The sequence below is a fragment of the Nodosilinea nodulosa PCC 7104 genome (genome assembly GCF_000309385.1).
GTDB classification, from domain to species: Bacteria; Cyanobacteriota; Cyanobacteriia; order Phormidesmidales; family Phormidesmidaceae; genus Nodosilinea; species Nodosilinea nodulosa.
Genome location: NZ_JH976537.1, coordinates 5,715,178 through 5,772,848 on the forward strand (window position 1 = coordinate 5,715,178; position 57,671 = coordinate 5,772,848).

A 57,671-nucleotide genomic window follows, 5' to 3' on the forward strand; every position below is an offset into this window, starting at 1 on the left:
CCGATTCGCGATGCGCCACCATCCAGCCGACGACATAGCGACTGAAGACATCGAGAATCACATAGAGCTGAAAGTACGTCCATTTTTGGTGGCTACGGAGCTTTGTGATGTCCCAAGACCAGAGTTGATTGGGCGCGGTGGCCAACAGTTCTGGCTTGGTATACGTGGGATGCTGGCGTTGCTGACGCCGGTCTTGGGTCTCGCCATCAGCGGCCAACAGTCGATACATGGTCCGTATCGAACAGAGGTAGATGCCTTCATCCAAGAGCGTGGCGTAGACCTCAGCCACCGAACAATCCATAAATCGTTCTGAATTGAGCCAGGCTAACACCTGCTGCTGTTCTGCCACAGACAGGGAGCGCTGCGGTTTAGGTCGAACCGGCGTGGACGGGCTACGCTGACGATACAGGGTGGCTCGACTGACGCCTAACGCCAGGCAAGCCGGGGCAACGCCCACGTCGAGCGCCAGGGTCTCAGCAGCACGGTTCAGTCGGGCTCGTCGCAATGGATAGGACTCAGAGAGATCCCCATTAACTGCGAAGTCTTTTTTTTGGATATCGATGATCAGTTCGGCCTGCTGCTATTTTGTGGCGCAGCTGTTGATTCTCTCGGCGCAATTGCGCCAGCTCTTGTTGAACCGGATGCGGAATTGTGGCTTTGCAGCCCCGCTTATTATCGGCCAGCGCTTGCAGTTGCCCCTGTTGTCGCTGGTTGCGCCAGGTACTCAACTGCGATGAGTACAGCCCTTCTCGTCGCAGTAAGGCCCCGATTTGACCCAGCTCAGTGCACCGATCTGCAGCTTGTACCATCTCGAGCTTATAAGCGGCGGTGAATTGACGGCGGACAGGTTTTTCTAGAACTTCGGGATCTAGACGGGCGGCTTTCCCATTGTTTTCAGGATTCAAGAGCTGCGATTGCATAGAGTCTGACATGCGGGATAACCGTTCCTTCTACTCTAATTGGGACTGGCTAAGCTGTCTCATCTATTGTTGTCACAGTGGGAACAGAAGGCTCAAATCCGGCAGTATGCGGTCGGGGCCGGAACCAGCATGAGCACCTATCTGCTGGACTGCGGCCTGAAGCGGCGGCGGCAGGTAGAAGGGCCGCTGATTAACCTGAGCCTCTTTCAACAGCTCGCGGAACTCACAGAAGCCCTCAAGAGCAAGGGTCAGGGCCATCAGCTTGAAGATGTCCTGGAACTCATTTGGGAGGTGCGGCGAGAGATCGCGCTGAGAAGACTGGGTGACGCTATCGAAAAGGTATTACCAAAATCATGAACATCAACTATTCCAAGGGAGCCAACCCTTACGGGCTAACGAGCTATGTCCTATCCCCTGAAAAACAGGAGCAAGGGCAAGCTGAGCCCATCCTGGCAACTAACATGGTGGGGCTAAATGCCGAGGAACTGGCGGAGGAGTTTCGCTTCGTCCATGACTACAACCCTCGGGTAAAAAAGACGATGGTGCATTACTCGGTGAGTTTATCGCCCCAGGAGCACAAAAGCCCGGAGGAGATCAGCGCCATTTCCAACGCCGTGCTGGAAAGGACTGGCCATCAGGACTGCCAGTATTTTGTGGTGGAGCACCATGATCGCCAGGCGCGGCATCAGGTGCAGCATTGGCACATCGTCACCAGTGCCGTCGATATGCACGCCAAGTGGGTCGATGATGCCTTCATCAAAATTCGGCTGAAGCATCTAGAACGGGAACTGGAAGAAACCTTTGGCCTAGAGCAGACGAAGGTTCGAGCTAAGCCAGAGCGCTACAACCTGACCACAGGAGAATATCGGCTGAAGGAACGCACGGGTGGGGAGCTGACGAAGGAAAAGCTGTGGCGATCGCTCCAAACACACACCGCAGACCAGCCCTCGATGCTGATGCTGGTGACACGGTTGAAGGCGGCGGATATCTCCGTGCGGCTCTATGCCCGCGATGGCCAGATCGATGGCATTAGCTATGGCATGGAGGGCATTGCTTTTCCGGGGTACAAACTCGGAGCGGCCTACTCCTTCAAGGGATTGCAACGGCATCTGGGGATAGACCACGCCCCCGAACAGGATGAATTGCTGCGCCGAGTGAATCTGCTGACGGCTCAGCAGTGTCGGCAGTTGGTGAAACAGTCCAAGGATCGAGATTCAGCCGTGATACCCCAGGTGGAAGAAAACTCCACAGTTCAACTGGAGTTAGCTCAGGATATGTTGGCGATCGCGCTCCAGGTCTTCACCATCAACCATCAGGCGGGAAGAACGCAGGAAACCGAGGCTGGCGTTTGGCGGCTTTCGGGTAAGCGCTATGCCTCAAGCTATGACTCCGCTGCCCGCGAGTTCTCACTGACATCCTTGGACGATAGAGGACTAAGGATTCAAGGGCAGGTTGAAGGGGAAGCCCTGAGAGTGACCGCAGCTCAGCACATTCAAGAACATGACTTGGCGGCATTCGAAGAGATGCGGCGGATTGTGGATATGGTCTCCGTTCAATCTCCATTGCAGGAGCTGTAGAGCGTCTTTGGCTGGTGGTTACAGTAGAATCAAATCGAACGCACACCATCCTAAATGGCGACTCAGATTCCATCCCTTTCTGCACCACCGGGATATCGACCTCAGGCTGACGATACAGGCTCTGAGACCGATTTGTTGTGTTTTCATCTGCTCAGTCAGCGCACTCCGACAGAGCGGGTAACCATGGCGGCTACCATGATGCAAAGTGCCCGGAAACTTTCCCTGCATTGCTTGAGCCGCCAGTTTGCCCACCTTTCCCCCCAGGCCTTTGCCCGTAAACTGGCGGAAGCCTGGTTACAGGAAGACTGCCCCCCCGATTACATTCCTACCGGCTCTGAAATGACCTGGATTCAGGATTCGACCGAACTGGCCGCTCAGCTTCACCGCATTTTTGCCGTCGTCGGTGTTCCCTACTATGTGACTGGGGGCACGGCGGCGATTACCTATGGCGAACCGCGCACCACTCGTGATTTAGACGTGGTCATTTCTGTTCCTCGTGATGCCTTGACGCCTCTGGTGACAGCCTTAGAAGCCGCTGGGTTTTATGTTCCTGGCGTAGACGATGCGATGACGGGTCGCATGCGCACCCTGCAAGTCACCCAGGTGGCTACCATCTCCCGAGCTGATTTGGTGTTGGCCGATGATAACGAGTATGAACGACTCAAATTTCAGCGTCGCCGCCTGATTCCCTGGCCTGACGGCAGCGAAGTGTATCTGGTCTCGCCAGAAGATGTTGTAGTCAATAAATTGCGGTGGGGTCAGCAGAGTCAATCGGATAAGCAATGGCGGGATGTTCTAGGCGTGCTCAAGACTCAGCAGGAGCAGTTGGACTATGAGTACATGCACCGTTGGGCGGCGGAGTTTGACCTCTCAGGAGGTCTAGAGCAGGCCACTCTAGAAGCTGGGGTGAGGGCGATCGCAGACCAGCAGTGGGCTACGGCTATCTATCCCGCCATCAATCGCGCCTTCGAGCTGGCCCAGGCGCGTAACCGTACCACCCAGCCCCGTCCTGGACTCGATATCGCAGACGGCAACCGGTACAGGCTAACCCGAGACAGCGCCGCTCAAACCCTGACCGTTGTCGCCAAGACGGATGATCGGGAAATTGCTCGATACGATTGGCAGGGCACTGTTTTGACTACTAGTCCATCCTTACAGGATCGGCAGCAGTGGCGTGCCATTGCTCAGCGGGTGTGAGGCCGCCCCATCAAACCAGCTCCAGAGGACGATCCCAGCAGGATTGCGGGGAGAGCCGCTGAACGAAGCGAGCGAACTGGTCAAAGTCAGGTTTTCCCAATCGACAAGTTTGGATAGAGTCCGCTTCGACCAGCAGCAAAGTGCCCCGGTGCTGGGCAGAGATCTGCAAGCTCCCATCGAAGGGGCTTTCAATTCGGTAGGTGCGCCCTTCAAAGGCGGTTCCTGTAGCGCTGCTATGTTGCCCTACGTTTTCTAAGATACCTCCAGCCTGCTGAATCACGGTATCCACCTGCTGCCAGTAGCTTTGAACCTGCTGCTGCATTAATTCTCGATATTTCCTCGGCATTGGTTTGCCCTCAGCTACCCGCTGACCGATGGTTTTGATTGATTCCAAAGTGCTCTCAGGGGCATCCATGGCTCTGGCGATTCGGTACCAGTCCCGGAGTTGGATGAGCGTCGAGTTCTGCAAGTCGGAAGGATTTGAACTTGGGGCGGACAATCGCCGATAAGCCTCGATCTGTTTGGCAATCTCTACCTGAGTGCTCGTCGGGCAGCGAGCCTCAAAAACACCTCGGTCTAAGCGCCGTACCCGCTTCCACAGAGCCGCTTCATTCCCTCGATACACGCTGGCTGGCTGGCAGGTGTCAGGATTAACCAACGCCAGGCAGCGGCGGAGCTTGTCGTCGTCATAGCCAAAGGCATCGCCGACGCGGTGAATCAGGGCTTCAGCGCGATCGCCCACCAGCGGAACCCCATTGGCGAAGGCCCAATTCTCGCTGCCATAGAGTTCTCGGGCGGCGGCGACCAGCGACATGGACTCATCCTGGTAAAGATCTTGGCCATCGAGAAGATCTCGAACTCTGGCGGTCACCAGGTCTGCTAGATGAATGGCTCCTTGGCCTGTAACGGTTCGCAAGGGCGGCAAGGGCAGCCTAGGTTGGTAGTCGATGGGGCGCTGTTCTACCTGCCGGGAGGATGAGCTAAAGAGACCGATTTCAGACAGATTCTCAATTTCGACTGGCTCAACTCGCTGAAAGGATAGGTAAGGATTCCCGCTGGGGCCAATCGTAGGAGCTAGAACGGTAAAACGACCGGCTCCCAACACTTCGCCAACGTGTTCCCCGCCCGGTGTTAACGCAAAATTGGTAAAGCCTGGCGAGGTTTGCAGCTTGACGGCGAATCGCCAGCCGCCGCTGTGGGTGCGCTCGGTAAAGGTGTCTTTGAGGCGAGGATGCTGATCCAGCCACTGGACGATCGCTTGATCACAGGCATCGGGTGACTCAAAGCCCTTGGTATCGAAATCAATCCAGGCCAAGCCCTGATGCCCCCCGAGAGACCCCACCCCGGTTTGAGGATGGACAAACCACTGGCGTAGTTCCTGCTGAGTCGGCAATCGGTTCTGGAAGTGGTGGTGAAAAACTAGATGGGGAATCCCATGCCCATCGAGGTAGGACGGGTTTTTGCCGGTGAATAGGGGGTTGGGTCGAAGCTGCCCGTCCTGCCAGTGGCACTCAACATGATCGTAGATACCCCGCTGCGGCTTCGCGGCCACGATGCGGGGATAGCGATAAGGATCTTGAGCTGGGGCAACAGGGAGGGCAGGCAGGTGACGGGCTGCTAACCACTGCACCGTCGCCCAGACGCCCGCATTGTGGGGAAGGGCCATGGCCATCACCGGATAGGGAAAGGTTAGGGTTCTAAACCAGCGGGTTGCCGTTGAGCGGTTTGAACAATCAACGCACGACTTTGAATTAGCTCGGCAAAGGTCTGAAACCGCTGGGCATCGACGTGGGTAATTTGGGAGAGGGTGATCTGGCCCTGCTCTAGGTTGAGGAGATCCCCTCGACCAGTAGCCGCGATGCTGAGGTGATGGTCGTTGCCGTGGATTTGGTACGTTTTGCCGCTGAAGTGTTGGCCTTCGCTGTCCTGGGTACCGACGAGGTTGAGGATGGAGCGGGCCTGCTCAGTGACGGTGGTGATCTGAGCCTGCCAGGCGGATTCATCGCGGGTCATCGCCTGGAGGTCGCGATCGCCCAGCGCCTGTCCTACCATTGCACCCCGGCTGATTACCTCAATCTGCTTCAGGTGCTTCTCTGACCGGCCAACATCGCGAGCATGGCGGTACCACTGCCGCAGGACGTCGATGGTGGGTTGAGCCGTGGTTGGCGGGGGCGATTGGGTTTCCTCGACAGCTAGAGGAGCCTCAACCGGCTTTTCATCAGGCGATTGGGGCGATTCTGTCTGGTTCCAGGCCGGATCGCCCTGAACGAGTGCGGTTAGAGGTTGGGCTGTCCCTTCAAAGGTTTCCAGAGAAAACAGACTCGGCTGTTCTTCTGCGGTCAGTGGTATTTCAGGGGCCAGGGCGATCGCTGGACTGATTGGCTCGTCAGGAATCGCGGGTGCTTCGCTGGCCTGACTGACCGGATCCGCCACCGGGTTTTCTGAAGGTTCGATCTGAGGATGCACCTCAATGGCCTCTGAGCCATCGACCATCACCACCGGGGTGCTCTGCCGCAGCCATTCGAGATAGCGGTCCTTGGCATGAACCGGAAAGCCCGTCACAGGCACCCGACCCAGCTCGGGGCTGCCGGAATCGGTGCTGGTGAGAATGACCTCGGTTTTCTCCGCCAGCGCTCTGGCATCGGCCATGAACGCTTCGTAAAACCGGCCATCTGCGGTTTTGGTCAAGAGCAATGCATCTGGATGCTGCGCCTTCAGATCGAGGTAGGCTTTGATCTCTGGCTTCAGGGAGCTAGGCTCACTGGCAGCAGGTGTGGGTTGAACCGTAGAAGTCACATCTGCCTGAGATTGAACTGACTGAGCCTGAAGTTGCTGCTTTGCTGCCTCAGCAAAGCCCTGATGCTGGATATTGCGGGAGAAGGTTTGGGCAAAGAGCCGATCCGGGGCTCTCAGCTCTCCCCCTCGAATCGGGTCTTGGGTAGCGATTTCCTTGAACCGAAGTTGCCCGTTCCCTTGAATCTTAAACACCATTTCGGTGTCGATAAAAGTGTCGCCGTTTTGCTCCAGGTAGTGGGTCAGGTACAGCTCATCGAGCTGCCGCTCCACCACCAAAGGAATATAGGGCTCATTCTCGATTTTGAGGTGGTAGTCTTCGCCTACGGTGACCACTTCTCGAATCCCAGCTTTCTCCAGGAAGTTGGCGATCCGCTTTTCGATTTGGCCCTGCTGCTGTTTGGGTGGGAGAATTCCGCCAGCAGAAGGGGTGGGCTGGGTTGAGACTGGAGAAAGCGGCGGCAGCAGGGGCTGAGGTTCCCGAACAGGAGTAGGGGCAGGTGTCGCCGCGTCAATCACTTCCAGTTTGGGGAGCTGAATGCCCAGATAATCACGGGCGATATCCTTGTGGTCGAAGGCGGCTAGGGTATACTGGCGCTGGTTCATCAGCACCGTGAGGGTTTGCTCCAGCCGTTCGGGAGGCACCACCACCTCCATGCGATCCGCCACGGAATGAAAATCGTTGCCCACCGAAGCAATTAGGGCTTCATCGAGGAAGTATTTCGCCCCCGATTCTTTGGCCTTGGGAGCCTGCAAGACAAAGCTGTCGCCATTGGCCTGGGCCTTGAGAATTAGCAGTTCGTCGAGGGTCTTCACTGCGCCCCGGCGACTGGTCAGATCGGTGAGAAACGCCTTGACCTGGTAGCCCTGCTTAAAGGCAACCGGCTCTTTATCCAGCTCCTCACGGATATCAAATTCTTTGGGCATCACCAGCCCCTGGCGCACCTGGCCCTGATGGTCGGTGAAGTTCACTAACTTGCCTTTGGGGTACTTCTCGAAGGCTTTGATAATGTTGCCGGTAAAAATCTGCCGCTCCACCCGACCGCTCTGCTGAAACTTATCGAAGAGGCTGTAAACGTCGTTGCCAAACCAGTCCTGGGCTTGAGGTGTGATATTCACCGCCCCTTCTCGCCAGCTATTGAGCTTTGAGAGGGGCACGGTGATCTGCCGGGCGGAGTCCGCGACCAGCAGGCGCATCTTCCAGTTGTTGGGCGCAGCAGGGCTGCCGGGGCGAATCTTCTGATCGATGTTGGACACCACGCCGTAGAAGACACTCTGGGTGGTGCCGGAGACAATGCGAACCGGGGTGCCACTGGGGAATTGCTCAAGGGTGGAGGAGACCTGGTCGAATTGTTTGTCGAGGCGATCGCTGAACTTGTTGGCCGCCGACTCTTCCTTCTTGGTGGCGAGAACGGCGGTACGGTATTGTTCAGTCGCTTCGGTAAGGGCAGCGATCGCCTCATCCGCCCGCTGCTTTGACGGAGCCTCCAGCACTTCCGGGTCATGCTCCTCCAGCGTTTTCACCGCCTCCAACCCCAGCCCCTCCCGCAGCACATTCACCGCCTGAAGCTGAGTCAGCGGTTTGCTGGCACTCTTGGCATCGACAATCTCCAGATACACCGGCCCGGTGAATTCCGTCTTCACGGGGCTGTCGTCAGGAATCACCTCCATCCGCGCCGTGGTGCGGGCATCGAGGTCGAGTTGGTCTGCCTCCAGGATGCTCTCGCCCATGGCACGGGCCTGATCCACCAGTTCTTTGTACTCGGATTCAATCAGGTCATAGACCGCTTCCTGCTGCTCAATCGGTAGTAGGGGAATCGCCCCGGTCACCCGCTTAATCAGGGCCACCTCTGAACCGTCGTTTTGGGCTTTGAGGGTGGGGAAGTCTAGCTGGGCATTGAGTTCCAGATCATCGCTCAGCAGTTCATTGACCACCTGCTCCCCGTAGGCATTCATAAAATCCACCACATTGCTGATGGAGATGTCGGTCTCCCGTGACGCCGTGGTGTTGGCGTTGAGGCTGGCCATCTTGCGGCAGAGGATTGCCCCCGGTCGCTTCTCGGCAGGGAGATCGCCCATCAGCAGGGTGTAGCTGGGCAACTCCACCTGCCCGGTGCGGTGAATGCGGCCCAGCATTTGCATAAAGACGTTGATATCTCGCTCGGCCTGGGCGACGATCATGTGACGGGGGCGCTGGTCGGCGAACTTTTCTGAAGCGTGGAGCGAAATTCCGGTGGAGCCGGAGCAGTTCAGCAGGATGGCATCGGCATCGCCCGCATTGAAGAGAGCTACGGCTTCAATCTTGGCTTTGGAAGAGGTTTCGGTCTCGGTGCGAACTTTGTAGGTGGTCGTACCATCGGGGGCATAGTCCAGTCCGGCTTTGCGTCCGGTGACTTCGCTGATCCGGTAACCGGCCTGCTCCAGTCGCTGCTCAATATAGTCGATGGGGCTGATGGGAATGCGGCTGAAGTCCCCTTCCCGAATAGATTCCAGGGCATCTTCATAGGCGAAGAGTCCTTCATCGCCGAGTTCTGTGTCGGTGAGGCGGTGCCGATCGCTCTGCCCCTTGTAATTCCGCAACACTACATCCCGCGAGCGTTCCAGATAGCGTTCCAGCAAGTTGGAGAAGGAGAGGTCGAGGCGATCGCCATGCTTGAGGTCATGGGCATCGGCGTACCCCTGGATGAAGCTGCCCATGGTGTTGGCCACGGCGATCACTGGCTTCTGGCCGTTTTGCAAGGAGTGAATCGCCTCCTGCACCGTGGCTTCAGACTTCTGCGCCAGCAGCCCTTGCTCGATACAGTTGTGCATCAAGGAGGTGAAATTGGTGCTTTTGGCCCCAACTTCGCCGATCGCGTTGTCGTCTCCCAGGGCTTTGGCTTCTTTTTTGAGTTCTTTGTCCAGTTCCTTCACGGCTTTCTGTTTGGCCCGGTCAAAGTCTTTGATCGCTCGCATGGCAGCAGAGAATTCATCAGCCACCTCGCGCTCTACCGGCACCACTTTGGCCTCGAAGCTGACGCCGTCATAGGAGCGCTCGCGCCTGAGCATCTGGCCCGAGGCAACAAACTTACTGGCCACCATTTGCTGGAGAGGCACCCCGCCACGGGTGAGGATATTCTCCAGAGCATCCATGCTGCTGACGGCCAGGCGCAGGTCGGTGCGACGGGCATAAAGATCCATCACATCGGGACGCTTGGCGTAGGTGGCAGAGGAGTAGAAGACACCGGAGGAGAGGTCGATGAGCTGGCGAACAAACTCGGCTCGATCTGGGGCTTGATTCTTTAGCTGCCATTCGTTCTTGGTGCCGCCCGCTTCATGGGCTTCATCCAAAATCAGGATGGCATTGGGGGCGAGGGCTCTCAGGAACTCCCGACGCAGGGGCTCTTTTTTGCCCACTGTTTGCAACTGACTATAGGTCGTAAAAATAGCGCTGTGATTGTTGAGAGTGCCGGAGCGCATCATCTCCAGCATGGCTTTTTCTTGCTGGGCACCTCGACCCGTGAGCAGTTCACCGCCGTTGGGCAGCGGAATTTGAATGTTGATGTCGGTAGCAAAGGGGTGAAACTGATGGGTGCCAATGTCGGAGACATCGCGCATCATGTCGGCATAGAGGGTCTTATCTTTAGTGACGAAGATGGCGTGCTTGCCCTGCTGCTGGGCATAGCGCATGATGCTGGCACAAATTCGGCCTTTGCCAATGCCGGTTTGATCGCCTGTGATGAAACCCTGCCCGCGCTCCAGATTATCGATCGCCAGCGCTGATGTATCCACCTGCTCTGCGCTGAAGTACTGGTGGAGTTCTTGAATTGAGGCGTAGCCCAGCCGGGTGGCCAGATACTCGTCAATATCGCCATGGCGCTGCTCGAAATTATCCAGCGCCGCTTGGGCGGCACTCACCATGTTGAAGGGAATCAGCGTCTGGGAAGAAACGCCTTGGCTTTTGGGGAGATACGCCACCTGCTTGGGTTGGGCGTAGGCATCTTCTGGTGTTGACGTTGTGTTGGATTCGGGGGAGATTTCCATGGGAATGTCCTTGCCTAGTGCTGAAGGGTGGCGCTCAGGGCCATGAGCCAGGCTTCCAGGTGGGTGTCTTGATGGACTTCCAGAAGCGGCTCGAATTGGGTCTGGGTCGGTGAAAATGGCGTCGTCGGGAAGGTGGTTTGCCCCATTCCCGTTAGCCAGAGAGCTTCGCTGAAGGTTGAGTTGTGGAGAATGAAGGCTTCCGCCCACTCCAGCCGCCAGGCCCATAGGTTGAAGGTCTCCGGGTCGTTCTGGGTTAGCAGTGGAAAGTCCTGGGAGGGATGCAGATCGCTCAGGCCACGGGCCAGCAGGGTTTGAGTGGCTTCGAGGGTCGCGATGTCTAGCCAGCTCTGAATCATTCCGTCGAGGCGTTCCACCATCAGGGCTTTGTAGGTCTGCTCGTCGAGAGCTTGCAGGCTCTGAGGCACTTTCACCACGAACAACGAACTGTTGTGGGGCGGTGCCCAGATCTGGGGATAGGTGTCGTATTGGCCCATGGGGTAAGGTCTCCTTGAGTTCAGCGAAGGTGGTTTTGAGGTCAGGGACTTGGGCAGCGGGGAGATGCCGGGTAGACGGTCCCCGTCCGGCAATGACGATGACATCGATGGGGAATCCTGCGCCCTGCTTGCGGTAGAGGTCACCGGAAATTGAGAAATGATCGGTGACGGCGTACTGGTTGTAGAGGACGTAGAAGAAGGCCCGACTTTCGCGGGTGTTGTAGCGCTCAGACCTGAGCTCTGGGTCAATTCCCTTTTTGCCTCCCAGAATCAGCACCGCTCTCCCGTTGTCTTTCATTGCCTCCAGGGCTTTGAGGGCGATCGCCTGATCCACCTGGGTCGTCCAGGTATCGGCAATGGGGAAGCGCTGGGTGCGGTGGTTGGCTCCCTTAACCGAGCCAAAGGGCGGGTTGCAGATGATTCGGTCTACTGGTTTCTGGGGCTGATAGCTGGTGGCATCGTGCTGGGTGAGCTGCCGGTAGCCTCGGGTCTGGAGTTCGGCCAGGCGATCGCCGTTAATCTCATTGGCCATCACCTTCTCTGGATTTGCCCCAATCAGCAGCGCCCCGTTTCCGGCGGTGGGTTCGTAAACCCATGTTTCAGGAGTAATATCAGCCAGAACGGAGGCCAGATAGGCGATGGGAACCGGGGTGCTGTACGCCTGCTGGAGGACAGAGGTAGACGAACGAACGGTGAGATTGGGCTGTTGCTCCAGCAGATCCACTAGGCGATCGTAGGCGTCGTAGGTGGTGGGGCACTGAGCGATGCTTGGGCCGGAGGCGCGCACCACCGCTGCTTCCATGGCTTCATCGACCACTTTAGTGAGCGGATCACCGGGGATGATGAGCTGTCCTAGAACGTCCGTTGCTTCCCGTCTGGCCTCAGTGATCCGGGCATAGCTGACACCGGCCAGGAGGCGATCGCGGAAGTGCTGAATGAGCTGCTCTTTGGCATCGGGTTGCATGAGGACTCATGGCTCCACCGTCGCTGAGGGTGCTTCCGGGTCGCCCCAGTAGTAGCCCCACCAGGCAACGCTGTTGTCCGAGGGACAATAGCGGTAAACTTCGGCTCCACCAAAGAAGACCGAGACATCTTCCGGGACGAAGGGGAGGTACTGCTGGAGAACGGCTTGCAGGGCTTGGGTCAGTTCGCTGATGCTCTCGGGTAAGGCAGCTTCAGCGACTTCAGCCTCAATTGGGGCGGGTGTCATAACAGAGTTCATGGGTTTGTCCTTTCGTTTTGAATGACCGAGTTGGCAAAAGCAATCAGGGTGGCCTGGGAGCCGTAGCGGATGCCGACGCCATAGCGCACCCCGCTTTGCTCCCAAAAAATCTTGGACGTGTCGCAGTTAGCACCGCAGACAAAGGGAATGAAGAAGCCAGTGATGCCGTTCGTCAGGGCGACAGTGCCCATGGCTTCCGGCGATCGCGCCACCGGCTGAAAGTCAGGCTCAAGTTCGTAGGCATAGAGGGATGCCACCTTGGGAGTGTCTTGAAAGACCTGCTCGCCGGAGAGAAAACCGAAGGAGCAGCTGTCGTCGCCCTGGCAGTCGGCAGTCGCATCGAGGGAGATTTCGTAGTGGGAAGCGGTAGCGATTGTGAGGTGGGGAACGACCTGCTGGAAGTGGCCATCGGGGGTGATCGGCACGTTCAGGTAGGGCTTCGAATGTCCGTCTGACGGCACCAGAGCATCGGCGGGAATGAGGGTAGGGAGCACGATCGCGAGTTGAGTCTGTTGCTGGAGCTTGGGCAGCAGGCTTTGGAATTCCGGTAATACCGTTTGGGCACCGGGACTAGGGGAGGTTTCCTGTCCTTGGGCGACCATGCAGCCGGAGAGGAAGACAATTCCACAGAGGAGGTAAATGAGGAAGAAGTGGCGAAGGCGAATCATGGTTCTGGAGGAGGAAAGGTGTCATCGGTTAGCAGGCGATAGGTGTCGGGGAAGCTTACGTGGAGTTGCTTCAGGGCGTTCACTTGCTCAGCAGAGAGGAGATACAGCCCGTGTTCGGCGTTGATGTGGGCCGTCAGACTTTGCTGAAAGGCATCGAGGCTGCCCAGTTGGGCGATCGCGTGTTGATAGCGCTGAAGTTCCAGGCTTTCAGCGGCTTTGGCGGAAACGTAGCTACTGAGGGGACGGCGGATAGAGGTGGAATCGACGATGCGATCGCACCCCCGCTGCGGGTCAACGACAATCACCTCATCGCTGGCATCGAGAGGATTGGTGGTAACAAAGTCGGGATAGATGCCCAGGAGATAAACGGTTTGGCCCTGGTCTTGTACAGTGCCGAAAACATCGAAGCGTTAGCCGAAGGTCTCCAGGCAGATCCGTGCCGTGTCGGGAAGTTCAACACCAGGCAGCGGACTGGGCAGATAGGACTGAGCTGCCACGGTAGGAGAAGGCTGGATCGGAACGGGAGCCAGCAGCGCCGAGGGTTGTGGATTTTGGCCCCAGCCCAGCAAAGGCAGTGTCACCAGCAAGAGTCCGACCGTGAAGCTCAGACAGAGGGTGACTACTGTGCGGTTAGAAAAGTGACGACAGGCCATGTCACTGCTTCTGCCCCCACTGAGCCTGGAGCTGCTGCACCAACTGCACTGCGGTAACCTCAGGGACACCGAGTTCGATCAAGGTGCGGCTATCCATCGCGCCGCCGCCGCCACCAACGACCTGCCAGGCATTGTCCTGACGGGTCAAAAGCATTTCGCCACCGCCATCGCCCAAAAGCCAATCCACCAGGGCATAGTTACCGACTACGGCGACGTGGGACACGCGGGGATTCGCATCCTTAGGTTGGCCTGGAAAGGTTAGGGCTTGAACCACTGCTGTGGTGATCGTGGAAGTATCGGTCTGGACATCGGCGATCGCAGGCGGAATGACCGGCAATAGGCCCGATAGGGTGATGACGATGGGGAGCCCCATCAAGCCAGCGATAACCACGAGTGCAAACAATCGACGAATCATGGGAATGACCTCATTAGGAAAAAGGGAATAAACCGTCAGCCGTTGACGCGATAGATATGGTTGGCGCTCTGGCTGCCGTAGTAAGCGTCGTAGGAGTCGCGGCTGCCGACCCAGCGAAACTGGGCTTTACTGGATGAGTTAGAAATGACCTGGGTACAGCCGTCATTCATGCAGAAACCGATGTGCTCGCCCTGACTGCCCCGAAAAACGATCACGTCTCCGGCATGGGCTGAAGCTGTCGTCACCCGAGTTCCGGCACCCTGCTGCAAGTCAGCTTCGACGGAAGGAACATAGTTGGGATTGCTACCGATTTTGTGGCCGACCGCATCTGCGAGAACCCGGTTTACCTCATAGGCACAGGCCAATTCACCACTCCCCGGCCCACCTTCTGAAGACTCGTTGTAGTGGGCGTTGATGGCATTCACAATCTTTTGCTCGGTGGCGTTGCCATTGGAGCGAGCAATCAGCTGTCCGGGATGGTTGGCGCTGGTGAGATTGGTGTCGGTGGTCGTGGCCACGGTGGCGCACTGATTGAGGGCTCCTAGAAACTGATCCGCCTGCTGCGCCACCTGATCGCTCTTGTCGCTGTCGTTGACGATGTGGCGAGCGCCGACAAAGTCATGGTTCTGGCCGCTGATGTACTGACCCAAACGGTTGCCGGTGAAGGTGCCATCGCGCATGCCTTCCACGGCAATTGTGGCGGCTAGGTCTGGCTGGTTGGCCAGTTCGGGATGGTTGATCAGGTCTACGCCGAGGCGGTTTGACCAATACTGGTAGTTGCTCTGGCCCGTGAGCTGCACATCGCCGCGACCGTAGTAGCAGCCGGGGCCATATTCACCGCAATAGCCGCCGTCTTCATTGCGAGGCCGAAAGTTGGTTTCGGTTTCGGCGGTGGCCAGAATGTAGGCGAGCTGGGCGCGATCGGTGATGCCTGCCCGTTGCGCCGCTTCCAAGAGCTTGGGCACCGTCGTTGCAGCGGCAGACGATTCCGTGGGCGGCACCTGGCTCATCACCTTGGCCAGACAAGGGCTATCCACAGTCACCGCACTGAGGAAATCCGGTTCGTTGGCCTGAATCAGGGCATCAATCTGCTGCTGCACTTCAGCAGGCAATGGTGGGATGTCGGGAATATCGCCTGGCGGGGTGCCGGGAGTCTCACCGACAAAGACAATGCCTTTTTCCTGGGCGCTGAACCAGGGGATGGGGCCAATGAAGTAGGGCGTACAGCCCAGGTCAATCAAGCCGTGGTGGCAGACCCGGAAGTAGATACCAAAGCTGCCGCTGCCGGTCGATTCATCGGTGTTAGTGAGCACTACTTTGAAGACCGGGCCAAAGGGCAGGCGACCCGTCGGTTCTTGCCCGCCGTTGATCGCGCCTAGAATGCCGTGTCCACCCGGCACCATTTGCGCACCTGGCCCGGTGCCGCCTTTAATCCACTGCGCCCCATGCAGTCCTCTGGGGTCACCCGCAACCCCAAGGGAGACGGGAGAGTTGAGTTCCAAGTAGGCGCAACCTCGGGATTGAGCACACTGATAGGTGAAGCCGACTTTGTCACTGCCGGTGATGGAGCGCTGGGTGGGGGTGCTGCGGTGCTCCATTGGGCCGTAGGTGACATCGTCAATGGCGATGAAGCCGAAGTAGCCTGCGGTAGGGGCATTGGGAAAGGCGGCAAAGGGCACCTGGGAGAGCCCCGGCACCTGGCCGACAAAGGTTTGCTGCCAGCCCTGGAGGTTTGCCAAGGGGGTTTGGGTAAGACCGGGGATGGCGTTGAAGCTGTACTGGCTCAGATTTAGGTCGCCGAGGGAGAACTGACCCAGCAGGTCGTTGCTGGCCAGTTCGGAGAGGGGGCTGCTGCCGAAGTCACTCAGGTTGAGGGATTGCAGGGCCAGGTTGCTGAGGGCAGCAGGGTCGAGGTTGTTGACGTTGAGGCTGACCAGGTCTTTGAGGATGGGTACCTGGTCGAGGGTGCGCTGGGCCAGTTGGGGAATAGCATCGACCAGGCTGGCGAGGGTTTGTTGGGCGATGAGGGGAAAGTTGGCCAGGCTGATGCCGTTGAGGTTGAGCCCGGTGAGTTGAGCAATGGCAGCAAGGTTGAAGGTTTGCAGGCCAAAGGCGTCTTGTAGGTCACCGAGCATCAGCACCTGGTCGATGGGGGTGTTTTCTGACCAGATGCGGGAGGGGTTGTAGCCCAGCTGCGCGGCGAGGGAATCCGGGATTTGTAGGGAGCCAGATTCGCTGATGACAGGCAGGGTGGAGAAGTTGATGTGGCCCCAGTCGGGGACAATTGCCCCGTTGTAGAGGGTGGAGGGAATATGCTCGTCCCAGGCGTCGGCATGGGCTGGGGAAAGCCCAAGGATGGGAGCCAGCAGCAGGAGAAGGGCGAGAAGGCTGGCGAGGAAAACGGCTGTTAGAGTTTTGGGAAGGTGGCTGGGCATAGCTCCCAGGGCGAGGGGTGGCGGATGGAGTTCCCTCGGAGGCCCTGTATGCCAAAGGTTAGGGGGCGGCTATGGCAGGTTTATGGAAAAGATGGGCAAATATTGGGTAGCTAGATCCAAAAAGCTGGCGTCTACCCTGAGTGCGGCATGGTACATTTGCATCCATCCGCTAATTGAACCACCATGATCCAGATCATCCGCAGCCGTGCGGAACCCGAGCAAATGCTTCAGATGCTAGAGGCTCTGGGAATCTACATTAAACTAGCTGTAGATGTTGAGCGTAGGATTCTAGCCGGAGGTGGGGAACTTCACACCGATTGTGAGCTTATTTTGCTGGATGATGGCAGTGAGCAGGCCAACATTTGGGGGGCTGATTGGTATCCACTCAGGCAAGCGGTTGGGTATGAATCACTCATCAACATTCGCCCTAGTGCGAATAATAGGTCGATGGAAATTCAAGAGCCTGTTCTGCGGGAAGACATTAGCCAAATCGTGCAATCTCTTTTGGGCAACGTTGAATGGCAATAAACTGGGACATTCTCAAGGCACAGTATCTTCAGGCTAACCGGGCGACTCAGCTAGATAGTTTGGCCCTGAATTTGACGCGGATTCAGCTCTTGGCGAAGAGCGGCACAGATGAGTCGGTTGCTCAACACCTAGTCAGGGAGAGTCAGTTTTTTATTGAATGGGCTGTCCCAAATGTTGATTTGGAAACGGATGTAGCTTTCGCAACTGAGCTGGTAGATTTGCAACGATTGCTGAGTCGATGGAAGCTAAGTTGGTCAGAGCTTTGGGCTAGTGAGAATAAGCGACAGGAGATTGCGATACTGGCTCAGCAGTGGTGCGATCGAATTCACAGGCGACTTGAACTGTCAGCAAGTTAGTGAAGAGGTAAATGTCTTTTCCAAGATCCAATCTACGTGACGGTTGGTATTCAATTTTCCTGGCGGGCGATCCTTTACAACAGTACCAGCACTCTGTTTAGAGACTGTTAGCAACACAATCACTGATTAGATTTCTCTGGCTGTTAAACAGAATCCATATTCATCAGACATTTCAGAAAAGATATAGAAGCTCTAAATACTTCACCGCTTGAGATGCGTTATAGTTCAAGAGAACTAGCATATTCGCAGACATAGTATCGATACCCTCTACAAATTTTCAATTCTAGACTTCTATATATAACTATGAGGATTTAGTTATAGATGCCAACCTCAGCTTCAGAATCTCATGACTTCTCGTTACTTGCTCAAGTTGTTGAGTTGAGGAACGCATGGGAGCGAAATCACTCTGAGCGAGCACAGGGTGGATTGCTATCAATTAGTGGTTTTGAATACCAATTTCTGTTAACGCTTCTAAAAATCATATCTCTATGGAAGGCATCAACTGATATTGAACGCCAAGATTTAGAAGTAGCCAAAGGTGTTCTTTCAGAAGCTATTTCCGATATTATTGAGACTGGGAAATATATTACTTTAACTCAGGCAAAGAGAACCCTCTCTGCTAGCGGTCTCAGGAAAGCTCTTGAGGAGTTATGGCAAATTTTTATACTCGCTTCTACCAAAACTCCTGAGCTAGCAAAACGTCTCGAATTTGTAATCTCAGGCCAGTTAGAAGGAGATGAAAATCCCCAGCAAGTTATACAGGGATGGAGAACCCGATCTCAAGGATATCCTCAAGAAGAATTGAGATTATTTAAGGAAATTATCCGCTATGAAATAGTTCCTGATCCAAGAGTTGATCTTTTAACTGAACTACAAGTTCTTGTGAGGAATGAAGATGCAGAGACGACAATTGCACGCTGGTTAGGGTATTTTCTTCAGCTTGGTTCTGGGTTTTCTCCAGAGAGTATAAGTACATTAATCTGGAAAGAGCTTTCTAGCGACGGAAGCCTAAAGGCATTTCGTACAACCCTTGCTAGACTATTCAGTCGTTCTCAGAGCCGACTTTCAGCTGTTCGAGAGACGCTTGGTCGAGATATTATTCTGCCTAGAGTTGAGCTTTCGGCGTTACGACGAGCTTTACATGAGAACAACATTACTCTCCTTGTCGGCCCCTCTGGTTCAGGAAAGTCGGCGCTCTGCAAATTAAGTGTCCTGCAAGAATTTAATCAAAAATTTGACTGCTTATTTTTACAAGCATCTGACATCACTATTTTTACTGAGTCTTCAGAAGTAAATGCTAATCAGAAACTAAGAAGGCTTGACGAGCTTTTAAATGCGCAGATTACTCAAAAACCTAATCTCATCATAATTGATGACCTGGGTGACGTAGATAATCACCACTTGGATGCTGTTTTAGACTTGCTGCAAAACACTTTGGCTGCTGGTACATTTGCAAATGTCCGTTTCATTCTTGTTGCTCATATAGATGCTAAAAATCGTATCCATGAAAAGATATCTGCCAGATTGGGAAGCAGTTCTATATACACTGATGTCGAACTACCGCAACTTCCTGTAGAAGAACTTGAGTCTTCTGAGAACCTACCTGATAGTATTGTCAAGCTGATTCAGCGATATCAAGAATTTGGACCTGCGCTCAATTTGAAGTTAATTGATTGGCTAGTTCGCAGTATTGAACAAAATAAAATTGATATACCTGTTTTTAGAAACGATCTAGACTTGCTTACTTGGTTTTGGCAAGACTACATTCAAAATGGGCAAAAAATTAGCGATTTAAGTCGAGCATTAATAAAAATTTCTGAGGGGCTGGCCGATAAATTTGTGCCTGATCTTCCGTGTCATTTCGATCCATCTATTGATAGTAGCACTTTACACGCTTTGGTAAGGCGTGATTGTCTTCATATTGTGGACGAGCGGCTCGCTACCACTCATCGCTTTGTTGGAGACTGTGCAAGGTTTCAATATCTTCGAAGCTACCGTAGGGAGATCGAAGGAAAACACTTAGTAGAAAGGTTGCAAAATCCGTTTTGGGTTCAACCAGTTCGCTGGTTTTCACTACAGTTAGCATTAGAAGAGGAGCAAAGGGAAACTTGGCAGGAAATTTTTTGTGAAGCTTTAGAATGCAAGCATTTACAACTTTTGGATTTGCTTTTAGATGGTGCAATTTTAAGCAAGCAACCAAGCTGTGTTTTGCAAGGATGCCCAGACGGAAGCCTGTCTTTTATAATTGAACGTATCATTGTTCGCCTTCTAGGGATTGCAACAACACAATACTCCTTTTATGCAAATGACTATAAATCTAAGCCTCTCCAAACACGCATTAAAATTCGAGAGAAATTAACCGGAATTCCTCAACCAGAGTTTTGGGAACCTATATGGCGTTGGCTCTTTTGCCAAGATCCCGAAAACATACTTGAAGAATCATGCATAGTTTTTAAGGCAGCGGAGGCTTGGTTGAACTGGAGTGAGAAGGCACAAGAGTTTTCGCTTCGAAATGAAGTTGCTAAATTTACGCTTGATTTAGCACAAAAAGTATTGTTGCCTGATCCTAAGCCACGAGGGCGCAGTATTGACTCTGCAGAACTTGAGGAGTTATTTAAACGAAAACAGAAAGAGATCATCCCGCTACCGGAGCCACCTAGGATAAGAAGCTACTATTTGGGTGATTTTGAGGAAAATGCTTTTTCTTGTATAGTTTTTGCTCTCCGCATCACTCAAGAACGTGCAACATGGTTTCTCAGAGTATTGGCAGGCCGAGAAATTATCCCGTCAAACAAACTAGAACCAACTGAAGTTTCATCTTTTCTTAGCAGACCTGGTGTGGGAATACTTGAAACGCCGCATCCACAAGGCCCCTCAGGAGGAGTTGATTACCGTTTCCGAAAGTTCATGCTTAACCGAAATGGTCTGTATCTAAATGCAGTTATCCTTACCAATCCCCAACTTGGAGTCGAGTTATTCTTAGCTTTGATAATTAAACCGCCAAGCTACCGCTATGAAAATGATGCGGATTTTGATTGGGATGATCGACATCTCGGTATAGCTGGCTCTGATGACATTGATGTTTGTACCTTCAAATTCCTCCCATTGCTCTCATTGCTAGAAATTGATGAAGTGGTTGCCATCAAAATCATTAATATTCTTTGCAAAATTGCGACAAAAAACAACCAAAAGAATTACGAAAGAATCGACCAAAGGACAACTTCCTTAGAAGATCTTTCAATTGATCCTCTTCGGGCTGATACACATGAGCTTAGTTTAATTATTGAAAACGTCAACAAGCAATTTGAAGGAGAATGCAAAACTCTTTACTGGCACCGAAACAGTCCGCTTTCCCCCAAAATTATTAACTGCCTTCTTATGACATTGGAAGGATGGCTTTACAGTCGCCCTTCTAGGCATAAACTTGAATGCTCTGTAGATACCATATTTAATCAAAGTGATACAGTTGCGCTTCTAGGCGTTTTAGTGACATTGGCGAAATGTGACTCTCGTCTCTTAAGTGGCTGCCTAATGCCGCTCACTTCATCAGTACAGTTACTCGTATGGTTAGAGTTCGAACAGATTGATAGTAGTGGCCAAAACTATGTTTTCGACAGCATTGGTTCTAGAAAACTTGTAAAGGAAGAGCAATGGGAACTGCTGGAGTTTAATCGACTTTCATACCGTAAGCATGATTTGTTGAGAATAATTTTGAGCTTATGGGTGAATGAAGTTATCCCGGATAAAGCAAAAACAAAAGTTTTGAATAACTGGGACAATATTCAGCTTGCATTAGTTCCAGAGGTAAGCCGCAGAAGAGCCTTAAAAATTCGTGCGTGGTTTGAACCAAACAATTGGAAAAGAGAAATTAATCATCAAGATGAACATGAGTTCCAGTTTGTTGGAAACTTACCTGAAGACGACGAAACTGATGCCAGAGCTGAGAATGCACTTCTAAATCTCCAGCACCTTCAGCTGACAATGACATGTCGGAAAATTATTGATGGAGAACAGGAAAAAACCTTAGAGCTCCATGACCATCTAGAAGATATTTTGACCAGTGATGAAAAAATTGAAATGCTTAGGAATACTCTCGAATCAAAGTCATTTCTTGATGTTGTCTGGGCATCTGTTGCGATCATCCTACAGCCACCACTCAAACCTTTAAATCAAGAATTAGAAGCTGACTTAAGTTATTTGGCGGAAACTCTTGTGAATGCTCCTTTCTCCTTGGATCGTTTCAGTCGTTGTCAGGTTTTCAACGTAGATGCTAGTGCCTTTATTTCTCATATAGCTCCTAACTTAATAATGAGGCTTAAGTCTGACAGCGAAATTCTTGCTACAACTTTTCGATGCTTAATTGGAGCGCGGAATCGAGATACATCAGCTTTCTTGAGGTCTTGGCTTGAGGATTATGGGTTTGAACATTCGCTTACTCAAAAAATTATCAGTTTAGCTCCTTATATTGCCCGATTAATAACGCTAACTCATGCTTTAGCTTATGCTAGATGTATTCAGAAAGTTGCCAGATCTGATGGCTCTTATATAGTTCCACGCCCTGAAGAAATTGACTATGAAGTTGGCAAGAGAGAGGATCTTCAAGTTCAGGAGGCTTGGGTAAGCTTACAGCGTGACTTCACCGAGAATAAGTTGCAACCGATTACGATTTTTAATGCCTCTGAGTGGGTCCCAGAAGCCTTGAATGAGTCTTTACAAAAAATCCCTGCATGGCTTAAGGGAAGATATGTTCATCATTCTTTTGACTGGGAATTCTTATTGGCGATATTAGTACCCATATTTCGAACCGTAGAACAAAGTGACAAAAACTCAGATTACGTTGTAGACCTAAAGAATCAAGTAATAGCTGAGTTGATTTATGAACGAGAAAATACATATTTTGAATTTAAAGCTAATGAAGAAAAGAAGCATATTTATAGTGGCTCACGTGTACACATACATCTTTATCAATCTCAGTCTCAGATTTTAGATGAAATACTTAATCCAAGAGAATCAGGTTTTTTGAGACAGTTAGATGAAATCATTTGTGAATTCAAGGAAATCAGTCTGATTGACTGTATTTTCCTAGAGCATGTGATTGATAGACTGATATACAGTTCTGCTGATAGTTCTGCCGCTGAAAAAAGAAATATTTCCTTGCATCATCAAGCAGTCTTTGCAATTGGAGATTATCTCAATGAATTTACACAACAGTCGACATCTGAGCTTAAGACCCTTGGAAGAACAGGGAATGCTTGGGAACGAATGATTGAACTTATTTCTCAAGAGCCTAAGTACACTGTAGATGTGGCTTTTATAGATCGGTTTGCTGTGGATTTCGTCAAACGTTACCAAAAACTTTTATTTCCTAATTCTCGTTTGAGGTGGAGGCTTTATCGCACCGCTACATTTAAAAATTTCAAGCAATTACGGCGAATAATTTTTCGGTTTCTGATTGAAAAGCCGAAAATTGTTTCTAATGACAAGAGCGAAGAGAGTAAGGTTTTGGTTCAAGTTTTAGCCGAACTCTGGGATTCTGACTACACCTGGATAGTTGATAGACAATCTCGATGCAAAAACTTAAAGCTTTTGCTTAGTCAATTACAGAAAATTGATGCAGTAGGAGCAAGCCTTTTAGCAGATCAAGTGGCTGATTCTTTGTCGAATTCTACCAGTTAAGCGATTATTTGGCTTCCAAGCTGTCGGGATGGAAGAGGGAAGTATAGGTGAATGTCACTGACGTAAGCCCTATCAAGCTACCAGCTTAGCTTTCAGGACTGAGCGGGGTTCCTGCATTCTCGGGAACGGTTTGGGACGACGTTTGACGACTCGGGGTTCTGAACGGTTGGGGCGAAAGGGAACAATCAGCTCTTGCACAGCGCTTAACAAGGCCTGGTAGCCTCGCTGTTGCTGGGATGGAGCGAGATGGAGAAACTCGGGTCGGAAGTGATTAAATTGTTGCCGAGTGCCCTGAAGGGAGAGCCGTAACGCGTCGACCTCAGAGTCGGCAGTCGCCTCCCACATGAGGGTTCGCAGCAGATTGTAGGTCAACAGATGAACCCAAATGCTTTTGGTCACCATAGCGGGCGTTTTGGCGGCAATCATCTCCATAGCTAAGGTGGTCTTGAGATGCCTGAGATTGACTTCGGTGGCCTGCCAGCGGAGGTGATAGAGTTCGGCCAATTTAGCTTTGCGATACCGCTTGGCGTCCATCAGGGTGGTCACCACTACGATGTTGGTCGGTCGAAACCCAGGCGTCTGAATGGAGAGAAAGACTTCGCGTACCTCAATCGACTCGGGTAAGGCTTCAAACTCCTCAGGCGAGAGGGCGTCGGGGCATTGCTTGGGGCGTTGCCACCGGACAATGTGGTCGCCAATCCCAAGCTTTTTGCCACGCCTGAAATCGCAGCGGCGCTGATGGTGCTTGCGAAAAACGGCATCGGCTCCCGTCAGCGCGACCCAGGCCAGATCCACATAGGTGCCATAGGCCGAATCGGCCACCACCACATCCTCTGGGCGCAGGGTCTGGTAAAGTTGGCGGGCTAAGCGCCACTCACTCACCCGAAAAGGAGCCATCGCTACCTCCAAGACCGCTCCCGTAGTCACGCAAAACCACACCTGAAGCTTCAACAGCGGAAAGCCACAGCCCGTCTTCTGATTGCTGTGTTGGGGATACGCCGCTTGATTGGCCTTGGTATCACTCATCAAGACCGTCGTGGCATCAAAGGCCTTGACTCGGCGACCACACCACCGTTGTTCCGGGGATACTTTCCGTTGTAACGCCCTCGTCACTCGCTTTAGTAGGGGTGGGAAAATGGACTCGCTCAGGCGCTTACGCGCTTTACTGTACCCCCCGGTATCGGCTGACGGCGGCTCTAAGCCCGCCAGGCTCATCCAGGCCACCACCCGCTTGACCGCATGGCTGAGACTGCCATCGACATCAAGAACTTGGGAGATCCAACTCCACAGCACTACCATTGGGGTGTAGAGCACTTGGCGATAGGCGATGCCTTGTTCGTCCACTACAGCCTGGACTTCGGCTTCCGGTAGAACCTTGGCAAAGGGTAGACCGATACTGTTTTGGTATTTCTCCTTGAGGACATCCGCACGATTCGGCATCATAGAGACATGGTTTTGGGTTTCGACGCTTCGATCTTTACAGATCAAGCGCTTGAAGCCTTTTCTGCTCTCTTATGTCAGTGCCATTCAAGTATAGGTGGCTTTCGGCGGCGATAAGTGCCTATTCAATAGATTCCTAGCCACATCAAACTGCTGAAAATCCTGGGTTTCCAGCCGCGAAACCACCTTCTCTCCATCCACCGCCAGCACCTGCCCTCGTCCGTCCTTGGCGGTCACCGAAAGTTGATTGCCCGCCATTTTCAGCCGATAGTGCTGGCCCTCAAACTCCTGTAGCCCCGTCAGGGCAAAAAACTGTTGCACCATTTCCACCGCCGATCGCTCCTCCGGCGATAACTCCGCTACCGCCTCACCTGCTGACTCAGCCCGATCTTCGCTGCTCTCAGCCGCCAGCGCCAATCCTTCAATCTGCTCCCCTAATCGCGGGTCATACTCCACCTGCCCATCGGGCAGCACCTCTACTACCAGCACCGGAGGTTCCACCAACAGCTCAGGGTGGGTAATTGACGATTCGCTCAACTCCTGCCCTATCAGCCGTTCTGCTGCGCCATAGGGAATGCGCTCCAAATGGGGAGCTAGCTGCTTGACCGGCTCATGGTGAAAGCAAGATACCCCGTCGATTTCAATATCGACAATCTCTCCGTCGATCACCTCCACCTCACCCGGCAACGTGGACAGCTCCACCACCTGCCGTAGATAGGCGACCTGCTTCGGCGGCAGTTGCAACAATTGCTCCCGCAGATCACCCTCTAGCGCCCCGGCCACGATCGCATCGCCGATCTGAATCCGCACCGGGACGCTCTCTAGCTGGGGTGGCGGCCCAGGGTTGAGGAGTCGGGGGTCATGACCAGTTAGCCGCTTCTGCTCATCGTCAAGGTCTGTGATACTTACCCAAACCGGAGCTACCCCTGGGCGCTCTTCCAGTAGGGGGGGTGCCTGCTCTAGCTTTTCCTCCTCGGCCCGCTCCTGGAGCCGTACCTTGGCCAGCATCTGGGCGATCGCATCCAAAATCGAATTAATGTCGTGCTGCACTTTTTCAGCACTGTGGGGAGAGCCGCCAAGGATCATGGGTCACCTCGCAAAGGTCAAAACACATCCTGAAACTGCTTGAGAATCGCCGGGTCTTTGAGATTGGGCGCACTGGCTGTCGCCTGCTTGGGTAGCGGGAAGAACTTCTCGGCAATCGCCATCCGAGCCGCCAACTGCTCGCGGGTGTACTCCTCCGAGTTGAAGTGCTGGCGGGAGGCTGCAATCAGTCGTTCTCGCACCTTGGGCCAGCGAGCCTTGCTCCAGGCTTCCTGGTCGATGTCGGCTTTAGGCACCTTCACTTTCAAAATCAGAGGAATGGAGCCTTCGTCCTTGCGGCTGTAAGCCGGGTTAATCAGCACGCATTTGCCCGTGGTGAGCTTGTTGAACTGGGCGGGTTCCACAATGGCTCGCTTCTGGGTATGGCCAGCGGTGCTGGTGCTGCCGCCGCCTTTGCCCGTGCTCTTGGTCTTGGATTTGATCTCCACCTCCTCTTCTCCCAGGTAATCGCTGAAGAGGCGAGCGCTGTCGGGGTCTTGGGGGTTGAATAGGGCTTTCGTGGCACAGCCGCCGAGAATCGAGCGGCTCACCTCGCGGGAGTAGGCCTTCTCTAGCTGGGTCAGGTTTTGAAAGCCCACGATCGCCACCAGGCCATCAGAGCGGTTTTCGTTGAGCCACTGGGTCAGGTAAGGCAGATACAGCGTCGGCAACTCATCCAGGGCCAGCACCAGCGGGTCACTGCGCTTGCGGGTGACGTTGCGGGTAACAATCAGGTGTAGCAGGGTGGCGACCAGGGGCGCGACCGCTTCCCGCCGCTGACGATCCAGCCCCAGAATCAGCAGCTGTTTGCCTTCCAGATCCAGCGGCAGGGTGGTCTGACCGCAGAAGGCGGTGACCAGCTCCTGGCTCAGAAAGCGGCTGAAGACCTTGCTTGCCATGCCGATGACCCCAGCTACCGTTTTCTCAGACCCGGCTAACTGCAAAAGCTGCGAAAAGGCCAAATACACCCAGTTGCTCATAGCCCAGTCGCCCCCGGCGTCACCCCGTTCTTTGGCGGTACGAATGCGGCTCGGTAAATCCGACAGGCTCAAGATCGCCGAGGCCATCATCAAATCCGGCTCGGGCATCCCCTTGGCCAGCATCAGAATTGCCTGGGTCAGCTGGTCACCGGCATCGGCGAAAAACTTGTCTTCAGACGCATTGGCCGAGAGGGCAAAGTTGCGGTTCATCACCGTGGCAATCTGCCGCGCCATCAGGGCATCGTCCGCATCCCGCAGAAAGTCCAGGGGATTGCAGACCTCGCTTTCAGGATAGCCGGGGGCAAAGATGCTGACGGAGTAGCCCCGTTTGGCGGCATAGGCGGCCAGCACTTCGGTCTGGTCAGGATACTTAAAGTCGTAGACGATCGCGGGCGTCCCCTGATCCAAAGCTGAACGGATGGTGGGGTTGATCATCGAGAAGGTCTTTCCCGAACCGGGGGCTCCACAGACGGCAATCCCCCGCTGAGCATCGGGCAACCAGAGACTGCGACCGCTGTTGATCTGGTCTTTGGCGTTTCGACTAACGCTGCCAACATACAAGGTGACGGCATTGTGGCGATGGTCCTGGAGTTGCTGCATGGCCTTTTTTCGGGCGGCGCGTTTCTCTCCGCTTCCAGCCAGATAGCCTCGGGCCAGTTGGCCTTTTTTCTGGTTCTGGCCAACAAATGACATGACCAGCATGGCCGCGATCGCACCCACAAGCACTAGCCCGTTCTGCCCCTGCAAGGAATGAAAGATGTTATTGCCGGTGCTGGTAATGCCGTCGGGAACGGGAGTAACGCCGATGTAGGTTTTTGGGGCGGTCATGGATGCGTGGCCCCCATAGGAACAGGCAGAGTGGAGCTTGGTTGGGAAATTGGAGACAGTCCCATCTCGGCCAGTCGGGACACAACCGCCATCGAGACGCCAGCGGCATCAGCAGCCGATTGAGGCATGGAGCCGTTACGGACTCGGGCCAAGAAGTCTTGGATTTTGGAGACAACGGGGCTGTCAGCGGGGATGAGGTGGGATGCGATCGCGCTATTCAATCCTCGTTCCACATTGGCGAGGCTGACTGCTCGGCCACGGGTGGTGACGATCGCGGACGATTGAGGAGTGGTGGTGGGTGCAATGGCCACCGTCGCATACTGCGGATCGCCCGAGCCATAGTTCACCTGAAACTGATAGACCTTGCGCCCTTCGGTTGAATCCGTCACCACCGTCAGCAAGGTAGAAGCCGTCTCCGGCAGGTTCTCGAAACGAATCCCCGTCACCCGCCTGAGGTGAATAACGCTGGCTCCGGCTCCATCACAGTTGCCGGAGTCCCCTTGACCGCAGAGATTGCCGTCAAAATCCAGGGTGAGCCGACTGGGATCATCCAGCCACACCCGCTGAATCACTTCCCCGGTGCGGGTAAAGTCTAGGTTAGTGCCAGAACCGGGCCACACGGAAATCTGAGCACCGCCCCCCGTGAGGCCCTGGGCCTGGGCTTCCGAGAGTTGGCGCACGATGGGGGCGCAGAACGCGGGTTTTGCGATCGCCAGCAGTGAGGCTAAAGCCAACGGCAGCACTAGAGAAAACCGTTTCATAGCGCCACCTCAAAGGAGGTTCCGGTGAACACCTGCACCGGCTGACCAGCGGGGATATACCAGACATTGGGGCGACTGAGAATGTCCTTGATTTCCTGCTGCTGGCGATCGCTCACCTGATCATGGAGCGCATCAAAGCCCCCTTCCAGCACAGCTCCCAGAATATTCGGAGCGGGGTTGGTGGTGGTTGAGGAGGAATAGAAGACAGATCCCGTGGAGGTTTGACTGTTAGGACGATTGAGAATTTCGCCCACCTTGCCCAGGGCTCCCATCAGGGCCACACCCGCATCCAGGCTTTGGATTTGTCCGGCATCATGGTTGTATTCGGAGGCCATCAGGGGATTGCCCTGGTCGCCTTGAATCAGCACGGCACCAGCTGGTATTGGTACTACTTGATTGCCGCTCGCAGTAGGAATCACCACTGCAATCACCGACAGCTCCACTAGGCCGCTCTCGGAAATCGTATCGACCTGGGTCACCATCTGAGTGCCTGCGGGCAGGGCCACGGTGCCATCTGCCGCCAGAATTGGTTCGGTGAGCTGAAGGCCAAACCGCTGGGGCTGCTGGGTACTGTCCAAATCCTGCGCCCAAACAACCGGGGTGCTCAAAGTCGCAGCAGCTTTGGCTCCGGCTAGAATGCTGACGACATGGCTGGGCACTCCAGAGAGAATCGCGGCGGCATCGGCCTCATAGCGAGTCTGGTCGGGATTGTCGGCTTTGGGAGCCTCGTCTGTCGTGGGAGACGCATCGGCTACCGTTACGGATGCGGCGGTCGAGGGTTTCTCCGTGTCGTAACTGATCTGTCCGTAGCTGCCCAAGGTCGCTGCTGTTTGCCACTGTTTCACCGGATCGACATGAACCACAGGAGCGGATGAAGCAACTGGAGCCGATCGCACCGGAGCCGAGTAGGACGGCGGCGGGGCATAGGTCACCGGAGCGGGATGACTGACGGGCGGGGTTGAGACCGCCGTCGCTGGGATTGTGGATGTGGTGACTGGTGGGGATGAGGCCATAGGCTGTGCCTTGTCATCCTTCAGCGCCTGGGTTTGGGTGCCCAGGGCTTCAACGGTCTTGAGCCTGCCGATTTCATTGGGGTCAGTCTCTGGTTGGGCCGGGCTGGCAGTTGTTGCTACGGCAGGGGCGGTATCGGCTGCGGTGGCTGGAACTTTAGCGGGCGCATGAACGCTGTGGAGGAAAAGGGCGACTAGGCCGATTGCGATCGCCAACCCCGATCCCACAAACACCGCCTTAGCCCAGGGATTGCTCCACAGCTGCGGTTGAGTCGTCGGATCGGATTCCGGTTCAAAGTCTTCGGAGTCGAGAAGGGGTGACGGGGACGGAATTGCCGAAGCAACAGGCTCATCGCTGTAGCCGGTGAGCGCCGCCAGGTGGCTGAGTTCGTCGGTCTCCTTTGGATGCTGTTCTGTATCAGGTGAGGGGTTTAATACCATGGTCAACGTCATTCCTTAATTAGGATTCGGGGCGAGTTGTTGAATGTCTAGGTCGCGGATTTCGGTGATTTCCAAACCGTTCTCCCGCAGTCGATACACCGCCTTTTGCAGCGGCGTGGAGGTCTCAGGGAGCGGATCAGCAGCCGATTCAACCGCCCGGACGAAGAGGCTCTTGTTAGAGGACGTTTTAAAAGATCTGAGGGGTCAAAAATTATGCCAACCGCCTGACCATAATACGGATCATGGCCAGGTAGATGAGGGTCTCTGAGGTTTCGGGTAGCAGTTCATAATCTCGCACCAAACGTCGGCACCCCATCAGCCAACCGAGGGTACGCTCCACCACCCAGCGTTTCTTGAGCAGCACGAACCCTTTAGTTTGTTGAGGTCGCAGCACGACTTGGAGAATCCAACGACAGGTATCCATCACCCACATCATGAAAGCAGGGCCATCAAAGCCCCCATCCGCCCAAATAATGGTCAGTCTCGAGATGGCAGGCCCCATCGCTTTGACGCGCTTGAGGAGTTGCTTACCCCCCTCACGCTCCGGCACACTGGCGGCGGTGACCAGCACCCGCAGCACCAAGCCGAAGGTATCGACGCCCAGAAACCGTTTACGTCCTTTAATCTTTTTGCCCGCATCATAGCCAACGGCCTCATGCACCATGGCCGCGCTTTTCACGCTCTGACTATCGATGACGGCTTCTGACGGTTGAGGGTGTCGGTCTTGCTCAATCCGAGTCCACTCGCGCAAGTGGTCATGAATGATGATCCAGGTGCCGTCCTTGCGCCAGTTCCGGAAGTAGGTGTACACCGTCTGCCATGGCGGAAAGTCTCCCGGCAAGGCCCGCCAACGGCACCCTTCTACCAGGAGATACATCATGGCATTGAGCAGCTCCCACAGATCCACGCTGCGGGGTCGTCCGCCTGGTTTGGCCTCAGGCAGCAAGTCACTCAGCAGCTCGTATTGGGCACGGGTTAAATTGCTGGGGTAGTCTTTACTCATCGTCTCACTCCGGCATTGCTGACTTCTATCTGCAACTTACACGGAGTGAGCTTTTTTACCCACGGACCGACTTTTCAAACACCCTCTTAAAGGGAATCGCCAACCCCTGTGGATGGGTGGGGTCAAAAATCAGCAGGTTGGCAACCATGTCTACTTGCCAGTAGCCTGCCTCTAGCGCTTTGGGCGTAGAAATCGTCTCAATGTTGAGCACGCTCTGGGCGCTGCCGCTGAAGATTCCAGGAGGCGTAATCGCCGCCACCTGGTCGAGAAAAGCGGTGCGAAAGTCTTCTTTGAGGGCAAAGGAGGCTTGCCAACTGGCGGTGGTGATGCGCCCATGGTTCACGGGGACTCCCTGGTCAGCCGGGGCGCTGGCAGCGGCAGGTGCTGTCGTCTGCCCCTGGCTATTCCAGGTAAACATCAGACCCATAGCGGTTTTGACGAACTGTTGGATCACCTCCGGGGTGCGTTGACTGGGGTCAACGGCTTCGGTGCTGATGGAATGGCCATCCACCAGCTGCACCAGGGAGGGCACGGGGCGATGGGCCAGGTGGTTGATGCGAGCGGTATTCAGCAGGGTCATCACCAGCAGCAGGCCCTGAATGCCGAGGGTGACCAGCACGAACAGCGGCAGAATGTCGGACGAGTGAAAGCGACGGGAGCGGTTGAGGAGTTGCATCGAAGGTCTCCTTTAGCGAAAGGAATGGAAGTAGTTTGGTGACACGGCGTAGGAACCGAGCATGGTGACCATGCGGGCTGAGCCGCTGGTGATGATGTTGAAGACGGCCAGACCACCTCCTGCTGCAATGGCCAGCGCCAGAGCGGGAGCCAACAGGCCGATAATCACTAGAAAGCCGAGGGTGTCGGTGACATCGGCGTTGACCACGACCACCCCCGCCAGGCCGACGATGATGTTGTAGGACACCTGGGCCATGCCCAGGCTGAAGAAGCCGGTCAACCAGGCAAATAGGGGTTTGGCTTCAAAGGGCAGCAGACTCCCGGCAACGGCAAATGGCCCCATCAGGCCGGTGAGCAGCAGGGAGATTTCCAGGATGTTGGTGAAGGCCCACTGAAAGGCCAGCAGCACGTATTGGACGATTTCTTGGTTGACGGAGCCGAGGAATCCGGCGAAGAAACCGGCGGTGCCAAAGACGGCTCCTGAAATTGGGTTGTCTTCGGCCTGGGCGGTCTGCACGGCTCCATCAATGCCTCGGGCAATATTGCGGAGGGAATCAGGCAGAGGCAGAAAGCCCTGGTAGTCGTTGATGGTGGCCTGCACCTGGGCATTGGCGGCTTTGAGACAGTCGATTTGCTTTTGCCCTACCATGCCTTCGCACTGACTGAGCTGGGCGCTGATCTCGCCCGCAACGGCGCTGCGGGAGGTGGCGGCCTGGACGGCATCGCGCAGTTTGACATCCAGCAGGGTGACTTCGAGCACCTGGTTGGAGAGGGTATGGATGACGCCGCGCAGGCTGACGGTGGAGACAGCCAGCAGGTGGGCGTTGTTGGCCAGCAGGCAGACGACGATGATGGGCCAGATCAGATTTTGCAGCGGGCGGGTGAGGTCGCCTTCGACGATGAGCTGTCGGCCAAACTGGACGATGAAGAAGATCAGGGCACCGGCTGCGAAGATGGCGGCGGTCTGGTTGATGGCGACGTACAGGGTGCTGTCGAAGATGGTCAGCCACTGCTGGTCCCAGGCTTGGGCGATGCTTTGGGAGGTGTCGAGCCCTTGCTGGAGGATCTGGCTGGCTCCGGTGACGGCGAGCCAGGGGAGAGGGGAAGATGTCATGGGGGTGCTCCCTGAGCGAGGGTGAGGGATATCACCTCAGGCTAGGGAGCGGATATGACTGGGAGATGGAAGGGATGAGAGAAATTCATGATGGCCAAGATGCAGATTTAGTGGGGCTTGATGACAAGCGCAATCAGATCATCCTGATCTTCCGGCCCCTGACAGAGAACTATTCCTGAGTGCGCGATCGCACGAAGCAACCGCCTGCCGTGTCGTCCGCAAGCGGGGCAACCTGCGGGTAGTGATCGAGGTGTGAGGAATAAAACCGCTAAGATAAGACCTATATAAAAGACTGCTTATTTCGGTTTAAATCCCAATTTAGGATGCTTTTTTTACCGTATGGCCAAGCGATCGCTGAGGGCCTCCCCCGCTGGTATTCAGCGGGCTAAGCGGGCGTTTGCACTCAAGGGGTGGACCCAGGACAACCTAGCCGGGGAGGTGAATCTCAAGACCCGGCAGCCGGTCTGGCGATTTTTTACCGGGCAACCGGTCGATCGGCAGGTATTTGTGGAAATTTGCCAGGTGCTCGATCTCGACTGGCGCGAGATTGCCGCCGACCCGCCCGCCGACTTTGTCGAGCCTGGGGAACGGTTGACCCCGCCGCCGTTGACGGTGGATAAGCTGGTGGCCGAGGTGCGATCGCAGCACTACGACACCCTTCAGCACCAGTGCGGCATTTTGCAGCTGCTCGACATCAACCGCCCGGTCAACATTGATGACATCTACGTGGATGTCAACATTCTCGCAGCCGTCGCCAACCAGCAGTGGTTGGACATTGCAGAGCTCAATACCCTGGCTCCGACCGAGTTTGGCCGAGTAGGGCTGGGAGGGGTTGAGATTCCCCAACTGTCCGGTATGGAGGCGGTAGAAACCTACTCAAAACTGAGGGTTCTGGGCAAGCCGGGGGTGGGCAAAACCACCTTGTTGCAGCATCTGGCTGTGCAGTGCAACCAGGGCGAGTTTGCCGCCGACCAGGTACCCATTTTTATGGCCCTGAGGGAGTTTGCTGAAGCCGCCAACCGCCGGGACGACAGCAGCCTGTTTAGCTACATTCACCAAACCCTTGGCCTCACCACCGCCCAGCTCGAAACCCTGCTCAGCGAGGGGCGCATGCTGGTGTTAATGGACGGCATGGATGAGGTGCTCAACCAGGACATCAGCGCCGTTATTCGAGAGATTCGCAGTTTCTCAGACCAGTACCACCGCAACCGCTACGTGGTGTCGTGCCGTACAGCGGCCCAAAAGCTGGCCCTGCACGGCTTTACCGATGTCGAAATCGCCCCCTTTAGCCCGGCGCAAATTGCCACCTTTGCCCAAAAGTGGTTTGTCGCCCTGGGCCGAGCCGCCACCCCCGAGGGGCAGGCCAAGGCAGCCAAATTTGTCGAAAAACTGGATCTGCCCGAAAACTGGCAGTTTCGCCAGCTCGTCGTCACGCCACTATTTTTGCACCTGGCCTGCTGGCTATTTCAGGGGGAGGGGCAGTTTCCCAGCAAGCGCACGGCCTTTTATAAACAGGGCCTCGACCTGCTGCTGGGCAAGTGGGATGAGACCAAGGGCGTGGAGCGCGACGATATTTACCGGGGTTTTTTGCTGCCCCAAAAAATGAAGCTGCTGAGCCAGCTCGCCGCCGTCACCTTTGAGCAGGGGCAGTACTTTTTTGAGCAGCGCACCATCGAGCAATACATCGAAGACTACCTGCAAAACCTGCCCGGCACCCTGCTCGAACCCGAAGAACTCCAGCTCGAAAGCGAGGCGATGCTAAAGGCGATCGAGGCCCAGCACGGGCTGCTGATCGAGCGAGCGCGGGGTATTTTTTCCTTCTCTTACCTGGCGTTTCAAGAATACCTGACGGCGCGCAAGATTGTCGCCACCCACAACCTCAGCGCCCTAGAGCAGGCCCTGGGCGGGCTGGTGGACCACATCACCGACCCCCACTGGCGCGAGGTGTTTTTGCTCACCGCCGCCATGCTGCGCAGCGCCGACTCTCTCGTGCAGCTGATGAAGCAGGAGATCGATGCTCTGGTAGCCCAAGACCCCCACCTGCAAGACTTTTTAATGTGGGCCAGCGAAAAATCTCAGGCCATACCCGCCGAGCCCAAGCTGGCCACCACCCGCGCCTTTTACCTGGCCCTGGCCCAAAGCCCCCACGCCGCCGACCAGTTTGCCCTGGCCAGCACCCTCGATCAGGGCGTCTTTTTAGATGCGGCCTTAGAAAGCCTGCTGGTAGAATTTGCCCGCGACCACAGCCGAGATTTTGCCTACGTGCACGCCTGTAGCGAGGCGCTCAACAACATTTTGGTGATGGTGATCGACGCCGGGTTTTACAAATCGATCCAGCAGCTGAGAGATCGGCTGCCCGCCTCGCACCACAGCCAAGAACGGCTGCAGGCCTGGTGGCAAGAAAACTATGCGGCCTGGGTCGATCAGCTTCAACGGTCGATCGCCGAATACCGCAATATTCACCATCCCTGGCAGTTTAGCCCTGAGCAGCAGCAGGTGCTCAAGCGCTACTACGACGCCAACCAGCTGCTGGTGGACTGTTTAAACAGCAACTGCGAAGTGACCGCAACCATTCGCCAGGAGATTGAGGCGACGCTGCTGCTGCCCCAGCAGGAGCTAGAGGACCGGGAGTGGCAGGGGGAGTAGGGGGAGTTTTGAGTTTTAGATTGAGGCGGGGGAGCCGTACCCTACGGATAGCGGGATAGAAAGATGGTAAGGAAATGAAGAAATTTCCTACGGTTTCCACCAAATCAACCGATTCAAACGTGGCTTAAACAGGAGTTGAAACACCGCTGCGACATACTTTATGTAAGCGCTACATAACGTCTGCACAACTGCTGAACGGCTAATTTATCAACCGCAAATCTGCGAGGAGATCGATCATGCCACGCCTGATTGGAAAACAGTCAAATAATAGCTGGTACGTGACGCTGGTTTTGATTGCAGCGATCGCCGCCGCTGGGTCGTTAGAATATCTCGGCGTAATCAACGTCATCCCCGGCTTTGGCAGGGAGAGATTGTTGAACGAACAGTCTTCCATGCAAAGTAATCGCACCTAAAAATACCTCCCTTTCCAAGGGGGACAGAGGGGATTTTTATCCCCTCCGCAGGTAAGTTTTTCCAAGGGTGAGATCTGATCCCCCCGATTTTTACCAGAAAACAATTATCCGTTATCCCCCTTGAAAAGGGGGCAGACCTTTTTCCAAGCCAGACCCCTTTCATCAACACCCCACTTTAAAAAAGGACTTTTACACCATGTTTAAAGGTAGAGACTTGATCGGTAAAGCCATCGTCTCCTACGACGCTGGGGAAAAGTTTGACCTGGTGAAAGACCTAATTTTTGACCAGCAGAGTAACCAGCTGCTGGTCTTTTTGGTGCGGGAGGGGGGCTGGCTCAAGCACGCCCAGGTGCTCTTGCTCAGCGATGTGCAGGCGATCGGAGTCGATGCGGTGATCACCTCCTCTCAGGGGGCGATCGCCAATGCCCACAGGCTACCCACCATCGGCCCCATCATTCACCACAACACTATTCTCAAGGGCACCCGCATTCTCACCCTCGATGGTCGTGATCTGGGGGTAATTGTAGATCTCTACTTTGATGAGACCAACGGTAAGGTGGATGGCCATGAGGTGTTAGGCGGGCTGTTTGCCGATCCTTACTCGGGGCGATTCTTTGTGCCCGCCATCGACACCCTCAAGATTGGGCGCGATGTAGCCTTTGTGCCCACCCAGACGGCCCAGCTCATGGAAGAGCAGGTGGGCGGGTTGAGGGGCGCGATGCAAACCGCCAGCGGTCAGCTTCAGGAGACCGCCCAAATCACGGGCGATACCCTGCATGAAATGGGGCAAACCGCCAGCGAACGGTTCCAGGCAACGGCCCAGGTGACGGGCCAAAGCCTCCAGGAACTGGGCCAATCGGCCAACGGTGGGCTCAGCGAAACCGTTCAACTCACCAACGAGCGCCTCCTCCTAGGCCACTCTGCCAACGAAGTGGCCCAAAACCTAGCCCAACCTCTGCACGGCCTGGGCCGCACCACATCTACGGCCATGACCAAGGCCATCCTTGATCCAGAGGCGCAGAAGGCCTTTGTTACCGGCAAAGTTTCAAATCGCGAGGTGATCACTCCGACTGGTAGTTTGCTGGTGCTCCAGGGGCAGCACATCACCCACGAAACTGCCGATGCCGCCGAGGCGCTGGGCGTTTTAGATGACCTCTACCGCGCCGTGGGGGGCAGTTGGGCGGTGCCCCCGGAAACCAGGGCAGCGGCAGCAGTGGCCAGGGTTACAGTTGAGCAGGCCGAGGGGCGGCGATCGCAGCACCTGGTGCGTAATGAAGCAGGCTCGATTTTGGTAGCACCGGGGCAAATTGTTACCCCAGCGGTGATTGAGCGAGCCAAGTTTTACCACCGCGAGGGGCTGCTGCTGCAAGCGGTGGGCCTGACGGCGGAGGCAGCCCTGCAAAGAAGGGCCAGCAGCGCGGCGGTGGTGGCGGGCGATCGCCTGCAAAACACCAGCACTAGCTTTGGCAATCAGCTTTAGACCGAGGTAAGAGGGCTTTGGCATTAGGTGCGGCAGACCGCTAACGATCTGCGACACCGCAGCGCTCGGGCGCTAGAGGCTAAGCACATTCAAGCCGCGCTGGGGTGACCTGTGACTTGCGTGATTTTGGGTCAGCAGGATCAGGCGATTCTCAATGGGGTGAGTTAATTACCCACCATTTTCAACTAGTCCGTTAACCTCAACCAATTCACCCATGAAATAAAACTTCTGTATATAACAATAGCCCCATAAATCGATTGACTTTACCAATTAAGTAGGTCTAAATACTTCGCAAAAGGATACCAACATGAGTATTAAAGATTGACAGTTCTTCTGGCTCCTGGCTTCTGTCTACCTAATGACAGAATATCCCGCGTTGAGTTAATACCCGAAAATAGAAAAGTTCTGATTATGAAGAAAGTGATTACCCTGGTGCTGGGTAGCTTGCTGTTGCTAGGTGCTACAGCCTACAGCACTTCGGCTGACTCAGCTAATGCAGACGGCGATCGCGGCAGCAACTCATCCCAGGACGGTGGCGCGGGTAACTCTTTGGCCAACGATGGCCAGCAAACACCGGGCAATTTGGCCAGCGAGGTGAGTGAGACCCTAGCTACCAATCTACCGGGTAGTCGGCTCACCGTTCAGGTTATAGAAGGGGTCGCAACGATTAGCGGAAACGTACGCAGTCAAGAGCAGTTTGACAAAATCGAATCTCTAGCGATGGATGTAAAAGGGATTAACTCAGTCTCAATCACTGCCGAAATCGGCCCAGGCTAAGACTCAGTAGCCCATAATTAAGCAGGTCAAAAAGGCACAAAATGAGCATTGTTAAAACCCTAATTGTCAACGCTGATGCCGAATGCCGTTACCTTACCCCTGGGGAAGTGGACCAGATCAAAATCTTTGCTGCCAGTGGTGCCCGGCGGATTAGGTTAGTGCAGGCCCTGGCCAATGGCCGCGATCGCATCGTCAAACAGGCGGCTATGCAACTCTTTCAAAAAAATCCTAGTTTGGTTGCCCCCGGCGGCAACGCCTACGGCAAAGACATGACCGCCACCTGTCTGCGCGACATGGACTATTATCTACGCCTGGTCAGCTACGGAGTCGCCGCCGGAGACACCGACCCCATAGAAGAAATTGGCGTGATTGGCGTGCGCCAAATGTACAACTCCCTCGGCACCCCAATGGCGGGAATAGCCGAAAGCATTCGCGCCATGAAAACGGCAACCACTTCACTCCTGTCAGCCGAAGACAGCAGTGAGGTTGGCACTTATTTCGATTATCTGATTCAGGTATTTCGGTAGGCTACCCCAACCTGACATTTAAACGGATACTTCCATGACTATCAACCTTGCTACATCTGTCTCTGCGCTCGAAACAGCTTATGGTTGCCGCAGCGCGATCGCTCAAAAGCAATCTGTAGGGGTTAGGCATCTCTGTCCCTGCTGCTCATACACCTTGCTGCGTCACGTGCGATCGAACCAGGTGTACTGGCGCTGCAGCCGCTGTTATCAAGCCATGCCCTTACTGGGAGATGGCGTCGTTTTTATCGCTTAGCCGGCTGTACTGCCTAGTGGTTCTTCCACCTGAATCATCTATTTCAGCGGAGTCATCAAGATGTCTTATAAAAGTCAGATTCTTCCCAAAACTGACCTATTCAAGGATGTTCAGATTCTGGTTGTTGACAATGATACCGACAGTCGAGACCTATACGCATTTTTGTTTGAAACCTACGGCGCTCAGGTAGCGAGCATGGAGTCAATTGCCGACGCCTTGACTCATTTAGAATGCTTCATCCCCGATATTTTGATCTGCGAAACGAGATTCTGCAATGAAGACATCCTGACACTGATTCAGAGAATAAAGACTGTTGATCTAGATCGAAGACGGGTAATCCCAACCCCGATTCTAACTGTTTCAGCTTATTACTCAGCCAATTTCATCTATAATCTGTTAGCAATGGTTGAAAACCATCTACTTAAGCCAATTGATATCGATTGCTTGGTTGACGAAGTTTGGAATTTAGTTAATCCGTTGAAAAAGCCCCAAAAAGCCAACATCAAAGACTGGGTCATGAAACACATAACCCAAACTAAGCAGCAGGCTGTTGCCAAAACGCATTCTATAGAGGTGCCTAGCCATAGCGACGGCCAGTTCGCTTAAGTTATCGGGAACCGTCATCAGAAAAGGCTCAGGCGGCAAGTTGGCAGGAACAACCCTTTGAATATAGGTAACCTGAGTGAAGTTCACCGCAGGAATGTAAAAAATAACTACATTATAAAACAAATCATACCTTCACTTAGACAGGTGAGTGAGACATTTTTGAGTAATCATCTGTGCCAGCGTCGCCCTTCTGAAATATGGCCTACCTCCTTTCTCTGTTAAGTTCTAAGTCGTCAGATCAAACTCTACGACAGAGCCTGTTGCCCATCCTTTGCTACTACATAAATAGCACAACGGACATTCAGATTGTGCGAGTTATGGATGAGGCAAAACTTCATTTTGAGCGCGTTGTATTTCCAGCGGAACGAGTTTTGTTTGAGACATTCCCAGAATCCTATCTAGAAATTCACTCGCCTTTTCCAGACGGGGATCGGACAACTCGCTCTGAGTGCAGATTTTTTCAGATCAATGAACGATAAACCACCAATAGCCATCTTTCAGAAGACCCTATGGCCAAAGGTCTATCCGACGACCTACCCTTCCCCACGGCAGCAGCAAAAATATATTTTGCTAGGAATTGGAGCCATTCTTTTTGTGGCAGTTTGGTATGGGTTTCTTTTTCGGTTAGTTAAAAACTCTGGCTGGGTTCGCCCTCGCCTAGGCATTACGGTTGATTTGTCCGCTATGAGGACGTAATCGTGGGCGTTACGACCAATATCAAGGGTATGGGTTCGATGCTGCACTCCCAGGGAGTAGCGTTTCGGGTGTGGGCTCCTTATGCGCAGCAAGTATCGGTGATTGGCTGCTTTAACGACTGGGACAGCACCCGTCATCCCATGCAGGCTGAGGAAAATGGCTACTGGTATGCCAACGTAGCTGAGGCTCGGGCAGGCGACCAGTATCGGTTTCTACTGTCTACGCCCCAGGGAGAGTTCAAGCGCATTGATCCCTATGCTCGCGAGGTGACCAACTCGGTGGGCAATGCGATTGTCCACAATCTGAATTTTGATTGGCAGGGGGATGATTTTCAGATTGCGCCATGGAATCAACTAGTCATTTACGAACTCCATATCGGCACCTTTAACGACCAGACTGACCTCAACAATCCTGGCCAGTTTTCTTCGGTGACCGCACGGCTAGAACATTTGCAAAAACTGGGGGTCAATGCCATTCAGATTATGCCGGTGGGCGAGTTTGCGGGCGATCGCTCCTGGGGCTATAACCCCGCCCATATTTTCTCCGTAGAGATGGCCTACGGCGGCCCACTGGCGTTCAAGCAGTTCGTCAAACGTGCCCATCAGGCCGGTATCGCGGTGATTTTGGACGTGGTTTATAACCACTTCGGCCCCAGCGATCTCGACCTCTGGCAGTTTGATGGCTGGAGTGAGAACGATCACGGCGGCATCTATTTCTACAACGACGACCGGGCCACAACACCGTGGGGCGAAACTCGCCCCGACTATGGCCGGGGCGAAGTGCGTCAATACATTCTCGATAACGCCTATATGTGGCTGCAGGAGTATCACGTTGACGGCCTCCGATTCGACTCCACACTCTACATTCGCACGGTCAATGGTTCTAATGACTGGGATCTGCCGGAGGGCTGGAGCCTGCTCCAAGCCATCAACGACCTCGTTGCGCGAAAATTCCCCGGTCGAATTACCATCGCCGAAGACCTGCGCAACAACAACTGGCTCACTAAGGATGTGGGTGCGGGCGGGGCCGGATTCAGCACCCAGTGGGATGCCAACTTTGTCCACCCCATTCGTCAGGCGGTGATTGCCTCAGACGATGAGCAACGTTCCCTAACGGCCATCCGCGACGCCATCGGCTATCGCTATAACGATGACGCCTTCGAGCGGGTGATCTATAGCGAATCCCACGATGCCGTTGCCAACGGCCATGCTCGCTTACCCCAGGAGATTAGCCTGAACGACCCCAAGGGCTGGTATGCCCAAAAGCGATCGACCCTGGCGGCGGCGATGGTCTTCACTGCTCCGGGCATCCCCATGCTGTTTCAGGGACAAGAATTTCTGGAGGGGGGCTGGTTTCGCGACACAGTGCCCGTCGATTGGGATCAAGACGATGAATTTCACGGCATTGTGCGACTGTACCACGACCTGATTCAGTTGCGGCTTAGCCGGGACGGCTTTACCCGTGGCCTCTGCGGGCAATCCATTCAGGTCTACCACCTGCACGACGATCGCAAGGTGATCGCTTTTCACCGCTGGGATCAGGGGGGCACCGGGGATGACGTGGTGGTAGTCGCTAACTTCTTCCACGCAGCCCAGGATAACTACACCATCGGCTTCCCGGCAGCAGGCACCTGGAAGCTCCGATTCAACAGCGATTGGCGCGGCTATAACGACGACTTTAGCAACCATTTCAGCACCGATGCGATCGCAGCACCAGGCTCCTACGACGGACTACCCTGGCATGGGTCAATTTCCATCGGCCCCTATAGTGTGCTGATTTTTTCGCAGTAAGATCTTTGGCTGAGGCGGGCGAGCAAAAAGCTTAATGCTAAATAGGAAGGCCAACTTAAACCCAGCTTCAGTTTCCAGGTTTAGACTCCGCTCAACCCTCTGCCCAGCAACGGATCGAGCATTAAGCAGAGTCGAAATGCGACTTATCTTATAGATAATCAGACCTATTTACTCACGAGGAATTATCATTTGAGAAGTATCACCCATTTTGGAGTTGCTTGGCGAAGTTATTCATAGCTCTTTTTTGTTGATATAGCTGTTTAAAAACGGAGTAAATTGCATGCTAAATAAGATTGTGGTAGCCACCATTAACCTGGACGCAAGTAGCACTATTTTCGACCACGCTCTGATGCTGGCAAAAGCTACAGGGGCTCATTTAGGGATACTCTATGTAACCGACTCTGACGAAGTTAACGAAGACTTGCCGGCCTATTTAGAAAGCCTCGAACCCTTCCTCAGCGGAGACGGCATCGATCCATTTTGCTACGTAGGGCAATTTGAAGCCTTAGAACCCGATCGCTTTGGGGCGTTGGTCAAAAAAGCAGTCTCTGAGGGGGTTACTACCGATTGTATTCACTGCTTTGGCAATCCAGAAATGGCCATTAATGAATTTGCCGCTGCATGGAATGCCGATCTGATCGTCTTGGGCCGGCGGGGACGTTCAGCGGCAGCAGAGCTTTTCTTCGGCAGCGTGAGCAATTTTACCCTGCACAATGCCCCTTGCTCTGTCTATATTGTGCATGAATCCCACAGAGCAAATCCTGAAAATGCAGTAGAACAGACAGCAGGACTATCAACCTAAATCATGGATGGCCTCTTGAACTGAATGAGTAGGCTACAGCAAATCACAGATATTACAAGCAGGAGATTTTATGTCAACGTCCAAAAAACGGAGTCAGTATTTTCAAGACATTCGCCATCTGCATCGCATACTAGCCCCGATTATGGTTTTGCCTTTGCTGCTAACCCTAATCACAGGAACACTTTATCAAATCGCAGATCTGGTGGGCAAAGGGGATGTCTTTGGTTGGCTATTAGATTGGCATAAAGGAAATTTTGGCCGACTGAATTTAGACGTAATCTATCCCTTCTTTAATGCCATTGGTCTGCTGGTGCTCCTATTCACAGGCATCTCTATGTGGTGGCATATGCGGCGCAGACCTAGCAAACGCCCGGTTTAAGCGCGATCGCCAGGTTCAAGTGCGCGATCGTCCTAGGGAACTGGTCTTCGACCATCGCGCGCCACCAAACCGAACCCTAGACCTTGGGAGCTAACCCTGTGCCTCAAGACCTTTCAACTTTTTGGGATCTGACCACCGAACAGACCCTGGATCAGCTCAAGAGTAGCCCTCAGGGGTTAAGTTCCCAGGCAGCCCAGCAGCGGCTGAGCCAATCTGGGGCCACCAGCCTGAAGCCGAAGCGGCAGGCGCGCGCGCTGGTGTTGTTGCTGAACCAGTTTAAGAGTCCAATTATTTTGATCTTGATGGCGGCGGCGGTGCTCTCCAGTTTTCTAGGGGATGCTCTCGATGCCGTGATTATTCTGGTGATCGTGCTGCTCAGCGGACTGCTAGGGTTCTGGCAAGAGCGGGGGGCCGCCGATGCCGTCGCCAAACTGCTGGCGTTGGTGCAGGTGAAAGCCACCGTTTTGAGAGATGGCCAGGTCCAAGCCATTCCCCATGACGCGGTGGTGCCGGGGGATATTGCGGTGCTGGCGGCGGGGGACAGCATTCCCGGCGACTGCCTGGTGCTGGAATCTAACAATCTGTCGGTGAATGAAGCCGCCCTCACCGGAGAAACCTACCCGGCGGACAAGTTGAGGGGGGTGCTGCCTGCCGAAACCGGCCTCAGCCAGCGCACCAACACTCTGTACATGGGCACCAGCGTGATCAGCGGCACCGGGAAGGCCATTGTGGTGCAGACCGGCCAGCAGACTCAATTTGGCCAGGTCTCAGAACGGCTTAAGCTCAGACCGCCGGAAACGGAGTTTGAAACGGGCCTGAGCAAGTTTGGCTACTTCTTGATGGAAGTGACGCTGATCTTGGTGGTGCTGATTTTTGTCGCCAACGTCTACTTGCAGCGGCCCGTGCTGGATTCGTTTTTGTTCTCCCTGGCCCTGGCCGTCGGGCTGACGCCGCAGCTGCTGCCTGCGATCGTCAGCGTCAATTTGGCGCGGGGGGCCAAGCAGATGGCGAAAAAGCAGGTGATTGTGAAGCGGCTGCCTGCGATCGAAAACTTTGGCAGCATGAACGTGTTCTGCACCGATAAAACTGGCACGCTGACCGAAGGAGAGGTGGAAATTCACGGAGCCGTGGATATAGACGGTAACGAGAGCGAGCGGGTTCTGTTCCACGCCTATTTGAATGCCGCCTGTGAATCTGGCTTTGTTAACCCGATTGATGCCGCCATTCGGGCTTACCAGACCTTTGACATCGCGGGCTATCAGAAGCTAGATGAGGTGCCCTACGACTTCAACCGCAAACGGCTCAGCATTCTGGTTGCCCATGGTGATAATCGCCTGATCATTACCAAGGGTGCGCTTAAGCCGATTTTGGCTGTGTGCTCAACGGTGGAAACGGGCGAGGGCAAGATCATTGACCTGGCTGATCGGCGAAGCCAGATTGAACAGCGGGCAGAAGACCTGGGCGGTGAAGGGTTTCGGGTTTTGGGCGTGGCCTACCGCGACTTCAGCGCCGATTCCTTTAGTCGGGACGACGAAAACGGTATGACGTTTTTAGGCTATCTGGCCCTGTTTGACCCGCCCAAAGCTGGCATTGCAGGCACCCTCAAGGCGTTAGGACAACTCGGCATTACCACCAAAATGATCACCGGAGACAGTCGGGCGGTGGCGCTCAGTATCATTCAACAGGTGGGGTTGCCAAAACCCATGGTTTTGACCGGGGAAGACCTGCGCCAGCTCAGTGATGAAGCGCTGATGCACCGGGTGGGACAAACGAATGTCTTTGCCGAGGTGGAGCCCAACCAAAAAGAGCGGATTATTCTGGCCTTGAAAAAAGCGGGGAACGTGGTGGGCTACCTGGGGGATGGCATTAACGATGCCTCGGCCCTCCATGCCGCCGACGTGGGGATTTCTGTGGAGAGCGCCGTCGATGTGGCCAAGGAGGCCGCCGATATTGTGCTGATGCAAAAAGACCTGGATGTTTTGGTTGAAGGGGTAAAAGAAGGGCGGGTGACCTTTGCCAACACGCTCAAATACGTGTTTATGGCGACGAGCGCGAATTTCGGCAATATGTTTAGTATGGCGGGCATTTCTCTGGTGCTGCCCTTCTTGCCTCTGCTGCCCAGCCAAATTCTGCTGACGAACCTGCTTACCGATTTTCCCGAAATGACGATCGCCACCGATCGCGTCGATCAGGCCATGGTCAGCCAGCCCCGCCGCATGAATATCGGGTTTATCCGCAACTTTATGCTGGTGTTTGGGCTACTCAGTTCTGTGTTTGACTACCTCACCTTTGGAGCGTTGCTGCTGCTGCTCCATGCCGATACGGCCCAATTTAGAACCGGGTGGTTTGTGGAATCGGTGATTTCGGCTTCGCTGATTGTGCTGGTAATTCGGACTCGGCAGTCGATTTTAACCAGCAAGCCCGGCAAATATTTGCTGGCGGCCACGATCGCGATCGCCGTAATTACTGTCTTGCTTCCCTACACCCCACTAGCAGACCTGCTGGGGTTTCAAGCCCTGCCGATTGAGTTCCTGCTGGTGCTGGCCGCTATTGTCGGCCTCTATATTCTCAGTGCTGAAACCGTTAAGCATGTGTTTTATCAACATGTCCGGTCTTAAAGCTACGCCCTAATTAGGTAGGGCAAACGGCGTTTGCTCCTACGGTTCGGTCTTTGCTGAATCGGGGTTACGCGGTTCGGATTTGGGATTAGGCTGTGGTGGGATGCTCTAGTGAATGGGGCCGTTGCTCAACATGCGGGTCCATTGGCGAGGCGCTGGCCTGAGACAGTTGACGGTTAGCGACGTCAAGATCGTAGGCCAACTGATCGATCTGGGATCTGAAGTGAGAAATTTTTCCCATGCGCCGAATCATCGCTGGGAGCGAAATCAGGACGCCAAACAGCACTCCCAAGGAAAAGGTGATCAATAGAATCAGCGCCATAGATGCCTGAGCTTGCCAACCCATGAACTGTACAAACACAGGGGTTGAGTTTTGCAGGGCAAAGACACCAGCCACTATCGCAATTAACAGAGCAAGCAGCGTAAATATTTTCATGTATTGATCTCCTTTTTCATCAGCGTTTAATCTAGATACTTTGATTTTAAGTCTTTGGCTTCTGGATCAATTGCCGTTAACAAATCATCAACAAACTCCTCGACTATAAGGCCATCGTCGTCGTTTTGATTACGGTTCATATCGTAAACGAACAATTCAAACCGAGAATCAAACCATCGGTTTTCAAAATAGTTGATAAACCTAGAGCGTTAAAATAACGACCTTTCAACGCGATGGTAAGGAGTGAAATAGCGCCACGTCTACCCTGGACATTCCCTCAGAGGAAAGGACTAGTGCCCCCGCGATAGCCCTTCTGGGCTGGTCTTCGACCATCGCGCCCACGCTCAGTCTTTCAAATTGTCGTTCAAGTCTTTAAGGAGGCTTTGACCATGACATTTACACTAGATTCAGCCCGCTCTATTTTTCCTGATACCCAAGTGGCTGATGCGGTTCCACTCGTCGTACAAGCCTGCAACCAACTTAGCGCCGAAGACCAGCTCGCTTTACTTTGGTTTGCATATACCGAAATGGGTATTACCATCACCCCGGCGGCCATGGATGTCGTCAACATGATGTTTGCAGACAATATTTTGGCCCAAATCAAGCAGATGCCCGCCTTAGAGCAAACCCAGGTCATGTGCGACCTGGTCAACCGTGCCGATACTCCCATTTGCCATACCTATGCCGCCTTCGGCACGAACGTCAAGCTGGGATTCTGGTATCAGCTCAGCGAATGGATGCAGCAGGGCATCGTGGCTCCTATTCCAGAGGGTTATAAACTGTCACCTCAGGCATCCGAGGCGCTTGAAGCGCTCCGCCGCATCGAAGGAGGGCAACAGCTCACCGTCCTTCAGGATCTGGTTGTCAACATGGGGTATGCCTCCACGGGGGCAATGCCCACGGTTAAAGATCCGGTGATTCCTCCCAAAGAGGCGGCCCCGCGCACCCACATTAGTATCCGGGGCATCAATAATCAAACCGTCCTCAGCTATGTGGACTGTATGAATGCCTTTGACTTTGAGGCGGCAGTGGCTTTATTTGCTGAAGAGGGTGCCCTAAAGCCCCCTTTCCAGGAGCCAGTTGTGGGTCGAGAAGCCATTCTCATCTATATGCGCAACGAATGCTATGGCCTGAAGCTATTGCCAGAGCAGGGGATTTCTGAACTCGCAGATGCAGGCTTCACCCAAATTAAAATAACCGGAAAAGTGCAAACCCCTTGGTTTGGCAACCGGGTAGGCATTAACCTGGCGTGGCGGTTTTTGCTAAACCCGGCGAGTCAGATTTTCTTTGTCGGTATTGACGTGCTGGCGTCTGCCAAAGAGCTGTTGGATTTGGGGCTGGTGCGGTAAACGGGCAATCACGACAAAGTCAACACTGGAGGTCGGACTGAACTGGGTTAAAGCGCCTGCTCAAGACGAGCTTTCCTCAGACTCGCAAAAGAAAGCGCTGTCGATGTTCCCCACCCGTCTGCAAGACGGCAGTATTTGGATTGAGATTTAAAGCATGGGCACCTGGCATCAACTTGACTCAGCCGAGGTCTTACAGCAACTCGACACGAATGCCGATCGCGGTCTCAGCCAGGTGGAAGTGGCGCTCCGGCTAAAAAAATATGGCTTCAATGAGTTAACCGAGCAGCCGGGGGAAAGCCTCTGGAAGATTCTGTGGAAGCAGTTAACCGCCGTCATGGTGGTGGTGTTGATCGTAGCGGCCTTGATTTCCCTGGCGCTGGGCGACTACATCAATGCCGGGGCAATTTTAGCCATTGTGGCCTTTAACGCCATTTTGGGCGTGCGACAAGAGTACCAGGCCGGAAAGGCGATCGCAGCCCTGAAAAAGCTGGCGGTGTCCACCGTGAAGGTGCGTCGCGACGAACGCGTCCAGGAGATCTCGGCTCGGCTGCTGGTGCCCGGTGACATTGTGCTGCTGGAAACGGGCAATCTGGTATCCGCCGACTACCGGCTGCTAGAGACCTCTAACCTGCGAATTCAGGAAGCCTCGCTAACGGGAGAATCGGAGCCTACGAACAAGACGGCGCAACGGCGGTCGCCTGATGGCGGAGCGCATGACGGGTCGAAGGGCGACCAGGCCGATCTGCCCCTGGGCGATCGCCACACCATGGCCTACATGGGCACCACGATTACCTACGGGCGGGGGCTGGCCGTCGTCACCGAGACCGGCAACCACACCGAGCTAGGCCACATTGCCACCGCCATTCAAACCGTCAAGCCGAAGCCGACCCCGCTGCAGCAGCGGCTTGACCAACTTGGGGTCAAACTGGCCCTTATTACCTTAGTTCTGGTCGCCATCATCTTTGGGCTGGGGCTGCTGCGGGGGGAAGAACTGGGGTTCATGTTCCTCACCGCCGTGAGTTTGGCCGTGGCCGCCGTGCCTGAGGGCTTACCCGCCGTGGTCACCATTTCCCTGGCTTTGGGAGCCCAGCGGATGCTGAAGCAGCACGCCCTGATCCGTAAACTCCCAGCGGTAGAAACCCTGGGCTCGGTGACGGTGATTTGTTCCGATAAAACCGGCACCCTAACCGAGAACCGGATGACCGCGACATTGCTGGCGGTAGAAGGGCACCGGCTGGATTTAACTCCACCGCAGTCGCGCTCCGGCGACACCTACGACGATCTGGCGGGTCAACTCCAGGCCCAGCCCGAACTGGCATGGCTGCTGACGGGGGCCACCCTCTGCAATGATGCGATCTTGGAAGCAGATGCGGATCGGCCCCATCAGTTTCATATCGTGGGCGATCCGACGGAAGGAGCCCTGGTAATGGCGGCGGCCCGGCTGGGGTTATGGAAGGCGACCCTAGAGCAAGCCTTGCCTCGGGTGGCCGAACAACCCTTTGACGCTGTGCGGAAACGGATGACCACGGTGCATAGGCTCTCAGCCGCCACGGTGCCCCTGTCAGTGCCGCTGAAACAGGTGATGGCGGAGTGCTCGCCGTCCCATCAAGACGCGAGTATTGCGTTTACCAAAGGCAGCGTAGACAGTCTGCTGGAGGTCTCCACGCAGATTTGGGTGCATGAACGAGTCGTCCCGATGGATGAGCAATGGCGACAAAAAATTATCGACAACAATGACCAACTGGCCGGCAATGGCCTGCGCGTCTTAGGCATTGCCTTTCGCACTCTGGATACGGCATCCTCTGATGCCGATGGAGACGTGCTGGAGAAAAACCTGATTTTCATCGGCATGGTGGGCATGATTGACCCGGTGCGGGCCGAAGTCAAAGAAGCGGTGCTGATGTGCCAGGATGCGGGCATTCGGCCCGTCATGATCACGGGGGATCATCACCTTACGGCCCAGGCGATCGCCCGTGAACTAGGCATTGTCCCCAACGACCCGATGCTGACGGGCAACGCGCTGTCGGAGCTGTCCGAGGCCGCCTTGGGCGATCGGGTGGAAGAAATTTCGGTCTATGCCCGCGTTTCGCCCCAAAACAAACTGGACATCGTCAAAGCCCTGCAACAGCGAGGCCACATTGTGGCCATGACCGGGGACGGGGTGAACGACGCCCCCGCCCTGAAGCAGGCGGATATTGGCATCGCCATGGGGATTACGGGCACCGACGTGGCCAAAGAAGCCGCCGACATGATGCTGCTCGACGATAATTTTGCCACCATTGTCGCGGCGACCAAAGAAGGCCGCGTCATCTATGACAACATTCGCAAGTTCATCAAGTACACTCTGACGGGTAATGCCGGGGAACTTTGGGTGATTCTGCTGGCACCCTTTTTGGGGCTGCCGCTGCCCCTGATTCCGCTGCAAATTTTGTGGATCAATCTGCTGGCAGATGGCCTCTTGGCCCTGGCCCTGAGCGTAGAACCCGCAGAACGAAAAGTCATGCGCCGCCCGCCCCGGCACCCGGATGAGAGCATTTTTGATCGGGGTGTGGGTCGCGGCATTGCCTGGATCGGGCTTTTGCTGGGACTGGTGCTGCTGGCGATCGCCTATCGCTACTGGTCTACGGGGCAGGCCGCCTGGCAGACGATGGTATTCACCACTCTGGCCCTATCCCGCATGGGTATGGCGGAGGCTATGCGTTCCGATCGCGATTCTCTTGTTCGCATTGGCCTGCTGTCCAACCGCCCCCTCTTAGGAGCCGTGGTGCTGACCTTTGGCCTGCAAATGGCGGTGGTCTATGTCCCATTTCTGCAAACCGTGTTCCAAACCACCGCCCTATCGGCGATCGATCTGGCCCTTAGCGTGGCCTTGAGTGGCATCGTGTTTGGGGCGATCGAGCTAGAGAAGGTGTTGATTCGGCAAAAGCCCCACTGAAAGGAGAGTCTGCCGCTATGTCCACCGCCACCGACTTCAAAGACTACTACGCCATTTTGGGCGTCAGCAAAACGGCCACGGCGGAAGAAATCAAGCAAGCCTATCGTAAACTGGCCCGCAAATATCACCCGGATGTGAACCCCGGCGATGCCACCGCTGAGGAAAAGTTCAAAGTCCTCAACGAAGCCAACGAGGTGTTGTCGGACCCACAGACCCGCGAAAAATATGACCAGTTTGGCAAGCACTGGAAGCAAGGATTTGCCGGAGAAGCGGCGACTCAGGGCCGGGGAGCCCCGACGGCGGGCTTTGGTGATGAGCAGGACAGCCCCTTTGGCCAGTACAACAGCTTTGAAGACTTTATCAACGATTTGCTGAATAGTCCCGGCGGCAGAGGCCGGGCCAGAGGCACCCATTACCGCACCTCGGCGTCGGACCCGTTTGCCGACTTTCGCAGTCAGGCCCCCGCCCCCGATACCGAAGCGGCGATCGCCCTGTCTTTTTCAGAAGCCTTTCATGGGGTGCAAAAACGGTTGCAGCTAGACGATGAGACTATCAATGTCCGCATCCCTGCCGGGGCTAAAGGGGGCAGCCGGATTCGGCTGAAGGGCAAAGGTCGGCCCAGCCCGTTTTCTCAGCAGCGGGGCGATCTGTACCTCACGATCGAACTGTTTCCCCACCCATTTTTTCGCTTTGCCGGTGATCACCTGGTCTGCGACGTGCCGATCCGCCCTGATGAAGCGGTCTTAGGGGCTCAGGTGCAAGTGCCGACGCCCGATGGCCCGGTGACGATGACGGTGCCTAAAGGGGTGCGGTGTGGGCAGTCGCTGCGGCTGCGGGGTAAGGGCTGGAAATTACCCCAGGGCAACCGCACCGACCTGATGGTCAAACTTCAGATGGTCTCGCCCCAGGAATTAAGTCAGATCGAGCAGGACTGCTATGAGAAAATCCGCGCCGCCAGCACTTTTGACCCCCGTTCTGCCCTTGAGGAGGTAACCCTATGACCGAGTTTGGCCTGTCTACTACGGTGCTTTCTGCCGAAGGCGATCGCCTGTATACGTTTGAGTACGCGGCTTTGGTGACGGAAACGTCTATCACGGTGATTGAGCAGTTTGTGCAGGTAGGGCTAATCGAGCCGGTGGGCACAATGCTGCATGCCCGAGAAATTGCCCGGATCGCCCAGATCCGGCGACTGCGTCGCGACTTGGGGCTTAACCTGGTGGGCGCGGCAATGGTTTTAGATATGGCCCAGGAAATTGCTCAACTGCGGGCACAGGTAAAAGCCTTGCAGAGTTGAGGGTGGCAGGGTGTGCGATCGCGCAGCGTGACGCTAAATTAGGCCAAAGGCCCAGCCGTTATGCTGCCGACTGAGCTGCCCCGATTTCAACGCTGACGGAATCGAATCGGGCATCTCCAGGACGGTAGGATAGCAGTTCCATGCCAATTGGTTCGCCGCTGTCGGGGTCTTTAATGAGAATGACCCCATCACCCAATTCTGTGCAGAGTTGATTAGGGCGTGGGCTTTGCCAAAAGACTGTTAGCAATTCCATCTCTGGTTCGTAGAAGACTTTTACTTGAGCCACAGCACTACTCCTTCTTTAATGGCATCGGTTTGATAAGCCGTGATTAGGAACCCTTCCCCATTTAAGCGTCGAGCAACGGCAACGGCCCAACGCTGGGGCTTACGCAGGCAATAAAACAGCAAGATGTTGTGATCGCGGCTGCTTTGACGGATTTCATCGGGGTTTTGTAGGGCTTGCTGCACAAGGTCTTCGAGACTGGCGATATCGGGATGCTTGATGATGAGCTTTTGCCAGTAGGCATCGGTGGTTCTAACGCTAAAGCCGAGGGGAGTCGCAATTTCAAAACGGATGGTCATAGATTATGCCGCCTTGGCCGAGTCGGCGTGATGCCAGGTGGTGAGGCAATCGCGGGTGTCGGAGATAACGAGGCCGAACCATTCGAGGCGTTCGAGGTTTTCGGTGATGGCGACGAGTTTACCTTGATATATTTGCTGGTGAACTGAGCCGCAAACCAGTTCAAGGCGTTTGCTGGCGGGGAACTGGGTAGCCTGGCGTTTGAGATCTTGGAGCGACACAAGATACCTCGCAGGATGCTGTACTCTCAAGCATAACTAAGAACAGCAGAGTGGGCAGTCGCTAACGGGTAGCTCGATGTGTAACCGCATTTCCTGATCGAAAGCGGAGGCAGTGATGACGCTTAACCTATTTGACACGGTGCGGCTAAAAGAAGATATCGCGCTGGACAATGAGGCCAAAGCACCTGCCGGAACGCTGGGTTCAATTGTGGAGGTGCTGCATCAGGGCGAAGCTTACCTGGTGGAGTGCTTTGGAGGCTGGGTGAAGTACGACGCGGAGGGGAATTTTGAACCCTCTAACCGAGAAGACCCGGAAGCGTTTGTGGAGACCCTTGGGGTGGAGACGGTTTACCCACATCAGCTACAGCTGGTGAAACCGGCTGAGGAGAGTGTGGGGGTGCGGGCGCAGTTGCTGATGCTGATTGAGGAGATGCCGGAAGTGCTGCTAGAGGAGGTTAAGGATTTTGCTGAGTTTATTCAGCAGAAGCAGCTGAGGGTGACGCGGGCGTCTGAATAGTAAGATGGTGCGTTGTGGCTGAGGCGGGGAGATAGCGATCGCTAATATTCTGCAAGCCGACAATGCACCCTATGCGCTGAAGCTGCGAATGAATCTTTAGACTGTCGTCTCATGGTTAAACCAGTGGCTCGCTTATAAAAGTACTCGCCCTACATCCTTCTTTCTCGAGCTGAAAGATTACAATACCAGTTCAAGTATTTCACATAGATAGAGTCATTTTTGCCTCTGACCATTCCGAGAAAGTTGATTTTCCCTCTGAGCATTTCCCTAAAATCAGTGACTTCTTCTTCAGGTATTTCCAGTGATTTAGAAAGCAATTCAGCATGTCTTTTTCGAGCAGAATCCAGGCCATATTTATCCCAAATATGCAGCATCATGCTAATCTTTCTTACAAAGTCACGCTTTACATTGGGGAACTGGTTTACAGTTATACCTGTCACTTCCTGGTGATGGCTTTTATGCTGCAAGCGAACTTTTTTCCAATTAATTTCGAATCCATTTTCTCGAACAATTGAAACTAAGCTGCTGCCCAATACAGTTTTTTCCTCGTCTTCTTTTACATCAGAATCTATATATGCCAACCTTTTAGGAAAGACAGGCAGTGTTGTTGAGAAAGTAATATCATCAGCATATCGTGTAAAAGTACAGTGATTCTCTTTCGCTAGTAATCGGAGTTGACTATCTAGCCGAGCACAAATCATATTGGAAACTACAGGGGATGTTGGAGCACCTTGAGGCAACTTCCTCGAGAAACAACAAATTTGAGCTAAAACTCTTGAGACATCGGCAGGCAAATTATAAGGAGGGGCCATAAAAATTCCTCTCACTCGACCAAAGTGGATACTATCAAAAAAGTCCTTTAAGTCAATATTTAAAACAAACCGTTTTCGCAAATGTGGTCTTGCATTTGTTAATATGCTTCGGCTTGGGACAAACCCATGCACAGGAGCCTTAGGGTCATAAACACTATACAAAACCTGGCTAAGTTTTCTCTGAATAATCTTTAGAGCAGTAGAAGGTGCTGAAATCTTTCTCATTTGGCCAGATTTTTTTGGCACTTTGAACTCTAAATACTTCTCGCTATCAGGCACTCTATAAATATGATAAATCAATCTATCATACGTAACATCTAAAAGAGCTGCTACATCTCTTGGATCCTTTAGACTTAGAAACTTTTTCTTAAGCTTCTCACAGTCTTCAAGAAGGATTAAGCTTGAATTGATTTCTGTTTCCGTCAACATTCTATCTTCTGCGTAGAGAATGTATAGATATTAAAGAGTGATAAGAATAAGAAAGATGTCTGCAAAAGCTATCTTCGTCTTGTGCCCAAGCGTCGTAAGAACCCATGAGATTACCATAGGATCTACTACAGCGAAACCTGGGGCATAAAGCTATCATTGAAATACACCATCGCAATTAGTCAATGGAAATTGATACTTTATATGCAGACATCTATTGAGCAATAATAGCTTATTTTGGTTAGGCTATTGTTTCTTTGAATATATTTTTTTATAAATCCTTTTTTTCTCGTAGCTTGCTGCCCGGCATTTTGGTTCCGTCCGTAATGTCATTTTGTAATAAGCTATACTTTCTCGATCTTGGTCTAATAAGCTCAGAGTTAAGCCGATTTCTCTGCTAATAATATAGTGATCTGGTGGAAGTGGTTTGAGTGCAAGGGCATTCTTGTAAGACTCTAATGCTTCTCTATAATTTTTTGATTTAGCGAGAGTCCTTCCTTTTTTCCACCAAACTTCATAGTTTTTCTCTTCTAGGACAAGTGCTTTGTCGTATGCAATAAGTGCTTGATCATATTTCCCAACTTTCTCTAGTGCATCGCCTTGCTTTTCTCTAGGAAAATAGTTTTTAGGATCTAGCAAAGATGCTTTCTCATAAGCTTCATCTGCTTCAGCAAAACGTTCAAGCTGTTTGAGTATATTTCCTCTTTGAATCCATGAAGCGGATTTATTAGGCTCCTGTTCTATTCTTTTGTTGCAATCAACCAATGCTTTCTCTAATTCTCTTCGCTCTGCTTCCTTCTCCTTTTCTAATATAATTGGTAGCTGGTATTCATCAATATTTTCTCTTAGGAAGCGATTTCGGCTCACCTGAAATGCTTGCTTGATTGAAAATCCCAAGCCTAGATGGTAGTAAAATTCGACTAAAAAACTGATAGATATTTTTTCTTCAAGATCTTGACTTATAGCTATTAGAAAATCGATGTGGCGAACGATTGCCATGGCTTGGTCTTCTAAATAGCAGCCATTTAGGATGACGCACTGTGTATTTGTGGAAAGCAGTTGAAATAACTCTTCCAACAATTTGTTAGATTTTTCGGCTTCTTTGTTTTCGGAACGGTTTTCAAAAATTAAGTTGCTAATTCCTGCCTCACGGCCAGAAATATAAATAATATAAGGTTCAATCGTCGATAAGGCTTGAGACAGATCGGATGCCTTAACATATGGCTTATCAAGTAGAGGCTCAAAGACTGGATCTCCCTTGCCTTCTTTTAGTCTTGCTACTGTTGCTCTATTGAGGGCATTTTCAATCTCTTCAATTTCTTTTCTCCTATGTAATGATTCTGTTTTTTGGGGATTAGCCGATAGTAATAAAATTCTCCTGGAAGCAAGGCATGATGAACTTTTATTATTATTAATGTCTTTATTGGTGTGAAGATGGATATGATTTTCTTTGGCGCTTGACTTATTTTCAAGCAATTCATGAAAGACATTCTCTAGTACATTAATGAAATTTTCGGGAAGCTGAATATGAGGTCCAATGTAAGCAGTTCCGCCTTCTAAAAGTGTTTGAAAGTTGACACTATTATCCCTGTTAATTTGCTGAATCCTTTGATCTGAAATTAAAGCCTCTTTCAGTTCAGAATCTTGCGATATTTTTTTATTGACATGATCAATTAGTTCATGGGTGGTTATGTTTTTATTGCTGCGCAATTCTTGGGCAATTATTTGACACAGTTTATCGACTGGATCTGGCATTTTTGCACTCGATTAATCAGCTTTGCCTTGAATGTGAATTTCACCAATGTATGCGGTGCCGCCTTCAACTTTGGTTTGCCATCCTTTAGCCTGGTCAAAATTATTTTGCGTCATGTTACTCTGATCGATTATTTTTCCAGCATTTATTTCTTTTGCCAGCGCACGAATCTCGCCAGAAAACTCAGGATCCTCATCCATTGAGACCTGAAGATAGGCAGCAATTTGATTTATTTGTTCAGGTGTGATTTTGCTAGTCTTTTCGATGGAGGATTTTACATTCTCAACAGAAGGTCTCCCTCGAAGCTTAGTCCAGATCCGCTTTAACAATATATCCATTTTGGAAATTGCTTCTGCGGTGAACTTTTTTGCAAGCTCTCCAGAGCCTGACTCTATGAATGTTTGGAAAGCCAGAATAGCAATAGCGGTAGCTGTTATAGGTTCAGTCATTGAATCTCCTGTTGATTTTCACTATTACAAAATCCTCGTTTCCAATATGCTATATGAATAGTCTCTAAGTTTCTTGCAAAACTTGTGGGCAATACGGCTAATTAAATTTTTCTTTAATATTCATCATTTTGTGTCCTGCCTTAGCTAGGGATAATCGCCGAATATGGGCAGTACCCCCTTGAAACCCATAGATTTCGGCACCTTTCACAGTAATCATACCCAACAGCTCATTGACCATTGTAAATCAAGGGTTCTAGATCGTCGTCCCAAGATTAGATAGTTCAACTTACACGCTGCATAAGTCAGCGAAGCCTTGATGCAATCCATTACTAAGTCAGGCAGTCCTCCAAATTTCTTCATGTTTAGGATAGGCAAAGGGCTTTCGCCCGTGCCCATCATGGCTGAGTATCCTACAACGATGGGCACGCTTCGCTTTGGCCATCCTACGGTTTAACCCACTGGTCTATCGCGCCTCAATAAACTAAACACCTCCCCCTGCTCTGGGGTAATCAAAATCCCTGACTCCGGTATCGCAATCAACTGGTTCCAGGTCGCCTGTTCCGCATAGTTCAGCACATGCAGCAGGTTAATCGTCGCCCACACTCCCTCCGGCGAACCAATCACCAAATGCCGCAACCGCTCGCGCCCCGACTGAGCTTCTGGATTTGCCAGCAATAGCGGGCTGGTCGCCTCCCGTTTCTGGGCCGACGACACCAAATATGGCAATGGCCCAACATGCTTCTGCATCTATGCACAATGCTTCTGTCATAGAGCAACTTTGAATGTGCAGCGCTCGCATTCGAGTTTGCTCAATACACAATGCCGTTGTCATGCATGCAATTCAATGATTCACGCTTTGTATCAATCCTGCTGAGCCAAACTGTCTTTCGACCCTTGGCCCATGCCACCAGTTATCCCTAGATTATGGGGTCGCCTTGGGGCGATGTGCCTAAGCACTATTAGAGCCGTTCTGCCGGGGTTTTGCGCAAGATTTTGCGATCGCGATCGTTCACTCACAGTTTGTATCGTAGTCCATCAACTCAAACCAGAAATCAAGCCCCCAGCCCACACACTAATCATGGGATCGATGCCCCTAAACCACAATATCGGTGTCGTTCTTCTCTAGAGCTGGCAACAACATGAGAACTCGACCATGACACCCCAGACGCTTGCTCCAGACCTACTCCACAACCTAGATGCCTACTGGCGGGCGGCCAACTACCTGTCGGTGGGGCAAATTTATCTATTCGACAATCCCCTGCTCAAACGTCCGCTCACCCTGGCCGACATCAAGCCCATGCTGCTGGGCCACTGGGGCACCACCCCTGGGCAAAACTTCATCTACGCCCACCTCAACCGGGTGATCAAAAAATACGACCTCGACATGATCTACGTCTCTGGCCCCGGCCACGGCGGCCCGGCGGTGGTGGCCAACACCTATCTAGAGGGCACCTACAGCGAGATCTATCCCCATATCACCCAGGATGAAGCCGGACTGCAAAAGCTTTTCAAACAATTTTCCTTTCCCGGCGGCATCCCCAGCCATGCCTCGCCAGAGTGCCCCGGTTCGATTCACGAGGGTGGTGAGTTGGGCTATTCCCTCAGCCACGCTTTCGGCGC

46 protein-coding genes and 2 pseudogenes (1 of these 48 running past the window's edge) are annotated in these 57,671 nt (G+C 53.6%); 23 read left to right on the forward strand and 25 right to left on the reverse strand.

Annotated features, from left to right (window positions below):
- Positions 1-920: pseudogene (locus tag LEPTO7104_RS41855) on the reverse strand (DDE-type integrase/transposase/recombinase); the annotation flags it as partial.
- Between the two features lie 129 nt (positions 921-1,049).
- On the opposite strand from LEPTO7104_RS41855, the gene LEPTO7104_RS0126530 reads away from it, so the two are divergent.
- From LEPTO7104_RS0126530 to LEPTO7104_RS35480, 3 genes are read left to right on the forward strand one after another with little or no spacing between them, the layout of a single operon-like run.
- Positions 1,050-1,277, forward strand: coding sequence for an alpha-amylase (locus LEPTO7104_RS0126530; protein ID WP_225887053.1), 228 nt, complete (start codon positions 1,050-1,052; stop codon positions 1,275-1,277).
- Positions 1,274-2,497: a relaxase/mobilization nuclease domain-containing protein gene (locus LEPTO7104_RS0126535; protein WP_017301619.1), complete on the forward strand. Its 1,224-nt coding sequence runs from the start codon at positions 1,274-1,276 to the stop codon at positions 2,495-2,497. The genes LEPTO7104_RS0126530 and LEPTO7104_RS0126535 overlap by 4 nt, the downstream gene beginning before the upstream one ends.
- Before the next feature lie 54 nt (positions 2,498-2,551).
- Positions 2,552-3,694, forward strand: coding sequence for a hypothetical protein (locus LEPTO7104_RS35480; protein ID WP_155523797.1), 1,143 nt, complete (start codon positions 2,552-2,554; stop codon positions 3,692-3,694).
- 10 nt (positions 3,695-3,704) lie between these two features.
- On the opposite strand, the gene LEPTO7104_RS0126545 is transcribed toward LEPTO7104_RS35480, so the two are convergent.
- The 8 genes from LEPTO7104_RS0126545 to LEPTO7104_RS37430 all read right to left on the reverse strand — a co-directional run bounded on the left by LEPTO7104_RS0126545 (position 3,705) and on the right by LEPTO7104_RS37430 (position 16,397).
- The gene (locus LEPTO7104_RS0126545; RefSeq protein ID WP_225887054.1) at positions 3,705-5,360 is read right to left on the reverse strand and encodes a bifunctional DNA primase/polymerase; all 1,656 of its coding nucleotides are present in this window, start codon (positions 5,358-5,360) and stop codon (positions 3,705-3,707) included.
- Positions 5,361-5,383: 23 nt separating this feature from the next.
- Positions 5,384-11,968 carry a strawberry notch C-terminal domain-containing protein gene (locus tag LEPTO7104_RS35485; RefSeq protein ID WP_155523798.1) on the reverse strand — a complete coding sequence of 2,195 codons (6,585 nt, stop codon included), beginning with the start codon at positions 11,966-11,968 and terminating at the stop codon, positions 5,384-5,386.
- Positions 11,969-11,974: 6 nt separating this feature from the next.
- Positions 11,975-12,214 (reverse strand): hypothetical protein, encoded by a 240-nt coding sequence (locus LEPTO7104_RS0126555; RefSeq protein WP_225887055.1) that lies wholly within the window; start codon positions 12,212-12,214, stop codon positions 11,975-11,977.
- Positions 12,215-12,222: 8 nt separating this feature from the next.
- Positions 12,223-12,894, reverse strand: coding sequence for a hypothetical protein (locus LEPTO7104_RS0126560; protein WP_083887143.1), 672 nt, complete (start codon positions 12,892-12,894; stop codon positions 12,223-12,225).
- Positions 12,891-13,199 (reverse strand): hypothetical protein, encoded by a 309-nt coding sequence (locus tag LEPTO7104_RS37420; protein ID WP_017301627.1) that lies wholly within the window; start codon positions 13,197-13,199, stop codon positions 12,891-12,893. Before LEPTO7104_RS37420 ends, LEPTO7104_RS0126560 begins: the two co-directional genes overlap by 4 nt.
- A 105-nt stretch (positions 13,200-13,304) precedes the next feature.
- Positions 13,305-13,547 carry a hypothetical protein gene (locus LEPTO7104_RS40455; protein ID WP_155523799.1) on the reverse strand — a complete coding sequence of 81 codons (243 nt, stop codon included), beginning with the start codon at positions 13,545-13,547 and terminating at the stop codon, positions 13,305-13,307.
- 1 nt (position 13,548) lies between these two features.
- Positions 13,549-13,962, reverse strand: coding sequence for a hypothetical protein (locus LEPTO7104_RS37425; RefSeq protein WP_017301628.1), 414 nt, complete (start codon positions 13,960-13,962; stop codon positions 13,549-13,551).
- Between the two features lie 35 nt (positions 13,963-13,997).
- Positions 13,998-16,397: a hypothetical protein gene (locus tag LEPTO7104_RS37430; protein ID WP_017301629.1), complete on the reverse strand. Its 2,400-nt coding sequence runs from the start codon at positions 16,395-16,397 to the stop codon at positions 13,998-14,000.
- Between the two features lie 183 nt (positions 16,398-16,580).
- On the opposite strand from LEPTO7104_RS37430, the gene LEPTO7104_RS0126580 reads away from it, so the two are divergent.
- Both LEPTO7104_RS0126580 and LEPTO7104_RS40460 read left to right on the forward strand, forming a co-directional pair.
- Entirely contained in the window at positions 16,581-16,925 is a 345-nt protein-coding gene (locus LEPTO7104_RS0126580) for a DUF5674 family protein (RefSeq protein WP_017301630.1), read from the forward strand.
- A 677-nt stretch (positions 16,926-17,602) separates the two neighbouring features.
- Positions 17,603-22,957: an ATP-binding protein gene (locus LEPTO7104_RS40460; protein ID WP_155523800.1), complete on the forward strand. Its 5,355-nt coding sequence runs from the start codon at positions 17,603-17,605 to the stop codon at positions 22,955-22,957.
- A 72-nt stretch (positions 22,958-23,029) separates the two neighbouring features.
- On the opposite strand, the gene LEPTO7104_RS0126600 is transcribed toward LEPTO7104_RS40460, so the two are convergent.
- From LEPTO7104_RS0126600 to LEPTO7104_RS37440, 8 genes are all read right to left on the reverse strand, one after another.
- Positions 23,030-24,400, reverse strand: a complete 1,371-nt coding sequence (locus LEPTO7104_RS0126600; protein WP_083886984.1) for an IS4 family transposase — start codon at positions 24,398-24,400, stop codon at positions 23,030-23,032.
- Positions 24,401-24,484: 84 nt separating this feature from the next.
- Positions 24,485-25,483 (reverse strand): hypothetical protein, encoded by a 999-nt coding sequence (locus LEPTO7104_RS0126605; RefSeq protein ID WP_017301634.1) that lies wholly within the window; start codon positions 25,481-25,483, stop codon positions 24,485-24,487.
- A gap of 17 nt (positions 25,484-25,500) precedes the next feature.
- Positions 25,501-27,288, reverse strand: a complete 1,788-nt coding sequence (locus LEPTO7104_RS0126610) for a type IV secretory system conjugative DNA transfer family protein (protein WP_017301635.1) — start codon at positions 27,286-27,288, stop codon at positions 25,501-25,503.
- Entirely contained in the window at positions 27,285-28,049 is a 765-nt protein-coding gene (locus LEPTO7104_RS37435) for a hypothetical protein (RefSeq protein WP_017301636.1), read from the reverse strand. The genes LEPTO7104_RS0126610 and LEPTO7104_RS37435 overlap by 4 nt, the downstream gene beginning before the upstream one ends.
- On the reverse strand, positions 28,046-29,500 hold the full coding sequence (locus LEPTO7104_RS0126620; protein WP_017301637.1) for a TrbI/VirB10 family protein: 1,455 nt from the start codon (positions 29,498-29,500) through the stop codon (positions 28,046-28,048). The genes LEPTO7104_RS37435 and LEPTO7104_RS0126620 overlap by 4 nt, the downstream gene beginning before the upstream one ends.
- 211 nt (positions 29,501-29,711) lie before the next feature.
- Positions 29,712-30,503, reverse strand: coding sequence for an IS5 family transposase (locus LEPTO7104_RS0126625; protein ID WP_017296610.1), 792 nt, complete (start codon positions 30,501-30,503; stop codon positions 29,712-29,714).
- Between the two features lie 55 nt (positions 30,504-30,558).
- Positions 30,559-31,179, reverse strand: coding sequence for a hypothetical protein (locus LEPTO7104_RS35505; RefSeq protein ID WP_017301638.1), 621 nt, complete (start codon positions 31,177-31,179; stop codon positions 30,559-30,561).
- 12 nt (positions 31,180-31,191) lie between these two features.
- Positions 31,192-32,292, reverse strand: a complete 1,101-nt coding sequence (locus tag LEPTO7104_RS37440; RefSeq protein ID WP_017301639.1) for a hypothetical protein — start codon at positions 32,290-32,292, stop codon at positions 31,192-31,194.
- Between the two features lie 339 nt (positions 32,293-32,631).
- On the opposite strand from LEPTO7104_RS37440, the gene LEPTO7104_RS0126645 reads away from it, so the two are divergent.
- The 12 genes from LEPTO7104_RS0126645 to mgtA all read left to right on the forward strand — a co-directional run bounded on the left by LEPTO7104_RS0126645 (position 32,632) and on the right by mgtA (position 45,279).
- A complete protein-coding gene (locus tag LEPTO7104_RS0126645) occupies positions 32,632-34,938 on the forward strand; it encodes an NACHT domain-containing protein (protein WP_017301641.1) in 2,307 nt (768 codons plus the stop codon).
- Between the two features lie 236 nt (positions 34,939-35,174).
- A complete protein-coding gene (locus LEPTO7104_RS40465; protein WP_155523801.1) occupies positions 35,175-35,351 on the forward strand; it encodes a hypothetical protein in 177 nt (58 codons plus the stop codon).
- A 196-nt stretch (positions 35,352-35,547) separates the two neighbouring features.
- The gene (locus LEPTO7104_RS37445; protein WP_017301643.1) at positions 35,548-36,831 is read left to right on the forward strand and encodes a PRC-barrel domain-containing protein; all 1,284 of its coding nucleotides are present in this window, start codon (positions 35,548-35,550) and stop codon (positions 36,829-36,831) included.
- Positions 36,832-37,242: 411 nt separating this feature from the next.
- Positions 37,243-37,608 carry a BON domain-containing protein gene (locus LEPTO7104_RS37450; protein WP_017301644.1) on the forward strand — a complete coding sequence of 122 codons (366 nt, stop codon included), beginning with the start codon at positions 37,243-37,245 and terminating at the stop codon, positions 37,606-37,608.
- A gap of 41 nt (positions 37,609-37,649) precedes the next feature.
- Positions 37,650-38,135, forward strand: a complete 486-nt coding sequence (locus LEPTO7104_RS0126665) for a globin family protein (protein WP_017301645.1) — start codon at positions 37,650-37,652, stop codon at positions 38,133-38,135.
- Between the two features lie 313 nt (positions 38,136-38,448).
- A complete protein-coding gene (locus tag LEPTO7104_RS35525; RefSeq protein ID WP_017301646.1) occupies positions 38,449-38,994 on the forward strand; it encodes a response regulator in 546 nt (181 codons plus the stop codon).
- Between the two features lie 197 nt (positions 38,995-39,191).
- On the forward strand, positions 39,192-39,473 hold the full coding sequence (locus LEPTO7104_RS43780) for a DUF1830 domain-containing protein (protein ID WP_071527317.1): 282 nt from the start codon (positions 39,192-39,194) through the stop codon (positions 39,471-39,473).
- On the forward strand, positions 39,463-39,690 hold the full coding sequence (locus LEPTO7104_RS44035) for a hypothetical protein (RefSeq protein WP_479724827.1): 228 nt from the start codon (positions 39,463-39,465) through the stop codon (positions 39,688-39,690). The genes LEPTO7104_RS43780 and LEPTO7104_RS44035 overlap by 11 nt, the downstream gene beginning before the upstream one ends.
- Positions 39,691-39,719: 29 nt before the next feature.
- Positions 39,720-41,480, forward strand: a complete 1,761-nt coding sequence (locus LEPTO7104_RS0126675; RefSeq protein ID WP_017301647.1) for an alpha-amylase family glycosyl hydrolase — start codon at positions 39,720-39,722, stop codon at positions 41,478-41,480.
- Positions 41,481-41,760: 280 nt separating this feature from the next.
- Positions 41,761-42,282 (forward strand): universal stress protein, encoded by a 522-nt coding sequence (locus LEPTO7104_RS37455; protein WP_017301648.1) that lies wholly within the window; start codon positions 41,761-41,763, stop codon positions 42,280-42,282.
- A 70-nt stretch (positions 42,283-42,352) separates the two neighbouring features.
- On the forward strand, positions 42,353-42,661 hold the full coding sequence (locus LEPTO7104_RS38695) for a hypothetical protein (protein ID WP_071527319.1): 309 nt from the start codon (positions 42,353-42,355) through the stop codon (positions 42,659-42,661).
- Positions 42,662-42,759: 98 nt separating this feature from the next.
- Positions 42,760-45,279, forward strand: coding sequence for a magnesium-translocating P-type ATPase (mgtA, locus tag LEPTO7104_RS0126685; protein WP_017301649.1), 2,520 nt, complete (start codon positions 42,760-42,762; stop codon positions 45,277-45,279).
- 88 nt (positions 45,280-45,367) lie between these two features.
- Here mgtA and LEPTO7104_RS35535 read toward each other — a convergent pair whose 3' ends face one another.
- On the reverse strand, positions 45,368-45,715 hold the full coding sequence (locus LEPTO7104_RS35535) for a LapA family protein (protein WP_017301650.1): 348 nt from the start codon (positions 45,713-45,715) through the stop codon (positions 45,368-45,370).
- Between the two features lie 389 nt (positions 45,716-46,104).
- Between LEPTO7104_RS35535 and LEPTO7104_RS0126700 the strand changes: the two genes are divergently transcribed.
- The 4 genes from LEPTO7104_RS0126700 to LEPTO7104_RS0126715 all read left to right on the forward strand — a co-directional run bounded on the left by LEPTO7104_RS0126700 (position 46,105) and on the right by LEPTO7104_RS0126715 (position 51,293).
- On the forward strand, positions 46,105-47,064 hold the full coding sequence (locus tag LEPTO7104_RS0126700; RefSeq protein ID WP_017301652.1) for an orange carotenoid protein N-terminal domain-containing protein: 960 nt from the start codon (positions 46,105-46,107) through the stop codon (positions 47,062-47,064).
- 154 nt (positions 47,065-47,218) lie between these two features.
- A complete protein-coding gene (locus tag LEPTO7104_RS0126705; RefSeq protein ID WP_017301653.1) occupies positions 47,219-49,999 on the forward strand; it encodes a cation-translocating P-type ATPase in 2,781 nt (926 codons plus the stop codon).
- A 17-nt stretch (positions 50,000-50,016) separates the two neighbouring features.
- Positions 50,017-51,000 (forward strand): DnaJ C-terminal domain-containing protein, encoded by a 984-nt coding sequence (locus LEPTO7104_RS0126710; RefSeq protein ID WP_017301654.1) that lies wholly within the window; start codon positions 50,017-50,019, stop codon positions 50,998-51,000.
- The gene (locus LEPTO7104_RS0126715; protein WP_017301655.1) at positions 50,997-51,293 is read left to right on the forward strand and encodes a chaperone modulator CbpM; all 297 of its coding nucleotides are present in this window, start codon (positions 50,997-50,999) and stop codon (positions 51,291-51,293) included. Before LEPTO7104_RS0126710 ends, LEPTO7104_RS0126715 begins: the two co-directional genes overlap by 4 nt.
- Before the next feature lie 58 nt (positions 51,294-51,351).
- Here LEPTO7104_RS0126715 and LEPTO7104_RS0126720 read toward each other — a convergent pair whose 3' ends face one another.
- Genes LEPTO7104_RS0126720 through LEPTO7104_RS40470 form a run of 3 tightly spaced genes read right to left on the reverse strand, consistent with a single transcriptional unit; the run spans position 51,352 to position 52,094 of the window.
- Complete coding sequence (locus tag LEPTO7104_RS0126720) at positions 51,352-51,579, reverse strand: hypothetical protein (protein WP_026073111.1); 228 nt, start codon at positions 51,577-51,579, stop codon at positions 51,352-51,354.
- Positions 51,567-51,875 carry a hypothetical protein gene (locus LEPTO7104_RS0126725; protein WP_017301657.1) on the reverse strand — a complete coding sequence of 103 codons (309 nt, stop codon included), beginning with the start codon at positions 51,873-51,875 and terminating at the stop codon, positions 51,567-51,569. The genes LEPTO7104_RS0126720 and LEPTO7104_RS0126725 overlap by 13 nt, the downstream gene beginning before the upstream one ends.
- A gap of 3 nt (positions 51,876-51,878) precedes the next feature.
- A complete protein-coding gene (locus LEPTO7104_RS40470) occupies positions 51,879-52,094 on the reverse strand; it encodes a hypothetical protein (RefSeq protein WP_155523802.1) in 216 nt (71 codons plus the stop codon).
- A gap of 115 nt (positions 52,095-52,209) precedes the next feature.
- Here LEPTO7104_RS40470 and LEPTO7104_RS0126735 point away from each other — a divergent pair, with 115 nt between their 5' ends.
- Positions 52,210-52,611 (forward strand): hypothetical protein, encoded by a 402-nt coding sequence (locus LEPTO7104_RS0126735; RefSeq protein ID WP_017301659.1) that lies wholly within the window; start codon positions 52,210-52,212, stop codon positions 52,609-52,611.
- Positions 52,612-52,760: 149 nt separating this feature from the next.
- On the opposite strand, the gene LEPTO7104_RS38700 is transcribed toward LEPTO7104_RS0126735, so the two are convergent.
- From LEPTO7104_RS38700 to LEPTO7104_RS0126760, 4 genes are all read right to left on the reverse strand, one after another.
- Positions 52,761-53,852, reverse strand: coding sequence for a reverse transcriptase domain-containing protein (locus LEPTO7104_RS38700; protein WP_071527320.1), 1,092 nt, complete (start codon positions 53,850-53,852; stop codon positions 52,761-52,763).
- Positions 53,853-54,095: 243 nt separating this feature from the next.
- Positions 54,096-55,604, reverse strand: coding sequence for a tetratricopeptide repeat protein (locus tag LEPTO7104_RS0126745; protein WP_017301661.1), 1,509 nt, complete (start codon positions 55,602-55,604; stop codon positions 54,096-54,098).
- Positions 55,605-55,616: 12 nt separating this feature from the next.
- A complete protein-coding gene (locus tag LEPTO7104_RS0126750; protein ID WP_017301662.1) occupies positions 55,617-56,051 on the reverse strand; it encodes a hypothetical protein in 435 nt (144 codons plus the stop codon).
- A gap of 450 nt (positions 56,052-56,501) precedes the next feature.
- On the reverse strand, positions 56,502-56,798 hold the full coding sequence (locus LEPTO7104_RS0126760; protein ID WP_017301664.1) for a hypothetical protein: 297 nt from the start codon (positions 56,796-56,798) through the stop codon (positions 56,502-56,504).
- A gap of 403 nt (positions 56,799-57,201) precedes the next feature.
- Here LEPTO7104_RS0126760 and LEPTO7104_RS35540 point away from each other — a divergent pair.
- Positions 57,202-57,671, forward strand: a pseudogene (locus LEPTO7104_RS35540) (phosphoketolase family protein); its annotated part runs 1,948 nt beyond the window's last position; the annotation flags it as partial.

Coding starts and splice junctions, on each gene's coding strand:
- LEPTO7104_RS0126555 (WP_225887055.1), bottom strand. CDS start 12,214: ATGACACCCGCCCCAATTGAGGCTGAAGTCGCTGAAGCTGCCTTACCC.
- LEPTO7104_RS38700 (WP_071527320.1), bottom strand. CDS start 53,852: ATGTTGACGGAAACAGAAATCAATTCAAGCTTAATCCTTCTTGAAGAC.
- LEPTO7104_RS38695 (WP_071527319.1), top strand. CDS start 42,353: ATGTCAACGTCCAAAAAACGGAGTCAGTATTTTCAAGACATTCGCCAT.
- LEPTO7104_RS0126725 (WP_017301657.1), bottom strand. CDS start 51,875: ATGACCATCCGTTTTGAAATTGCGACTCCCCTCGGCTTTAGCGTTAGA.
- LEPTO7104_RS37430 (WP_017301629.1), bottom strand. CDS start 16,397: ATGCCCAGCCACCTTCCCAAAACTCTAACAGCCGTTTTCCTCGCCAGC.
- LEPTO7104_RS0126645 (WP_017301641.1), top strand. CDS start 32,632: ATGGCCAAGCGATCGCTGAGGGCCTCCCCCGCTGGTATTCAGCGGGCT.
- LEPTO7104_RS0126535 (WP_017301619.1), top strand. CDS start 1,274: ATGAACATCAACTATTCCAAGGGAGCCAACCCTTACGGGCTAACGAGC.
- LEPTO7104_RS35505 (WP_017301638.1), bottom strand. CDS start 31,179: ATGCAACTCCTCAACCGCTCCCGTCGCTTTCACTCGTCCGACATTCTG.
- LEPTO7104_RS0126700 (WP_017301652.1), top strand. CDS start 46,105: ATGACATTTACACTAGATTCAGCCCGCTCTATTTTTCCTGATACCCAA.
- LEPTO7104_RS40460 (WP_155523800.1), top strand. CDS start 17,603: ATGCCAACCTCAGCTTCAGAATCTCATGACTTCTCGTTACTTGCTCAA.
- LEPTO7104_RS37440 (WP_017301639.1), bottom strand. CDS start 32,292: ATGACATCTTCCCCTCTCCCCTGGCTCGCCGTCACCGGAGCCAGCCAG.
- LEPTO7104_RS37425 (WP_017301628.1), bottom strand. CDS start 13,962: ATGATTCGTCGATTGTTTGCACTCGTGGTTATCGCTGGCTTGATGGGG.
- LEPTO7104_RS0126560 (WP_083887143.1), bottom strand. CDS start 12,894: ATGATTCGCCTTCGCCACTTCTTCCTCATTTACCTCCTCTGTGGAATT.
- LEPTO7104_RS0126600 (WP_083886984.1), bottom strand. CDS start 24,400: ATGATGCCGAATCGTGCGGATGTCCTCAAGGAGAAATACCAAAACAGT.
- LEPTO7104_RS0126545 (WP_225887054.1), bottom strand. CDS start 5,360: ATGGCCCTTCCCCACAATGCGGGCGTCTGGGCGACGGTGCAGTGGTTA.
- LEPTO7104_RS37445 (WP_017301643.1), top strand. CDS start 35,548: ATGTTTAAAGGTAGAGACTTGATCGGTAAAGCCATCGTCTCCTACGAC.
- LEPTO7104_RS0126710 (WP_017301654.1), top strand. CDS start 50,017: ATGTCCACCGCCACCGACTTCAAAGACTACTACGCCATTTTGGGCGTC.
- LEPTO7104_RS44035 (WP_479724827.1), top strand. CDS start 39,463: ATGAACGATAAACCACCAATAGCCATCTTTCAGAAGACCCTATGGCCA.
- LEPTO7104_RS0126715 (WP_017301655.1), top strand. CDS start 50,997: ATGACCGAGTTTGGCCTGTCTACTACGGTGCTTTCTGCCGAAGGCGAT.
- LEPTO7104_RS0126665 (WP_017301645.1), top strand. CDS start 37,650: ATGAGCATTGTTAAAACCCTAATTGTCAACGCTGATGCCGAATGCCGT.
- LEPTO7104_RS0126605 (WP_017301634.1), bottom strand. CDS start 25,483: ATGATCCTTGGCGGCTCTCCCCACAGTGCTGAAAAAGTGCAGCACGAC.
- LEPTO7104_RS37450 (WP_017301644.1), top strand. CDS start 37,243: ATGAAGAAAGTGATTACCCTGGTGCTGGGTAGCTTGCTGTTGCTAGGT.
- LEPTO7104_RS0126735 (WP_017301659.1), top strand. CDS start 52,210: ATGACGCTTAACCTATTTGACACGGTGCGGCTAAAAGAAGATATCGCG.
- LEPTO7104_RS43780 (WP_071527317.1), top strand. CDS start 39,192: ATGGCCTACCTCCTTTCTCTGTTAAGTTCTAAGTCGTCAGATCAAACT.
- LEPTO7104_RS0126750 (WP_017301662.1), bottom strand. CDS start 56,051: ATGACTGAACCTATAACAGCTACCGCTATTGCTATTCTGGCTTTCCAA.
- LEPTO7104_RS0126580 (WP_017301630.1), top strand. CDS start 16,581: ATGATCCAGATCATCCGCAGCCGTGCGGAACCCGAGCAAATGCTTCAG.
- LEPTO7104_RS0126705 (WP_017301653.1), top strand. CDS start 47,219: ATGGGCACCTGGCATCAACTTGACTCAGCCGAGGTCTTACAGCAACTC.
- LEPTO7104_RS35485 (WP_155523798.1), bottom strand. CDS start 11,968: ATGCAACCCGATGCCAAAGAGCAGCTCATTCAGCACTTCCGCGATCGC.
- LEPTO7104_RS0126675 (WP_017301647.1), top strand. CDS start 39,720: ATGGGTTCGATGCTGCACTCCCAGGGAGTAGCGTTTCGGGTGTGGGCT.
- LEPTO7104_RS0126625 (WP_017296610.1), bottom strand. CDS start 30,503: ATGAGTAAAGACTACCCCAGCAATTTAACCCGTGCCCAATACGAGCTG.
- LEPTO7104_RS35480 (WP_155523797.1), top strand. CDS start 2,552: ATGGCGACTCAGATTCCATCCCTTTCTGCACCACCGGGATATCGACCT.
- LEPTO7104_RS0126760 (WP_017301664.1), bottom strand. CDS start 56,798: ATGCAGAAGCATGTTGGGCCATTGCCATATTTGGTGTCGTCGGCCCAG.
- LEPTO7104_RS0126620 (WP_017301637.1), bottom strand. CDS start 29,500: ATGGTATTAAACCCCTCACCTGATACAGAACAGCATCCAAAGGAGACC.
- LEPTO7104_RS0126745 (WP_017301661.1), bottom strand. CDS start 55,604: ATGCCAGATCCAGTCGATAAACTGTGTCAAATAATTGCCCAAGAATTG.
- LEPTO7104_RS40455 (WP_155523799.1), bottom strand. CDS start 13,547: ATGGCCTGTCGTCACTTTTCTAACCGCACAGTAGTCACCCTCTGTCTG.
- LEPTO7104_RS0126610 (WP_017301635.1), bottom strand. CDS start 27,288: ATGACCGCCCCAAAAACCTACATCGGCGTTACTCCCGTTCCCGACGGC.
- LEPTO7104_RS35525 (WP_017301646.1), top strand. CDS start 38,449: ATGTCTTATAAAAGTCAGATTCTTCCCAAAACTGACCTATTCAAGGAT.
- LEPTO7104_RS35535 (WP_017301650.1), bottom strand. CDS start 45,715: ATGAAAATATTTACGCTGCTTGCTCTGTTAATTGCGATAGTGGCTGGT.
- LEPTO7104_RS37455 (WP_017301648.1), top strand. CDS start 41,761: ATGCTAAATAAGATTGTGGTAGCCACCATTAACCTGGACGCAAGTAGC.
- LEPTO7104_RS40465 (WP_155523801.1), top strand. CDS start 35,175: ATGCCACGCCTGATTGGAAAACAGTCAAATAATAGCTGGTACGTGACG.
- LEPTO7104_RS0126530 (WP_225887053.1), top strand. CDS start 1,050: ATGAGCACCTATCTGCTGGACTGCGGCCTGAAGCGGCGGCGGCAGGTA.
- LEPTO7104_RS37435 (WP_017301636.1), bottom strand. CDS start 28,049: ATGAAACGGTTTTCTCTAGTGCTGCCGTTGGCTTTAGCCTCACTGCTG.